The 43044-nt window shown below is 68.2% G+C and carries 39 protein-coding genes and 1 pseudogene; 24 read left to right on the top strand and 16 right to left on the bottom strand.

The window, feature by feature from the left end:
* The 6 genes from OS124_RS0113305 to OS124_RS0113280 form a co-directional block, all read right to left on the bottom strand.
* On the bottom strand, positions 1-509 hold a 509-nt coding region (locus tag OS124_RS0113305; RefSeq protein ID WP_010140188.1), incomplete at its 3' end, for an ATP-binding cassette domain-containing protein.
* Between the two features lie 2 nt (positions 510-511).
* Positions 512-1360 carry a sn-glycerol-3-phosphate ABC transporter permease UgpE gene (ugpE, locus tag OS124_RS0113300; protein WP_010140187.1) on the bottom strand — a complete coding sequence of 283 codons (849 nt, stop codon included), beginning with the start codon at positions 1358-1360 and terminating at the stop codon, positions 512-514.
* A 16-nt stretch (positions 1361-1376) separates the two neighbouring features.
* On the bottom strand, positions 1377-2261 hold the full coding sequence (ugpA, locus tag OS124_RS0113295) for a sn-glycerol-3-phosphate ABC transporter permease UgpA (protein WP_010140186.1): 885 nt from the start codon (positions 2259-2261) through the stop codon (positions 1377-1379).
* Between the two features lie 69 nt (positions 2262-2330).
* Entirely contained in the window at positions 2331-3653 is a 1323-nt protein-coding gene (gene ugpB, locus OS124_RS0113290) for a sn-glycerol-3-phosphate ABC transporter substrate-binding protein UgpB (RefSeq protein ID WP_010140185.1), read from the bottom strand.
* Positions 3654-3840: 187 nt separating this feature from the next.
* Positions 3841-4428 (bottom strand): cupin domain-containing protein, encoded by a 588-nt coding sequence (locus tag OS124_RS0113285; RefSeq protein WP_010140184.1) that lies wholly within the window; start codon positions 4426-4428, stop codon positions 3841-3843.
* A gap of 71 nt (positions 4429-4499) precedes the next feature.
* A complete protein-coding gene (locus OS124_RS0113280) occupies positions 4500-6038 on the bottom strand; it encodes an acetolactate synthase large subunit (protein WP_010140182.1) in 1539 nt (512 codons plus the stop codon).
* A 427-nt stretch (positions 6039-6465) separates the two neighbouring features.
* Here OS124_RS0113280 and OS124_RS0113275 point away from each other — a divergent pair, with 427 nt between their 5' ends.
* The 10 genes from OS124_RS0113275 (at position 6466) to OS124_RS0113230 (ending at position 16318) form a co-directional block, all read left to right on the top strand.
* Positions 6466-7236, top strand: coding sequence for an IclR family transcriptional regulator (locus OS124_RS0113275; protein WP_010140181.1), 771 nt, complete (start codon positions 6466-6468; stop codon positions 7234-7236).
* Entirely contained in the window at positions 7233-8957 is a 1725-nt protein-coding gene (locus OS124_RS0113270) for a hypothetical protein (RefSeq protein ID WP_010140180.1), read from the top strand. Before OS124_RS0113275 ends, OS124_RS0113270 begins: the two co-directional genes overlap by 4 nt.
* Entirely contained in the window at positions 8954-9643 is a 690-nt protein-coding gene (locus OS124_RS0113265; protein ID WP_010140179.1) for a hypothetical protein, read from the top strand. Before OS124_RS0113270 ends, OS124_RS0113265 begins: the two co-directional genes overlap by 4 nt.
* A complete protein-coding gene (locus OS124_RS0113260) occupies positions 9640-10629 on the top strand; it encodes a membrane dipeptidase (protein ID WP_010140178.1) in 990 nt (329 codons plus the stop codon). Before OS124_RS0113265 ends, OS124_RS0113260 begins: the two co-directional genes overlap by 4 nt.
* A gap of 8 nt (positions 10630-10637) precedes the next feature.
* A complete protein-coding gene (locus tag OS124_RS24635; RefSeq protein ID WP_010140177.1) occupies positions 10638-11693 on the top strand; it encodes an ABC transporter substrate-binding protein in 1056 nt (351 codons plus the stop codon).
* Between the two features lie 122 nt (positions 11694-11815).
* The gene (locus OS124_RS0113250) at positions 11816-12664 is read left to right on the top strand and encodes an ABC transporter permease (protein ID WP_010140176.1); all 849 of its coding nucleotides are present in this window, start codon (positions 11816-11818) and stop codon (positions 12662-12664) included.
* 11 nt (positions 12665-12675) lie between these two features.
* Entirely contained in the window at positions 12676-13467 is a 792-nt protein-coding gene (locus OS124_RS0113245; RefSeq protein WP_010140175.1) for an ABC transporter permease, read from the top strand.
* Between the two features lie 23 nt (positions 13468-13490).
* On the top strand, positions 13491-14561 hold the full coding sequence (locus OS124_RS0113240; protein ID WP_010140174.1) for an ABC transporter ATP-binding protein: 1071 nt from the start codon (positions 13491-13493) through the stop codon (positions 14559-14561).
* A 7-nt stretch (positions 14562-14568) separates the two neighbouring features.
* Positions 14569-14958 (top strand): Rid family hydrolase, encoded by a 390-nt coding sequence (locus OS124_RS0113235; protein ID WP_010140173.1) that lies wholly within the window; start codon positions 14569-14571, stop codon positions 14956-14958.
* Positions 14951-16318: an FAD-binding oxidoreductase gene (locus OS124_RS0113230; RefSeq protein ID WP_010140172.1), complete on the top strand. Its 1368-nt coding sequence runs from the start codon at positions 14951-14953 to the stop codon at positions 16316-16318. The genes OS124_RS0113235 and OS124_RS0113230 overlap by 8 nt, the downstream gene beginning before the upstream one ends.
* Here OS124_RS0113230 and OS124_RS0113225 read toward each other — a convergent pair.
* The 3 genes from OS124_RS0113225 to OS124_RS0113215 all read right to left on the bottom strand — a co-directional run bounded on the left by OS124_RS0113225 (position 16260) and on the right by OS124_RS0113215 (position 19907).
* A complete protein-coding gene (locus OS124_RS0113225; protein WP_010140171.1) occupies positions 16260-17606 on the bottom strand; it encodes a membrane protein in 1347 nt (448 codons plus the stop codon). The genes OS124_RS0113230 and OS124_RS0113225 overlap by 59 nt on opposite strands.
* On the bottom strand, positions 17603-19132 hold the full coding sequence (locus OS124_RS26805) for a GumC family protein (RefSeq protein WP_010140170.1): 1530 nt from the start codon (positions 19130-19132) through the stop codon (positions 17603-17605). Before OS124_RS26805 ends, OS124_RS0113225 begins: the two co-directional genes overlap by 4 nt.
* A 160-nt stretch (positions 19133-19292) precedes the next feature.
* Positions 19293-19907, bottom strand: a complete 615-nt coding sequence (locus OS124_RS0113215; RefSeq protein WP_029375416.1) for a response regulator transcription factor — start codon at positions 19905-19907, stop codon at positions 19293-19295.
* 337 nt (positions 19908-20244) lie between these two features.
* Here OS124_RS0113215 and OS124_RS0113210 point away from each other — a divergent pair, with 337 nt between their 5' ends.
* From OS124_RS0113210 to OS124_RS24630, 3 genes are all read left to right on the top strand, one after another.
* The gene (locus OS124_RS0113210) at positions 20245-21636 is read left to right on the top strand and encodes a WecB/TagA/CpsF family glycosyltransferase (RefSeq protein WP_010140168.1); all 1392 of its coding nucleotides are present in this window, start codon (positions 20245-20247) and stop codon (positions 21634-21636) included.
* A 160-nt stretch (positions 21637-21796) separates the two neighbouring features.
* Entirely contained in the window at positions 21797-22306 is a 510-nt protein-coding gene (locus OS124_RS0113205; RefSeq protein ID WP_010140166.1) for a hypothetical protein, read from the top strand.
* A 29-nt stretch (positions 22307-22335) separates the two neighbouring features.
* Positions 22336-24927 (top strand): hybrid sensor histidine kinase/response regulator, encoded by a 2592-nt coding sequence (locus tag OS124_RS24630; RefSeq protein ID WP_083834632.1) that lies wholly within the window; start codon positions 22336-22338, stop codon positions 24925-24927.
* 119 nt (positions 24928-25046) lie between these two features.
* On the opposite strand, the gene OS124_RS0113195 is transcribed toward OS124_RS24630, so the two are convergent.
* Positions 25047-26279 carry a polysaccharide biosynthesis/export family protein gene (locus tag OS124_RS0113195; RefSeq protein WP_010140164.1) on the bottom strand — a complete coding sequence of 411 codons (1233 nt, stop codon included), beginning with the start codon at positions 26277-26279 and terminating at the stop codon, positions 25047-25049.
* A gap of 208 nt (positions 26280-26487) precedes the next feature.
* On the opposite strand from OS124_RS0113195, the gene OS124_RS0113185 reads away from it, so the two are divergent.
* The 6 genes and pseudogenes from OS124_RS0113185 to OS124_RS24625 all read left to right on the top strand — a co-directional run bounded on the left by OS124_RS0113185 (position 26488) and on the right by OS124_RS24625 (position 32229).
* Positions 26488-27729 carry an oligosaccharide flippase family protein gene (locus OS124_RS0113185; RefSeq protein ID WP_010140163.1) on the top strand — a complete coding sequence of 414 codons (1242 nt, stop codon included), beginning with the start codon at positions 26488-26490 and terminating at the stop codon, positions 27727-27729.
* Positions 27729-28643 carry a glycosyltransferase family 2 protein gene (locus OS124_RS0113180; protein WP_010140162.1) on the top strand — a complete coding sequence of 305 codons (915 nt, stop codon included), beginning with the start codon at positions 27729-27731 and terminating at the stop codon, positions 28641-28643. Before OS124_RS0113185 ends, OS124_RS0113180 begins: the two co-directional genes overlap by 1 nt.
* Positions 28644-28686: 43 nt before the next feature.
* Positions 28687-29691: a glycosyltransferase family 2 protein gene (locus OS124_RS0113175; protein ID WP_010140161.1), complete on the top strand. Its 1005-nt coding sequence runs from the start codon at positions 28687-28689 to the stop codon at positions 29689-29691.
* Between the two features lie 11 nt (positions 29692-29702).
* A complete protein-coding gene (locus tag OS124_RS0113170; RefSeq protein ID WP_010140160.1) occupies positions 29703-30710 on the top strand; it encodes a glycosyltransferase in 1008 nt (335 codons plus the stop codon).
* Positions 30711-30791: 81 nt separating this feature from the next.
* Positions 30792-31034 (top strand): annotated as a pseudogene (locus tag OS124_RS28355) (hypothetical protein); the annotation flags it as partial.
* A 52-nt stretch (positions 31035-31086) separates the two neighbouring features.
* Positions 31087-32229: an amidase gene (locus tag OS124_RS24625; RefSeq protein WP_010140159.1), complete on the top strand. Its 1143-nt coding sequence runs from the start codon at positions 31087-31089 to the stop codon at positions 32227-32229.
* A gap of 84 nt (positions 32230-32313) precedes the next feature.
* Here the strand turns inward: OS124_RS24625 and OS124_RS0113160 are convergent, their stop codons facing one another.
* Positions 32314-32847: a MarR family winged helix-turn-helix transcriptional regulator gene (locus OS124_RS0113160; protein WP_010140158.1), complete on the bottom strand. Its 534-nt coding sequence runs from the start codon at positions 32845-32847 to the stop codon at positions 32314-32316.
* A gap of 373 nt (positions 32848-33220) precedes the next feature.
* Between OS124_RS0113160 and dctP the strand changes: the two genes are divergently transcribed.
* The 5 genes from dctP to OS124_RS0113135 all read left to right on the top strand — a co-directional run bounded on the left by dctP (position 33221) and on the right by OS124_RS0113135 (position 38510).
* Positions 33221-34255 (top strand): TRAP transporter substrate-binding protein DctP, encoded by a 1035-nt coding sequence (dctP, locus tag OS124_RS0113155; RefSeq protein WP_010140157.1) that lies wholly within the window; start codon positions 33221-33223, stop codon positions 34253-34255.
* Positions 34256-34356: 101 nt separating this feature from the next.
* Positions 34357-34872: a TRAP transporter small permease gene (locus tag OS124_RS0113150; protein WP_040607126.1), complete on the top strand. Its 516-nt coding sequence runs from the start codon at positions 34357-34359 to the stop codon at positions 34870-34872.
* A 1-nt stretch (position 34873) separates the two neighbouring features.
* Positions 34874-36148, top strand: coding sequence for a TRAP transporter large permease (locus OS124_RS0113145; RefSeq protein ID WP_010140154.1), 1275 nt, complete (start codon positions 34874-34876; stop codon positions 36146-36148).
* The gene (locus tag OS124_RS0113140; RefSeq protein WP_010140153.1) at positions 36124-37329 is read left to right on the top strand and encodes a cytochrome P450; all 1206 of its coding nucleotides are present in this window, start codon (positions 36124-36126) and stop codon (positions 37327-37329) included. Before OS124_RS0113145 ends, OS124_RS0113140 begins: the two co-directional genes overlap by 25 nt.
* On the top strand, positions 37326-38510 hold the full coding sequence (locus OS124_RS0113135) for a cytochrome P450 (protein WP_010140152.1): 1185 nt from the start codon (positions 37326-37328) through the stop codon (positions 38508-38510). The genes OS124_RS0113140 and OS124_RS0113135 overlap by 4 nt, the downstream gene beginning before the upstream one ends.
* On the opposite strand, the gene OS124_RS0113130 is transcribed toward OS124_RS0113135, so the two are convergent.
* From OS124_RS0113130 to OS124_RS28025, 5 genes are all read right to left on the bottom strand, one after another.
* Positions 38500-39243 (bottom strand): SDR family oxidoreductase, encoded by a 744-nt coding sequence (locus OS124_RS0113130; protein WP_010140151.1) that lies wholly within the window; start codon positions 39241-39243, stop codon positions 38500-38502. The two genes, OS124_RS0113135 and OS124_RS0113130, sit on opposite strands and share 11 nt — an antisense overlap.
* Positions 39240-40748, bottom strand: a complete 1509-nt coding sequence (locus tag OS124_RS0113125) for a M81 family metallopeptidase (RefSeq protein WP_010140150.1) — start codon at positions 40746-40748, stop codon at positions 39240-39242. Before OS124_RS0113125 ends, OS124_RS0113130 begins: the two co-directional genes overlap by 4 nt.
* Before the next feature lie 36 nt (positions 40749-40784).
* A complete protein-coding gene (locus OS124_RS0113120; RefSeq protein ID WP_029375414.1) occupies positions 40785-41705 on the bottom strand; it encodes an ROK family protein in 921 nt (306 codons plus the stop codon).
* Positions 41702-42832 (bottom strand): N-acetylglucosamine-6-phosphate deacetylase, encoded by a 1131-nt coding sequence (nagA, locus tag OS124_RS0113115; protein WP_010140148.1) that lies wholly within the window; start codon positions 42830-42832, stop codon positions 41702-41704. The genes OS124_RS0113120 and nagA overlap by 4 nt, the downstream gene beginning before the upstream one ends.
* Positions 42829-43044, bottom strand: a 216-nt coding sequence (locus OS124_RS28025; RefSeq protein WP_237708115.1) for a hypothetical protein, incomplete at its 5' end; no start/stop codon positions are given. The genes nagA and OS124_RS28025, both read right to left, overlap by 4 nt.

Raw genomic sequence — 43044 nt, 5'->3', positions numbered from 1 at the left:
AGCTTGGCGTCGAGGTTCGACAGCGGCTCGTCGAACAGGAAGGCGGCGGGGTCGCGCACGATGGCACGGCCCATGGCGACCCGCTGACGCTGTCCGCCCGAAAGCGCGCGCGGCTTGCGGTCGAGATAGTCCGAGATCTCGAGCACAGCGGCGGCCTCGTCGATGCGGCGGGCGATCTCGTCCTTCGGCATGCGGCGGTTCTTCAGCCCGTAGGCCATGTTCTGGCGCACCGACATATGCGGATAGAGGGCGTAGTTCTGGAACACCATGGCGATGTCGCGCTCGGCGGGTTCCATGTTGTTGACCACCTTGTCGCCGATGGCGATCTCGCCGTCCGAGACGGTTTCGAGCCCCGCGATCATCCGCAGCAGGGTGGATTTGCCGCAGCCCGAGGGGCCGACGAGGACGACGAATTCGCCGTCCCTGATGTCGAGGTCGACGCCCTTCACGGCAGGCTCTGCACTGCCCGGGTAGACCTTTTTCACGGCGGAAAGCTTGATACCGGCCATGATTACTTCTCCTGTTCCACGAGGCCTTTGACGAAAAGCCTCTGCATGAAGACGACGACGAGCACGGGCGGCAGCATGGCCAGCATGGCCGAGCCCATGACGAAGTTCCATTGGGGGTCGCTGTCGGCCACGTCGGACATCCGCTTGATGCCCATGACGACGGTGTAGAACTTCTCGTCCGTGGTGATCAGCATCGGCCAGAGGTACTGGTTCCAGCCGTAGATGAAGAGGATGACGAAGAGCGCCGCGATATTGGTCTGGCTGAGCGGCAGCACCATGTCGCGGAAGAACTTCATCGGCCCGGCGCCGTCGATCCGGGCGGCCTCGACCAGCTCTTCGGGTATGGTCAGGAAGAACTGACGGAAGAGGAAGGTGGCCGTGGCCGAGGCGATCAGCGGGATCGAGAGGCCCGCGTAGCTGTTCAGCAGGCCGAGGTCCGCGACCACCTTGAAGGTGGGCATGATCCGCACTTCCACCGGCAGCATCAGGGTCACGAATATGATCCAGAAGGCCAGCACCCGGAAGGGGAAGCGGAAGTAGACGATCGCGAAGGCCGACAGGATCGAGATGGCGATCTTGCCGAAGGTGATGATCAGCGCCATCAGCAGCGAGTTCTTCATCATCATCGTCAGCGGCGGTGCGCCGGAGCTTTGCACCCCATCCACCAGGATGGTGCGGTAGGTCTCCCACATGTTGGAGCCGGGCCAGAGCGGCATGGTGCCGCCGAGGAAGGTGGCCTGGTCATGGGTTGAGGCGACGAAGGCGATCCAGACCGGCAGGGCCACGAAGGCCACGCCGAGGATCAGCACCAGATGCGCCAGGAAGGTCAGGAACGGACGGTTTTCGACCATGGGTGCGCCTCCTCTCTCAGTACTGCACGCGCCGCTCGATGAAGCGGAACTGGATGAAGGTCAGGACCATGACGATCCCCATCAGGATCACCGATTGCGCCGCCGAGGAGCCGAGGTTGAGGCCCTTGTAGCCGTCCTCGTAGACCTTGTAGACGAGGATGGTCGTGGCCTGTCCGGGGCCGCCCGCGGTCGAGGCGTCGATGGTCGAGAAGGTGTCGAACATCGTGTAGTTGATGTTGACGACCAGCAGGAAGAACGTCGTGGGCGAGAGCAGCGGGAAGACCACGGTGAAGAAGCGCTTCACCGGCCCCGCGCCGTCGATGGCGGCGGCTTCGCGCAAGCTCTGCGGGATTGACTGCAGCCCGGCGACGAAAAACAGGAAGTTGTAGCTGATCTGCTTCCAGCTGCTGGCCAGTACCACCAGGATCATCGCGTCGGTGCCTGACAGGCGGTGGTTCCAGTCGTAGCCCATGACATCCAGCGCATAGGTCAGCACGCCGACCGAGGGGTTGAACATGAACCACCAGAGCACACCGGCGATGGCGGGGGCGACGGCATAGGGCCAGACCATGAAGGTCGTATAGGCCGAAGAGGTGCGGATCATCCTGTCCACCGCCACGGCGAACAGCAGCGCCAGCCCCATCGACAGGGTGGCCGTGCAGAGGGTGAAGATCACCGTGGTCTCGAACGAGGCCAGATACTCGGCGCTGTGGAACAGCTTCACGTAGTTCTTGAGGCCGACGAACTTGGTGGAGAGGCCGAAGGGATCTTCCTGCAGGAAGCTCTGACGGACGGCCTGGCCCGCGGGCCAGATGAAGAAGATCAGCGTGATCGCAAGTTGCGGCGCGATCAGCAGGTAGGGCAGCCAGTAGCTGCGGAAGGTTGTGCGCTTGGTCTGCATGGGGATCCCGGCGGCCGGAAAGGGAACAGGCCCGCGCCGTGGCACGGGCCTGTCTTTGGGTCAGATCGTTCAGCCGTTGGCTTCGACGAACTCTTCGATCAGGCTGTTGCCGCGCTCGACCAGGTCATCGAGGGCGTCCTGGGCGGTCTTGGAGCCGGACAGCAGGGCCTCGAATTCTTCGTCGATCACGCCACGGATCTGCACGTAGTTGCCGAAGCGCAGGCCCTTGGAGTTGGCGGTCGGCTCGTTCAGGTTGACCTGCTTGATCGCGATGTCGGCGCCGGGGTTCTCGTCGTAGTAACCCTGCTCCTTCGACAGCTCGTAGGCGGCAGTGGTGATCGGCAGGTAGCCGGTGAACTGGTGCCAGTCGGCCTGGACCTCGGCAGAGGACAGGTAGGTCAGGAAGTCGGCGACGCCTTCGTATTCGGCATCACTCGCTCCGGTCAGGGTCCACAGGGTGGCGCCGCCGATGATCGAGTTCTGCGGTGCGCCTTCGACGTCGGCGTAGTAGGGCAGCATGCCCAGGCCCAGATCGAAGTCGGTATTGGCCAGAACGCCGGCGCGCGAGGCGGAGGAGTTCATGTAGATGGCGCATTCACCCGAGTAGAAGGCCGGGGCCGCGTCTGCACCGCCGCCGGGGCCGCCGTACTTGAACAGGCCGGCTTCCTGCCACTTGGCCAGGTTCTCCCAGTGACGGACCTGTACGGGGCCGTTCACGGTCAGCTTGCTGTCGATCGAGCCGAAGCCGTTCTCGTTGGTGCCGATCGGCTGGTTGTGCCAGGCCGAGAGGTTTTCCAGCTGCGCCCAGGAGATCCAGCCGGTGGTGAAGCCGCAGGTGGCGGCGCCGCTGTCGACGATCTGCTGGGTGAAGGCTTCCATGTCGGCCCAGGTCTCGGGCGCCACTTCCGGGTCGAGCCCGGCAGCTTCGAAGATGTCCTTGTTGTAGTACAGGATCGGGGTCGAGCTGTTGAAGGGCATCGACAGCATCTTGCCGTCGGTGTTGGTGTAGTAGCCGGCCACGGCGGGCAGGTAGACCGAGGGGTCGAAGTTCTGACCGTGATCTTCCATCAGCTTGTAGACCGGGTAGACGGCGCCTTCGGCGGCCATCATGGTGCCGGTGCCGACTTCGAAGACCTGCACCAGGTCGGGCTGCTCACCGGCGCGGAAGGCGGCGATGGCGGCGGTCATGGTCTCGGTATAGCTGCCCTTGTAGACGGCCGTCAGGTGATACTGGTCCTGGCTGGCATTGTAGCCGGCGACGATCTCGTCGACCTTTTCGCCCAGGGCACCGCCCATGGCGTGCCACCAGGTGACTTCAGTCTGTGCGGATGCTGCCAGGGGGGCCACCAGGGCGCTGGTCAGAGCGAGGCCTGCGATCAGGGAACGCTGCATTGGAAACTCCATCGGAAGAGGAAGGAAATGCCGACGTGCTAGGCCCCGTTCGTGACAGTTTTGCTTCACCTCGATGAAGTTCCGGTAATCTCGCCCTTCCATTCCGTAAGGGCACCGGAGCGCGCGCAGACCCGCAGGGCGGCCCCGCCGGGGGCGGGCCGGCTGTCAGCCTGCGCATTGGAAGGGATCAGAGATAGGGTGGGGTACAGGCCGAGATCACGACCGTGCGCGCCGCGCTGGTATTGCGGAAGCGATGCGGGATGCGGCTGTCAAAGAGATAGCTGTCGCCGGGCAGCAGGGTCCGCACCTCCTGCCCCACGGTCAGCTCCAGCTCTCCCTCGATGACATAGCCGCCCTCGTTCGAGAAATGCTCCAGCATGGTCTCGCCGGTGTCGGCGCCGGGTTCGTAAACCTCGTGCAGGATCTGCAGGTTGTGCCGACGGGCGTCGCCGATCTGGCGGAAGGCCACATGCCCCACCACCCCCGCCGCGCCGGTCACCGGCAGCTTCGAGGTCAGGTCCAGCAGGTCGTCAGGCCCGAAGAAGGGCCCCTCGGGCGCAGTGCGCTCGCTGTCGAAGAAGTCGGCCATGGTCATGCCGAGCCCCGAGAGGATCTTGCGCAGCGTGGCGATCGAGGGCGAGGACTTGTTCTTTTCGATGATCGAGATCTGGGCATGGGGCACGCCGGCGCGCTCGGCCAGCTGCCGCTGCGACAGCTGCGCCGCCTTGCGCATGGCCAGCAGCCGCGCCCCGATATCGAATGCCGCGTCGGTCATGACGCCTCTCCTCACCTGCAAGTGTCGAAAACTAGCCTGCTTTTGCAGCCTTTGCCAGCCTCGCCGCCGGGTTACATCGCGACCTCGATCAGGCGCGGGCCGGGGGTGGACATGGCCTGCTCCAACGCCGCCTGCAGGGCGCCGGCCGTGGCGACCCGCTCGGCGGCGACGCCCTGTCCCTCGGCCAGCTTCACCCAGTCGGGCGCGGGATCCTCCAACGACATCAGCGGCTGGGTCTCGTCAATGGGCGCGCCGGCGCCGATCTTCGAGGTCTCGTTGGCCAGGATCCGGTAGGACCGGTTGGCCAGCACGAGCACCGTCACGTCGCGCCTGTCGCGCGCCATGCTCCACAGCGCCTGCAACGTGTAGAAGGCCGAACCGTCGCCGGTGACGCAGAGCACCTTGCGCTCCGGGCAGGCGGTCGAGGCGCCAAGCGCCACGGGCATCGAGTACCCGATCGAGCCGCCCCGGTTGTTGATCCAGTCATGCGAGGGCGCCTCGGCGCACATCGGGAACATATGGCCGCCGTTGGTGATCGACTCGTCGACCACGATGGCGCCTGTCGGCAGGGCTCTGGCGACACAGCGGCCCAGCACCTCGGCGTCGATCGCCGCCCCGGGGTCCGCTGCCACGACCTCGGACTGAATGTAAGGAGTGACCTCCGCCCCGAGCGCCGCCGCCAGTGCCTCCAGCGTCGCCTCGACCTCGCCACCCGGCGCGCAGAGCGGCAGGACCGCCGCGCCCTCGGGCAGCAGCTTCGAGGGGCGACCCGGATAGGCAAAGAAGGCGACGGGCTCCCGCGCGCCGCAGAGGACAGCGGCGCGGACCTCCTTCAGCGCCTCGGTGGCGGGATCGACATGGAAGGGAATGCGGGCCAGCGGCGGCGTGCCCCCGCCCCGCTGCATCCGCGCCACCGCAGCCTCGGCCAGCACCTTCGCGCCGGTCTTGCGGGCGATGGCATCGGCCAGTTCGGCCATGCCCCGCGTGATGCAGGGTGCGCCGATCACCAGCGCGGCCCCGGGGGCGCTCAGTGCCTCGAGGGCATCGGCCAGCTTCGCTTCGTCATGAGACGGACGCGCCTTCGGCAGCGCCGCAACGGGGGCACCCTCGGCCGGCAGCCATGCGACATCATTGGGCACGATCAGCGTCGCAACCCCACCGGTCGAGACCTCCGACAGCAGATGCGCGGTGGCTCCGGCCACCTCGCCCGGGCTCTGCGGCGTGGCAACTGCGGCGCTGACCGTCGCCGCCATGCCTTCGATATCAGCACTGAGCGGGGCTTCATAGGCAAGGTGATAGGTGGCGTGCTCGCCCACGATGTTGAACAGCGGCGTCTCGGCCTTGCGGGCATTGTGCAGGTTGGCCATGCCGTTGGCGAAGCCCGGCCCGAGGTGCAGCAGCACCGCCGCCGGGGTGCCGGTCATCCGCGCATAGCCATCCGCCGCGCCGGTCGCCACCCCCTCGAACAGGCAGAGCGACAGCGCCATCCCCTCGGTCCGCCCGAGCGCCGCCAGCATGTGCATCTCGGTCGTGCCGGGGTTGGCGAAGCACATGCGCACCCCGTTTTCCACCAGGGTACGGACCACGAGGTCGGCGCCGTTCTGTTCCATGGGTTTCATTCCTCTGCTGGCCTCTGCTGGGGCATGACGTTCCGTGACTCCTCCCCGAGCCCCGCCAAAGTGTCAATAATAATGAGCAAGCCTGTGCCAAGGATTTTCGACAGAGCCCGAGGATGCGCAGGCCAAGAGCACCTGGAACCCATGTAGAAAAGCGCGGAAACCCGGGTATTTCATGGGAATACGCGCTCAAAATCCATGACAGGGGCGCGAATGCGATTCGTGATCCCGATCAGCCCTTACATCTCGGCGCGTGATGAGGGCAAAGCGGCCAGCCCCGAGCGCTCAAAAAATCACACGCCGAAAATGATGAATTTCTCTTACAGAATTCAAGGGCTTGGGGCGTGCACGGCGAAATCCGGCCCGGAACGGGGTCGAATTTCCTTTGACAGGCGCTGGCTCTGCCCGCAGCATATTCAATATGGATCGCACATATTCAAATAGAATACAAGACGAAAGCGGCAAGGACGGCGGTGTCCGGCCCCTCTCGACGGCGCTGAAGGTGCTTGAGGTGCTCGCTTTCTTTTCCGACAAGCGGCGCCCGCTGCGGCTGTCGGATGTCGCCACGGGGCTGGGCCTGTCGCGGGCCACGGCCTACCAGCGGCTGCTGACCCTGGTCGCGGCGGGCTGGCTGGAACAGGACGAGGGCGGCGCCTACCGGCTGTCGATGCTGGCCACCCGCATGGCGGTGGCGGCGCTCGACCAGGCCGACCTCGGCACCCGCGCCGACCCGGTGCTGCACCGGCTGGCCGAGGCCACGGGCGAGACCGCCTCGCTGTCGATCATCGACCGGGGCCAGCCCTGCATCGTCGCCCGCGTCGAGACCGACACGCTGCTGCGCGCCGAACAGAAGATGGGCACCATGATGTCGCTGGAAGGCTCGGCCTCGGGGCGGATCCTGGTGGCCTATGCCGATGCCGCGCAGCTTGAACGCCTGCGTCGTGGCCCGCATCCCCTGCCCGCCGAAGACATGCTGCCCGCGATCCGCGAGAAGGGCTACGCCCTGTCCAGCGGGTACACCCAGACCGGCGTGATCGCCATTGCGGCGCCGGTCTTCGACCAGCCGGGCCGCTGCAGCGCGACCCTGTCGCTGGTGGTGCCCCAGATCCGCTTCGACGAGGCCCGCTTCGCCGGCCCGCTGGTCGAAGCCGCAGCCGAGCTTTCCCGACATCTGCAAGGAGACGCATCGTGACCGCGTCGTCACTTCACACCACGGCCCCCGACGGGCGCCCCGGCCTGCGCAACTGGCGCGAGCTGATGAAACCGCAGCGCCTTGCCGCGATGCAGCCCAGCCGGCTATCCGGCACCCGTGCCATGATGAACCGCATGATCCGCGAAAAGTGGGACATCCAGCTTCAGCGCTTCGACGTCGATGCAGAGGCGCGCGGCACCATCGTCTATTCGATCCGCACCCCCCGGCAGGAGTTCAGCTTCATCGCCTTCTCGCTGACCCCGAAGCGCGAGGGGCGCACGGGGCGCATCATCGGCCGCGCCTGGGACATGATGGGCACCCTCAACGAGGGCCCGGCAACCGAGGCGGACATCGAGCGCGCCCGCGAGGACCTGCCCAAGCTCTACCGTGGCCGGGCCAGCGAGAACGCCCTTGTCTGGTGCCGCTCCAACCGCTCGATGCGGGTCTTCGAGACGGTGCTGGACGCGCTCTCCGACGGTCGCCAGCCCTCGGTCGAGGACCTGAACACCGTCTGCTACCTCATGCGCAACACCGGGCTGGACGGCAACGGCACCTTCGGCACCCGCTCTTTCCCGTCGATCAACACCGGCGCGCATGACCTTGGCGGCATGCTGGAGGCGCAGCTGCTGCTGGCCTACCTGATGCGCGAGCTGTCCTGCGACCTGGTCGAGCACCTGGCCCGGCAGCGCTCGGACAAGGCGGTGGCGCTGGATCCGGCGCTGCGCAGCTATCTCGGTGTCGGCAACGGCTCTGCCCTCGGGCTGATCTTCTTCGTGCAGAAGCACCCCCGGCTGCTGAACAGCTGGCTGAGCGCGCGCGAAACCGCCCTGGCCGCCGCCCTCGGGCTTGAACTGGGCAAGGGCGATGCGCGGATCGACACCCTGATCAGCCTGATCCGGCGCGCCATCCGGTTCCGCAGCGAAGACACGATGATGTACGAGACCTTCACCGCCTCGTCGCAGGTGGCGCAGGACCTGGCCTCGCTGCTGCCCGCACTGGAAGAGCTGCGCGACGCCGGCACCATTGAGGGGCAGAGCCTTCGCTTCCCGCTGGACATGCTGGCCCGCCGTGCCGAGGCCGCCCTGGCCCCCGAGAGCTACGAAAGCTTCCTGTCGCTCTGCATGGAGCTGGTCCCGGACGAGGCCGACGCCCTCGCCGCGCAGGTTTCGGGCGCCGACGAGATGGCGGTCAAACCCGGCATGACCGCCGGGGCGATGATCGACCTGCTGGAAGATGAATACGCCTGGGCGCTGCAGATGGACATGAGTGCCGCCAATGCCCAGGACTACGTCTGGTACAAGTCCGAGACCGCCGAAGAGCCCCGACGCGGCCTGCGCGCCGAGGTGCCCGAGGCGCGTGACCTTGGGCTGGACATCCCCGGACAGGTGCAGCTGCTGCACCAGGATCTGTCCGGCATGGCCGGTGACATGCCGATGGCGCATTTCCTGCTGTCCCATCCCCATCACCGCCTGATCGTGGCCCGCGCGCAAAGCCTGGAGGGCCTGCCCTTCCACACCCCGCACGCCAATATCAACGCCGGTGACTTCGTGCCCATCGACCTGGTGCGGCTGATGAATGTCGCCCTGCACGGCATCGACAAGACCCGCGACTACCTGCAACGCAACCTGCGCGGCGTTCTCTACCACGGCGCCCCGACCCGCGAGGCGATCCGCGCGGGCGAAGGCGCCGGCTGGTTCTACCCCGAGGAGCCCCGCGCATGAGCGATCCGCACATCCTGAGAGTCATGCCGCGCGAGATGCGCATGATGAGCGAACGCATCTTCTCTCTCACTGCGCTGCCCAAGGGCTTCGCGCTGATGCTGACCGATACGGTGATGTACTCGCAGGCCATGGGGCTGGGCGGCTTCGCCCATCTCGAAACCGGGATCGAGGCACTGAAGGCCGCGGATCCGCAGCGGCTGAAGCTGATCGAGGATCGCGACGGCACGCTGCACATGGACTGCGGCGGGCAACATGCCTGGATCGTGCTGCCTTCGGTGCTGGACCTGCTGGGGCTTGAGGCGGCGCGCCGCGACGGCGCCCGCATCCTGCTGGAGAACCTCACCCACCCCGAAGAGCTGGCGCTGGCCGAGGGCTTCGGCCTGCGGCTCGGCCTGGCGGTCAAGGTCAGCGGAGAGGTCGTCTCGGCCCGCGCCTGCCCGCCCGAAGACCCGGTGCTGGAGCGCGCCCTGCAGGACGGCTGCCGTATCCCGGCAGAGCTGTGGTGGCGCATCTGGGCTCTGGCCCAGACCGCGCTGACCCCGGACTCGGTGGTGTCGCGCCGCCATGCGGGGGTGAACATCGTGACCGAGGACGGCCAGATCATCGGCCGCACCGACAATGACGACGATACCGATCCGAATTTCATCAATTCGGTCGGCCTGAAGACCAAGGAAGCCACACAATGACACCCGACCAGATCATCGACGGGCTGCAATGCGGCCACTTCGACCGCGACAGCTTCGTCAACCTGAAGGCCGCCGGCGTGCATGGCGTCGTGGTGACCTGCGGCTTCTGGGAAGGCACGCTGGAAAGCCTCGACAGCCTTGGCCGCTGGCGTGACCTTATCCGCGAAAACAGTGATGTCGCCGCCTTCGGCTACACGCCCGAGGACATCGAGACCGCCGCCGCCGAGGGCAAGGTCGCCGCGATCCTCGGCTACCAGAACTCGAACCTCTTCGAGGGCCGCATCCGGCTGGTCGAGATGTGGGCCGAGCTGGGCGTGCGGGTGGTGCAGCTGACCTACAACAACCAGAACGAGCTGGCCGGCAGCTGCTACGAGGCCGAGGACTCGGGCCTTGCGCGCTATGGCAAGGAGGTCATCCGCGAGATGAACCGCGCCGGCATCCTCGTCGATTGTTCCCATGTCGGGAACCTCTCGACCCTGCAGGCCATCGCGGCCAGCGAAAAGCCGATCGCCGTGACCCATGCCAATGCCGACAGCCTTTTCGCGCACAAGCGCAACAAGACCGATGACGTGCTGCATGCGCTGCGCGATACCGGCGGCGTGATCGGCGTCGCGGCCTATCGCAACATCACCGGCGACTACTTCTCGGGGCCCATCGAGACCTGGTGCGAGATGGTCGCCAAGACCGTCGATATCGCCGGGATCGACAGCGTCGCCATCGGCACCGACCGCAGCCACAACTTCACCGCGCCCGACTACGCCTGGATGCGCATGGGGCGCTGGACCCGTGGCGTCGACTACGGCGCGGCCTCGGCGGCCCGTCCCGGCAAGGCCCCGCCGCCGGACTGGTTCCAGTCGCTGACGGACATGCAGATCATCCCTAACGGCCTCCGCTCCGTGGGCTTTTCAGAAGAAGAGGTCGCCAAGATTACCCACGGCAACTGGTTGCGCCTCTACGGCGAGACCTTCCGCAAATCCAACAGTTGAGAGATCCCATGACGATCAAGAAGACGCACAACGCGCTGATCCGCCCCAACCGCCGCCTGTTCCTGCAGGGCACGGCAGCGCTTGCCGGCGCCTCGGCCCTCGCCGCCCCCTCCATCGGCCGCGCCCAGTCCAAGGAGCTGTACATCAACTCCTGGGGTGGTCCCTGGCTGGAAGCCGCGACCGAGAACCTGTTCACCCCCTTCACCGAGGCCACCGGCATCAAGGTCAACACGGTCAGCCCCGTGTCCTTCGCCAAGCTGGCCGCACAGGTGCGCACCGGGGTCTATGAGTTCGACGTCACCACCCTGGGCGGCGGCGACATCGTGGCCGCCAACAACGCCGGCCTGCTGGAACCGCTGGAAGAACCCTACCCCGGCGGGCTGTTCCAGAACGGCGTCGGCAGCCATGCCTTCGCCACCATGATGGCCTGGCGCACCGACAAGGGCTGGGACGAGACCCCGCAAAGCTGGGCCGACTTCTGGGATGTCGAACGCTTCCCCGGCGGCCGCTCGCTGCAGCGCTACCCGGCCCGCGTCCTGCCGCTGGCCCTGCTGGCCGATGGCGTTGCGCCCGAGGATCTCTACCCGCTGGACATCGACCGCGCCTTCGCCAAGCTGGACGAGATCAAGGAGCATGTCCGCGTCTGGTGGACCGGCGGAGCGCAGTCGACGCAGATCCTGCGCGACGGCGAGGTCGATATGATCGGCATCTGGCACGGCCGCTACTTCGAGGCCGAGGACGCCGGTGCCCCGGTCGCCTTCACCTGGAACCAGGCCGAGCTGGACAGCGCCTACTGGGTCGTCGCCAAGGAGACCCCCAACATGGAAGCCGCGAAGATGTTCGTCGACTTCGCCACCTCGGCCGAGCCGCTTGCCGGTTTCGTCGCCCAGGCCAACTACGGCGCGATGAACCCCGCCGCGGACGCGTTCATCCCCGACAGCGCCAAGCCGCGGATGCCCACGGCGCCGGGCAACGTCGAGATGACCTTCGAGCAGGACATGCTGAACTTCGGCGCCGACCCGCAGGAAGTGGCGATGCGCTTCGACGAGTGGCTGGCCTCGTAAGCCCGCCCCCCGGGGCCCTCCCCAGGCCCTGAAACTGCCGGGGCGGCGCGCATCCCTTGCCGCCCCGGTCCTTGCCCGGCGCCCGCGCGCCGCCCGTTCCCGTTTCCCGGAGGAGGTCTCCCATGGGCCTGTCCCTCTCAGCCCTCGCAGAGCGCAAGACGCTCTGGCCCTGGCTTTTGCTGGCGCCGCTGACCATCTATCTCGCGCTGTTCTTCCTCGTCCCGCTGGTCGAGGTCGCGCTCATGTCGGTGACCGAACCGCGCCCCGGCCTTGCCAACTACGAAAAGGTGCTGACCGGCAGCCTGTATCGCAAGGTCTTCCTCAACACCTTCGGCACCGCGCTGCTGGTGACGCTCTGCTGCCTGCTGGTCGGCTACCCGCTGGCCTACCTGATGTCGACGGTCAGCAAGCGCGCCGCCATGGGCATCCTGCTGCTGATCACCATGAGCTTCTGGACCTCGTTCCTGGTGCGCACCTACGCCTGGATGGTCCTTCTGGGCAACAACGGCCCCGTGGTCTGGCTGATGCAGACCCTCGGCATCGCCGAGCCGCCGCCGCTGCTGTTCACCCGCTTCAGCTCGACTCTGGCGATGGTGCATATCCTGGCGCCCTACATGATCATGAACATCTACACGGTGATGCAGAAGATCGACCCCTCGCTGATCCGCTCGGCGGAAAGCATGGGGGCCTATGGCAAGTCGCTGTTCCGCCATATCTACCTGCCGCTGACGGCGCCGGGCATCGCCAATGGTTCTGTCCTGGTCTTCGTGATCTGCCTCGGCTTCTACGTCACGCCCGTCCTGCTGGGATCCCCGCGCGAACAGATGGCCGCCGGCCTGATCGGCAACCAGATCGAGCAGTTCCTGGCCTTCGGTCTGGGCAGCGCGATGTCCATCGTCCTGCTGGTGGTGACGCTGGTGATCCTCGGGATCTACCACCGCCGCTTCGGCCTCGACAAACTTTACGGATAGGAGCGCAGATCATGAATACGCTGATGCGCTGGATCGGGATCGCGGTGGTGATCTTCATCGCCGCCCCGCTGGTGATCGTGGTCCCGATGTCCTTCTCGACCGCCGCCTCGCTGCAGTTCCCGCCGCCGGGCTATTCCTGGGGCTATTACCAGCAGTTCTTCTCGGATCCCTCCTGGCTGCGGCCTGCCTGGAACTCGATCTACATCGCCACGATGAACACCCTGCTGACCATGGCGCTGGTGGTGCCTGCCACCTTCGCCCTGGTGCGCCACAAGTTCTGGGGCAAGAGCTTTGCCAACCTGATGATGATGATGCCCATGGCGGTGCCCCATATCGTCATGGCAGTCGGCTACTACTCCTACTTCGGAGAGCTGAAGCTGGTGCACTCGAAGCTGGGCGTGATCCTGGCCCATACCTGCCTGTCGGTGCCGATCACCTTCCTTGTCCTCTCGGCCAACCTGAAGGGCTTCGACCTGACGCTGGAGCGTGCGGCCCGCTCGCTTGGCGCCACGCCGGGGCAGGTCTTCCGCCACATCACCCTGCCGATCCTCAAGCCTGGCCTCGCCATCTCGGCGCTCTTCGCCTTCATCCAGTCCTTTGACGAAACCGTGGTGGCGATCTTCATCTCGGGTCGCGACGCCGAGACCCTGCCCCGCAAGATGTTCGACTCGATCCGCGAAGAGGCCGATCCGGTGATCGCCGTGATTTCGACCCTGCTCTTTGCCGTGGTCTTCGCCGGGCTGATCGCCCCCTCGCTGATCAAGGGCCTGCGCCGCATGGCCAAAGGCACCCCATCCAAATGACCCAGACCCCCACAGGAGCCGACATGAGCGCCTATCTTCGCCTCGCCGGCGTCAACAAGACCTTCGGCAGTTTCACCGCCCTCGGCCATATAGACCTTGAGGTCGAGAAGGGCGAATTCGTCACCTTCCTCGGGCCGTCGGGCTCGGGCAAGACCACCACACTGATGGTGATCGCCGGCTTCGAGCAGGCCACCAAGGGCGAGATCACCGTGGCAGACCAGTCGCTTGCCCATCTCGCGCCGCAGGAACGCAACATCGGCATCGTGTTCCAGAACTACGCCCTGTTCCCGCACAAGACCGCAGCGGAAAACGTCTACTTCCCCCTGCAGATGCGCAAGGTGGGCAAGAAGGAAGGCATGAGGAAGGCCGAGGAAATGCTGGAGCTGGTCGGCCTGGCCGGTTTCGCCCACCGCCTGCCGAAAGAGCTGTCGGGCGGCCAGCAACAGCGTGTGGCCCTGGCCCGCGCGCTGGTCTTCGAACCTGACCTGCTGCTGCTGGACGAGCCTCTCGGCGCGCTGGACAAGAACCTGCGCGAGCAGATGCAGATCGAGATCAAGCGCATCCAGAAGCGCCTTGGCGTGACCACGATCTTCGTCACCCATGACCAGACCGAGGCGATGTCGATGTCCGACCGCATCGTCGTCTTCTCGAACGGCGCGATCGAACAGGCCGCCGCCCCGCTGGATATCTACCACCGCCCCGCCACCCGCTTCGTTGCCGACTTCATCGGCGAGAGCAACCTGCTGGAGGCCACCATCACCGATGCCGCAAGTGGCAAGGCGCAAAGCCCGGTGCTGGGCGAGGTAACCTGCGGTGCCGAGGGCCTGCCGCCGCTGACGGATGGCCAGGCGGTGACGCTTCTCATCCGGCCCGAACACCTCAAGCTCTCGCGAGAGCCGAAGGAGGGCCGCCAGAACGCGCAGATGGTGATCGAGACCATCGTCAACTATGGCGACAACGCCGTCGTGATCGGCCATGCGGGCGATCAGCAGATCCGTGTCAGGGTGCCGGGGGCGGATGTCGTCATTCTGAAGGAAGGTGACAGCTGTCACTTCAGCTGGACCGCCGACGCGGTCTTCGTCCTGGACAAGTGAGGCCCCCATGCTGGACCAGATGATCACCCGTTTCGGCACCTCTGCGCGTGCCTCCATCGCCACTGTCGCCAATGGCACCGGCTATTTCGCCGTCACGCCAGAGGCGCCCTATGACGCCAGCCTGTCGATGCCCGAACAGGCCCGCCAGCTCTTTGCCAAGGCCGAGGCGCGGCTGGCCGAGATCGGCTCGTCCAAGGGGCAGCTGCTGTTCTGCGCCATCATCCTGAAGGACGTCAGCGAGGTTGCCGCCTTCAACGCCGTCTGGGACGAATGGGTGGCCGATGTGGCGCCCCCCGCCCGCGCCTGCTTCGAGGCGAACATGGCCAACCCGGCCCTCAAGGTCGAACTGATCATGATCTGCACCGTCCCTGACAGCGCACCCGCGGCGGATGTCTGACGACCCGCTGCTGGTCGCCCTCGCGGGGCATGACCTTGCCCCGCTGAGCGATCCTGACGCCTGCGCGCGCTTTGCCACCGATGCCACCCGGCGGGTGGAAAGCGTGCCGACGCTGGTGCTGCGCCCGGCGGGTACGGCGGGGGTCTCGGCGGTGCTCGCCGCCTGCCACGCGGCGGGGCGGCCCGTCGTCGTGCAGGGCGGGCTGACCGGCCTGTCGGGCGGGGCCCGCGTGCGCCCGGGCGAGGTCGTGCTGTCGCTGGAGCGGATGCGGAGCCTCGGCCCGGTCGATCCGCTCTCCGCGCAGATCGAGGTCGAGGCCGGGGCAACGCTGCAAGCAGTGCAGTCCGCCGCCGCCGCGCATGATCTCGTCTTCGGCGTCGATCTTGGCGCGCGCGGAACCGCCACCATCGGCGGCATGGTGGCGACCAATGCCGGCGGCATCCGGGTGTTGCGATACGGCATGATGCGCGCGCAGGTCGCGGGCCTCGAGGTGGTGCTGGCCGATGGCTCGGTCATCAGGGCGATGCGCGGGCTGGACAAGGACAACGCCGGTCCCGCGCTGCATCAGCTCTTCATCGGCTCGGAAGGCACCTATGGCGTGATCACCCGCGCCCTGCTGCGGCTGCACCCCGCTCCGACGCTGCAAGCCAATGCGCTGATCGCCGTCGACGATGTCCCCCAGGCGCAGGCGCTGCTGCGCCACCTGCAGGCACGGCTCGGCGGGCTGCTCTCGGCCTACGAGGGGATCTGGCCCGAGGTCTACGAAGGCGCCACGGCGCGCCTTGGCACCATGCCCCTGCCCTGTGGCGCCGGGCTTTACGTTCTGGCCGAGATCCAGGGAATGCAGCAGATCCTGCGCGAAGAGGCCTTCGAGGCCGCCCTGATCGAGGCCTACGAGGCCGGGCTGTGCCGCGATATCGTGGTCGCCCAGTCGGGGCGCGAGCATGACCAGCTCTGGGCGCTGCGCGAAGCCTGCGTGGAGTATACCTTCGGGCTGGGCGAGCTGGTACCGCATGACCTGTCCCTGCCCGCCCATGCCCTGCCCGCCTTCCTCGACAAGGCCCGCGCCCTGCTGGCCCGCATCGACCCGGAGGCCCGGCCCTACATCTACGGCCACCTCGGCGACGGCAACCTGCACTACATCGTGCAGACCGTGCGGCGCTCGGAGGTCAGTACGGCGCTGAACGCGCTGGCGGCGGGCATGGGCGGCTCGGTCACCGCCGAGCACGGGCTGGGGCAGGACAAGGCGCCCTATCTGGCGATGGTCCGCAGCGGCGCCGAGATCGACCTGATGGGCACCCTCAAGCGGGCACTGGACCCGCAGGGGCTGCTTGGCCGGGGCCGGGTGCTGCCCGGCTGACACGGCGTCGCGCATCCTGCGCCACGTCCTGCGCATGGGCGCCGAGGATCAGCAGACCCGGCCAGAGCATGTAGGCCTCGATTTCCAGGTTCTCGCCAAAGGACAGCAGCACGATGGTCATGATCACCGAGAGCGGCAGCCGCCCGCGCGGGTGGCGTGCCGCATCGACCAGCACGATCAGCGTGTGCCAGACCAGCGGCACCAGCAGCGCCAGCATCCCGACGAGGCCCTTGACGAAGAGCAGCCCCCACCAGGTGTGATGCGAGCCGATCGGCATGTACTCCACCAGGTGCGGCCCCGGCGCGACGGTGCCATGGCCGAACCAGTAGGCCTCGTTCTGCCAGCGTTCCCCGGCGATCCGCTGCAGGGTCTCGCGCACCCGCGTGCTGTCGGCGCGGGCGCCCTTGAAGGCGGCCACGCCATCCTTCAGGCCCTGCAGCAGCCAGCTGCCCAGCACCGCCAGCGAGCCGGTCAGCGCGGCCAGCATCATCCAGGCCCAGCCCCGCAGCACCAGCGGCAGCAGGCGCGGCCCGAGGGTGCAGGCCACCAGCCCGACGATCCCCATGCGCGACTTCGACAGCAGGATCATCGCCACGCCCGCCGCGATGCCGATGGACTTCCAGCGGCGGTCCTTTTCCTCCAGCGCGAAGCAGACCTGAAGCACCCCGAGCAGCGCCGCGAAAGGCGACCAGGGGGCATAGAACTGCCAGCGCGGCGTCCAGCTGGCCGGATCCCAGGTGAAGAAGAAGACGCTGAAGTACTCGGGCCCCGGCCCGCCGATGGCCTTCAGCGGAGAGGTGAAGATGCGTTCCGGCAGACCCGCGTAGGGCGCGGCGATCAGGATCGGCAGCAGCGCCAGCGTCCAGAGGCCAACGACGCATTGCGCGCGGATCAGGATCTCGCGCCGGATCGGCAGCACGGCACCGGCCAGCGGGAAGAGCGCCAGCAGCGCCCAGCCCTTGGCCCAGCCGATCGAGCTCTTGATGGTCTTGCCGGTGCCGAGGCCCCAGTTCAGATGACCGACCCAGAGGGCGACCAGCATGACGCACATGCCCAGCATCCAGGCCCAGACGACGGGCGGGATGGCGCCGCGCGGGCGCATCTCGGGGCGCATCACCGGGCCGAAGTAGAGGCAGAAGGCCGCCAGCCCCGCCAGCAGCCAGGCCAGCACCGGCCCGACCACGTAGAGCGCCCCGAGGAAGTAGAACGGCCATGTCCAGCGCAGGGCGACCCAGACCATCCGCTCGGCCGGGTTCACCGGGGACAGGCGCGGCGCGGGCGCGCTCATTCCGCCGCCACGGTCAGGCCGGGTTCGCCATAGCGGTTCTTGCCGCTGTCGATCAGCCGGTCGATCAGCGGACGGCGCAGCCAGCCCAGCGAAAGGCCCATGAGGAACATGAAGGTCGCCGCGATCCCGGCCGCCAGCGCCAGCTTGCGGCGCGGCGAAGAGGGTTCCATCGGGTAGGAGGGATCTTCCAGCACCTGCACCAGCGGATAGGAGGCATAGAGGTCAGCCTTGCTGGTCTGGGTCCGCGCCATGGCCGAGGCAAAGACCGCCTCGGCGACCGAGAAGTCGCGTTGCAGGTCCTCCAGCCGCGCCGCCGGTTCGATCAGCGCCAGGCGACGTGCCTCGGCCTCGGCGAGGCGCTGCGCCAGGGCGGCGTGCTCGGCCTCCAGCCCGGCGCGGGCGCTGTCCAGCGTGACCAGCTCGCTCAGCAGCCCGGTGCGGGCGCCGGTGTGGGACATGTCCAGCGCCTCGATCTCCGGCACGGTCAGGCCGGTCAGGCGGATGGCGCGGTTCAGTGCCTCGCTGCGGGCGCTGTCATGACCGGCCATGGCGCCCGACAGGGTCGGATGGGCGGCGCCGTAGCGGGCCCGCGCCTGCGCCAGATCGGCGGCGCGCAGGGACATCTCTTCGTTGAGGACGGCGAATTCCGTGTCCGCGTGCAGGCGCAGCGCGGCAGCGGCGAGACGCGGCGTGGTGCCCAGCGACTGGGCCAGGGCCTGCACCGCCCGGCGGCTCTCGTCCAGCTTGGCGGCAAGGTCACGCACGTTGCGCGCCAGCTCGTCGGTCTCCGAGACCAGCGCCCGGTACTGGTCGGGCGAGAGCAGGCCGGTTTCGGTCTGCAGGCGGGTGATCTCGTCCCGGGTGGCCATGACCGAGGCGCGGTATTCCGCGATGGCCGATCCGGCGCCCAACTCGCGGGTGGCGATCTCGTCCGAGCGCAGCTTGTCGATCTCTGCGAAAAAGGCAGCCAGCAGCGCCTGGCCCCGGGCACGGGCATCCTCAGGCGAATTGCCGGTCAGCGAGATATGGATGAGTCCGGTCTGGTCGACCAGCTCGACCCGGGGCTGACCGAAGGCGCGCAGTTCCATCTCCATGCTGCGGGCGGCGCCGTCGACGATGCGCTCGGCGGCCAGCAGGCGCTTGTAGGTCTCGGTCGGGCTGACGGACCCGCCGCTGAAGGGCGAACTGGCAAACGAGGACGCCTGGCCGATCTGGGCCAGGTTGACCGAGGCCGAAGCGCCCGAGCCGGGCAGGATCAGCGACATCGACGAGGTGTAGCGCAGCGGCGCGGTGTCAAGATAGGTCAGGATCGGCGCCCAGATCGCCCCGGCGCCCAGCAGGAACAGGCCGAGGTAACGCGGCAGGCGTCCCGCATCCGCCACCCGCCCGCCGCGCAGGATGCGCATCGCGGTCAGCGCGCCAAGCGGCTTGCGCATCAGGCGGGGCAACAGGCGGCGGCGGCCCCTCGGGGCTTCGCGCAGGCCGTCGTTCGGCACGTTCGGGGTGTCGTCGCTGGCATGGGGCATGGTGGATCTCCTTGCCCCCCGTCTAGCGCAGCGCGCCCCCTGCCGGGGCCGCGCCCAAGGTTACCCTGAACGCGCAAAGGCCCATACCGCCTATACGGCGGGATAGGCGGGCCTGAAACACGTCATGCCTTAGAAGGGAAAGCAGACGCCGGAGCTCCTGTCAGAAGAGGCCGGCTTCCTTGGCGATCATCGCCGCCTGGGTGCGGTTCGAGGCGTTGATCTTGCGATACAGCGTCTTGACGTGCAGCTTCACCGTCGGCTCGCGGATATCCAGATCGCGGGCGATTTCCTTGTTGGACTTGCCCTGGGTCAGCCCCTCCAGCACCTGCAACTCGCGGTGCGAGAGCTTGTCGGCCAGCGGGTTCGACGTCTCGTCGGCGGTGGCGCGCATGAATTCCAGCGGGGCGTACTGCTCTCCCATGGCCATGAAGCGCACGGCGTTGATCAGCGACTTGGCCGACAGGGTCTTGGGCAGGAAACCGGCGGCGCCCATGGCCAGCGCCTCTTCCGCGATCTCGCGGCTGGCGGTACCCGAGATGATGGCGACACGCTTGTGGCCGGTCTGCTCCATCATGCGTTGCAGGCCCTCGATGCCGGACATGCCGGGCATGGAGTAGTCGAGCAGCACAAGATCATAGTCGTCGTCCCGTTCGACCCGTTCCACGGCCTCGTCATAAGAGGCGACGGTCACGGTTTCGAAGCCGCCCTCGGCATTCAGGAATGCCTGAAGGGTATCCCGGAGAAGATCATGATCATCCGCGATCAGCACCCGCATGCCACCAGAAGCCATATTACGCACAGAAGTCTCCTGCAGGGGGCTAGCCGTAATCACTGTTCAATTCCCGTCATTTCGAATCAAGACGTCGGTCACTGGTTAACAACACACCAAGAATGTGACCAAATCGGGGAACCCGAAAGGAGAATGCTGAATATTCTTAGGGATAATGCCCCCCTCCTTCGGGATCAAGGCCCATACCGGCGGATCGACGCCACCTCTTCCTCGAGGGAGCGGGCTCTGCGAAAGTCCCGCCGTCCTCGCCCCCCGCGCGATTGAGCGCGGAAGGCCCCCTCGGTCATCTGAATGTAACGAAACGCACATTCGGAGGACCCAGATGAATTTCCCGACCCAGCTTGCCCATCTGCAAGATGCCCGCCCGGTCAAGGGTAGCCCGGTGCTGCCCCGGATCCGCCTGTTCGGCCTCGGCATCGTGGATGCCGGGACCGAGGCCGTCATTGCACGCCTGATGCTGCCGGGACGGCGCGCCCGCGTTGCCTTCCTGAATGCCCATTGCGGCAATGTCGCCGCGAAGGACGCCGGTTATCGCGACGCGCTGGTGACGGCCGACATGATCCTGCCCGACGGGATCGGCGTCGAACTGGCCGCCCGGATGCAAGAGAAGCGTTTCACCGAGAACCTCAACGGCACCGATTTCTGCCCCCGGCTGCTGGCGGCGGCCGCCCGCCGCGGCCTTTCGGTCTTCCTGCTGGGCGGGCAGCCCGGCGTGGCCGAGGGCGCGGCCCTGCGGATGCAACGCGACATCCCGGGGCTGAAGATCGCCGGCACCCGTGACGGCTATGACGGCATGAAGGACGAGGCTGCGGCCATCGCCCAGATCAATGCCTCGCGCGCCGACATCCTGCTGGTCGCCCTCGGCGTTCCCTTCCAGGACACCTGGCTGGCCCGCAACGCGGCCCGGCTGTCGCCCCGTCTGTCGATGGGCGTCGGCGCGCTGTTCGACTTTCTTGCCGGTCGGGTCCAGCGGGCCCCCGCCCTGGTCCGCAAGGCGAAGGCCGAATGGGTCTGGCGCCTGGCGATGGAGCCGCGCCGCATGGCCCGCCGCTACCTGATCGGCAATGTCGAGTTCCTGATCCGCGCCCGTCGCGACGCCCGCACACAGCGCCCCGCCGGAGAGGCCGCCCGCCGTGCCTTCGACCTGCTGATCGCCTCGGTGGCGCTGGTGCTCCTCTCTCCGCTGCTGCTGGTGACCGCCCTGGCGATCCGCCTCGAAAGCGGCGGGCCGGTGCTGTTCCGCCAGACCCGCATCGGGCGCGACGGCAAGCCTTTCACCATGCTAAAGTTCCGCTCGATGTATCGCGACGCCGAGGCACGGCGGGCCGCGCTGCTGCAAAGCTCGGACCGCGAGGGCATCTGCTTCAAGGCGCGCAACGATCCCCGGATCACCCGCGTCGGTCGGATCCTGCGCCGCCTTTCGATCGACGAACTGGCCCAGATCCTCAACGTGCTGAAGGGCGACATGTCCATCGTCGGCCCCCGTCCGGCCCTGCCCGAAGAGGTCGCGGCCTATCCGGCCAGGGCCCTTGGGCGGCTTGCCGTCCGCCCCGGGCTGACCGGTCTGTGGCAGGTCTCGGGCCGGGCAGAGATCGGCTTCGACAAGATGGTCGACCTTGATCTGGCCTATGTCCGCTCGCGCTCTATCTTCCTTGACATGATGCTGCTCGCGCTGACCGCGCGGGCGGTCGTCGGCGGCCGTGGCGCCTACTGAGCGCCCGACCCCACGGCCCCGGCGGTTTCCCGGGCAGGCCGAATGGTACGCGTTGAGAAAATAGCAGATCCTACCCTTTCGGATAGGTTAAGTCTTCGGATGCCCCGAAGGAGACTCTAGAGTTTTATGCGACACTCACCGGTAAAAAAGGATTCGCATCATGTTCGCACTGCCACGCCTCGCCAAGCGACTCTCGGCTCTTGCCGTGATCGCCGCAAGCTTCGCCGCCCCTGCTCTGCCGGCCCTTGCACAGGATGCGGAACCGATCCTGCTCACCGTGCTTGACGAGGAAGGGACGGTTCTGGCCGAGTTCACCCTCGCCGATCTGGAGGCGTTTCCGGTTGCCGAGATCGACACCACCACCAACTGGACCGACGGCATGCAGGAATTCACCGGTGTGCCGCTTCAGATCCTGGTCGATGCCGTCGCCCCCGACGCCAAGGCGCTGGATCTGACAGCCATCAACGATTACGCGGTCACCATTCCGCGTGACGGCTGGGATCAGGATTATCCGATCCTGGCCTATCGCAACCACGGCCAGACGATGTCAGTGCGTGAGAAGGGTCCGCTCTGGATCGTTTATCCTTATGACGTGTCCTCGGCCTATCGCACGGACGTGATTCATTTTAGAAGTGTCTGGCAACTGGACCGCCTGCGCGTCATCGACTGATCGCCGGGCCTCTGCACGAGGGACACCGCATGAGCCCGAGCCTGAAGACTTCCGGGGCCGCACTGTGGCAGCGACCAATGGCGGCAATCGTCACCTTGGCACTCTGCGTGGCGCTGGTGGCAGGGACGGCTTGGACGGTGCTCTTCGAGATCGAGCGTCTTACCTCATCCAAGGCGGACGGGCTTCAATGGAGCCTGTCCCAGGCCGATGTCGAATTCCTCAACTTCCGCCTGCAACTCCAGGCAGCGCAGGAAGCGGTCGAGGACGGCAGTGCGCCCGATGTCGTGCAGCGGGCCCTGCGCGACACCCGCCTGCGCTTCGACGTGTTCTACAGCCGGATGAACACCGTCGACTTCTCCGAACCCTTCGACAGCATCGAACGCGAACAGGCCCTGACGATCCCCCGCGGGGAGGTCGTCGCCTTCCTCGACCGGACGATCCCGCTGATCGACGGCGATGACGCCAAGCTCGCCGCCGCCCTGCCCGCCATCGCCGAGGATGCGGCCGCGACCGGAGTTGCCGTGCGGGCCTTCTCGCTGGCCGCTCTGGATGCCTTCGTGCGCGTTGCCGACGCCAACGAGGCCAGCCTGATCCGCAAGCTCAGCCTGATCGCGGCGGTGCTCTTCGCCTTCATCGCCGGCCTGTCGCTGATCGCCCTGGTGCTGATGCGGCTGACCCGCGAAGCCCGCGAGCACGCCGAGCTGGCCGAGGGCCGCGCCAACCGCATGCACACCATCGTCGAGACCTCGCTGGACGCCATCGTGGTGACCGACGACCTGGGCGTCATCCGGGATTACAACTCTGCCGCAGAGCGTATCTTCGGCTATCGCCGCGACGAGGCCATCGGCCGCCGGGTCCGCGACATCCTGATGACCAATGACCAGGCGGACGAATTGCAGAACGTGGTGCGCAACGTGATGAAGGCGCGCGAACGCGGCGACCACATCCTGCACCCGCACGAAGTCATCGCGGTCGACCGCTTTGGACGCCGCTTCCCGGCCGAGGTCTCCTTCGATCGGGCTGCCGACGACGAACATCTCTACGTCTCCTTCGTCCGCGACATCTCGCTGCGGAAGGCCCAGGAAGAAATGATCACCCAGGCCCGCGACCGCGCCCTGGCCGGAGAGCGTTCTAAGTCCGAATTCCTCGCGGTGATGAGCCACGAGATGCGCACCCCGCTGAACGGCCTGCTCGGCTCGATGCAGCTGTTGCGCGACCACGAGCTGAACGAGACCCAGAGCGAGTTGCTGGACCTGATGCAGGGCTCGGGCGAGCACCTGCTGGGTCTGGTCAACGACGTGCTCGACCTGGCCAAGTTCGAGGCCGGCAAGATGAAGGCCGAGTCGCGGCCCTTCTCGGTCTCGCGTCTGATGGACGGGGTGGTCGAGAGCACCGCGACCCTGGCCAGCAGCAACGGCAATGACCTCAGCTGGTCCTGGGTCGGCCCTGCCAGCGACCGGCTGACCGGCGACTCACGCAAGATCCGCCAGATCCTGCTGAACCTGGTCAGCAACGCCGCCAAGTTCACCCGCGGCGGCGGCATCGACATCGAGGTCGAGATGCTGGGCGCCGAACGCAACCAGATCGAGTTCCGCGTCATCGACAGCGGCATTGGCATCGCCGAGGGCGATATCGAACGGATCTTCAACGATTTCGAGACCCTCGACAGCTCTTACGCGCGCCAGGCCGGGGGCACCGGGCTGGGGCTGGGTATCGTGCGGCGTCTCGCCAAGGTGATGGATGCCGAACTGGGCGCGGAAAGCGAGCCGGGCGACGGCAGCCTGTTCTGGATCCGCATCCCTGTCTCCGAAGCCGCCGCCCAGGACGAGGCCGTCGGCTCCGAAAGCCAGGCCCCCGCCGCCGTGCCGATGGAAGTGCTGCTGGTCGAGGACAACGAGATCAACCGCTTCATCGCCCGCGAGATGCTGGAAAGCGATGGCCACACGGTGACCGAGGCCGTCGACGGCCAGGCCGGCGTGGAGTGGGCCAATGCGCAGCGCTTCGATGTCATCCTGATGGATATCTCCATGCCGGTCATGGACGGCGCCGAAGCCGCCTGCCGCATCCGCGCCGGCAATGGCGCCTCAGCCGATGTGCCCATCGTCGCCCTGACCGCCCATGCGCTGCCGGAAGAGATCGAGCGGTTCCGCGCCGTCGGCATTTCGCAGACCCTGCCCAAGCCGATCGACCGCAAGGTGCTTGCCCGCTGCCTGAACGATATCGTGGGCGGGCGGCTGTCCGGGCCCGGTGCCGAGCCGCAGGAGGCCGATGTCGCAGCGCCCCTGATCGACCGCGACCAGATCGAGACCCTTCTGGCCGGCACCGGCGTCGAAACCGGCCGCAAGTTGCTGGAACGCTTCACCGCCGAGACCGATGGCTGCATCGCCGCCCTGGTTTCCGGCCCCGGCGACCGCAGCGAGATCGCCCGCCTGGCCCACGCCTGCGCCGGCACCTGCGGTACCTTCGGATTGACTGCCCTGCGCCGCGCTCTTGCCGACATCGAGACCAAGACCAAGCGCAACCAGGATGTGGCTCAAGATGAACTCGCGGCGCTGGAACCGCTCTGGCGTGACAGCCTCGACCAGCTCCGCGCGATCGACAAGCGCCTGGCGGTGGCCTGACCCCTGCCGACGCGGGGCGCTCCTTTGACACATGTCTCTGGCCCAGCATCAGGGCCTTTCCCAGGCCATGCTGAAAAGGCCCGTCCTGCAAGCCGGTGCCTGTTGCCGGACGGCGCGCCTCAGTCCCGTCCCAGCACCGCGACCGCGCCGAGCACGCCCAGCACCCGACCGACTTCGGTCAGGTTGGTGACGCCGCTGTCGTAACAGGCAATGGCATCGCCGGGCAGCAGGTAGGGATCGTAGTCGTCCCGGTCGGCCCGCTGGCGCATCTCTTCCACCGGCCGTTCGATCACCGCCGACACATCGGTCATCGGATTGCGGGTGAACAGCGCCGCCGATCGCGCGGCACTGGAGGCCCGGGCCCCACCGACGCAGTTTGCATCCACCACGGCCTGCATGTAGCGCGCGCCATAGGGCAGCTCGCGCACGGTCTGTCCGATGGCCGAGGGCGCATTGCCGGACGCCGGCTGGGTCAGGTTCGACAGGTAGAGCGATATCCCCGGCGGCGAGATCGGGCTGGGCGTCATCAGCGCATCCTGGAAGCACTGGCGCGAGGGCACGAAGATCTCGTCTCCGGTCACCAGCACCACGTCGGGCGCGTCCCGGCCCTCGACGATGCCGCGCAGGTCCAGCGTGTAGCTGACCCCGGCCCGGGTCAGGCGCACCGCCGAAAGATCGGCATCCGGGCGCACGCCACCGGCACTGCGCAGCGCGACAGACAGGTTGCGAGCCTCGGTCGAAGCGCCAAGCGCGGCCTGTCGGCGGCTGTCGACCGTGTCACCGGACACGCCGCCGATATCCAGCGCATGGGGCTCGAAGACGGCTCCGCGCACCGCCACGCGGACCGGCGCGAGGTCCATCAGCAGCAGGGAAAGCTGCGGCTCGGCGCCGTAGAAGTCGCCGGCCACCAGGGCCGAGCGGATCTCGCGGGCGACCTGATCGGTGCTGCGGCCCTGGGCCTCGACCGGCGCCAGATAGGGCAGCTTCAGGGTGCCATCGCGCGAAATGACATATTCGCCGCTGAAGGTTTCATCCTCGGGCAGGCGCAGCTGCACCAGGTCCCCCCGGCTGAGCAATTCGCCCTCAAGCGCCACAGGGGTCGCCGGCCCGACCTTCGAGCCCGCCTCGCCCAGGTCCCCGGCCGCCGGCAGGCAGCTCGCGGCATTCATCGCCGGCGCGCGCAGCAGGGCGGTCTCGGCACGGCTCACCTCGAAGGCGCGGTACTGGGCCTGGTAGGCCGTGCCCTCGGCCACCGGCTCGAGGTTGCCTGCCTCGGGCGGGGCCGAGCAGGCAGCGAGCAGCAGCGCCATCGAGGCGCCACGGGGCAGGAAGGAGCGGCGGATTGAGGTCACTGTCGGGTCCGGATCTGCTCTGGCGGGTCGAGGTCACCCTATACCGGCCGGGATTCAGCCGTCCAGCGCCCTGCCGAGGCGCCGGCCATCCGAAAGGATAGGGGTTTCCGCCTGTTGCGCCCCTGCACTCTCCTTGGGCGCGAAGGACGTGCCGCCCGTGGTCAAGGTAATCTGGGCCCATCCAGACGCCAGCCGAAAGTCAGATCCCATGTTTCGCGCCTTCCGCACCGGCAGCTTCGCTGCGCATCTTCTTGCCTACTGCCTCTCCGAGGCGGCAGCCAAGGGATCGCGCCTGCTGGTCGTCGTCGCTGTGGCGCGCACCATGGATGCCGGCGCCATCGGCCTTGCCGCCGCGGCACTGGCCGCCGCCGACATCGTGAAATCGCTGACCGAGAACGGCGTCGGCCAGCGCATCATCGCCGCGCGCGAGGCCGACCTGGCCGCCACCACCCGCAGCGCGCACCGGATCTTCTGGACCTGGTGCCTCGGCCTGTTCACCCTGCAATGCGCCGCCGGCGCCGTCGTCTGGGCGATGACCGGCGATGCCATGCTCTTTGCCCTGATCGCGGTACTGGCCGGAGAGTACCTCTTCATGCCGGGCGGGCTGGTGCAATGCGCCCTCGCCATGCGCGCCGGCAAGATGAAGCAGACCGCCGCCATCGCCGGCGGGCAGGTGGTGGCGGCCAATGTCGCCTCGGCCGTCCTCGCGCTGGTCTTCCCCGGCCCGATGGCGCTGATCCTGCCGCGCCTGCTCGCCGCGCCGGTCTGGCTGATCGCCATGCGCCGCCTGCACCCCTGGAAGCCCGACCGCAGCGTCGCCCCCGCCCCGCTGCGCCCCTTCCTCACCTATGGCTGGGCCGTTCTGGGCGTCGAGATCGTCAAGGCACTGCGCCTGCAGGCCGACAAGCTGATCATCGGCGCCATGCTGGGCACCGAGGTGCTGGGCCTCTACTTCATGGCCTTCAACGCCGGGCTCGGACTTGCCACCTCGTTCAGCCAGGCCTTCGCCACCGTGCTCTTCCCGCATCTGGTCACCGCCCCCGACCGGGCTGCCGCGCTGCGCCGCTCGCTGATCCTGTCGGTGGCGATCATTGCCCCGGTGGTCGTCCTGCAGGCCCTGGCCGCGCCGCTCTACGTGCCGCTGCTCTTCGGCGCAGGCTGGGGGGACATCGACCTCGTCGTCTCGATCCTCTGCCTGGCAGCCATTCCCGGTGTCGTCTGGTCCGCCGCCGCCCAGTGGCTGCGCGCCCACGACAAGCCCCAGACCGAGTTCCTCGCCACCGCGATGATGACCTTCGCCCTGATGGCCAACACAGCCTTGCTGGCACCCTACGGGCTGACCGCAATCGCCACCGGCTACCTCGTGGTCGCCGTCCTCACCCAGATCGGCGCGGCCCTGCCGACCGTCGCCCCCGCCTTCACCACCCTGCGCCGGATGGAGCTTGCCTGATGCCCCTCTTCTCGATTGTCATCCCCTGCTACAACGCCGCTGCCACCCTGGCTGCCACCCTCGACAGCCTGCTGGCCCAGACATTCACCGACTGGGAAGCGCTGATCATCGACGACGGTTCGCAGGATGACAGCCTGCGGGTGGCCGCCATCTACGGCGCCCGCGACCGCCGCTTCCGGCTGATGCGCAACACAGGCAAGGGCCCCTCCGAGGCGCGCAACATGGCCATCAGCGAGGCGGGCGGAGAGATCCTGGCCTTCTGCGATGCCGATGACCTCTGGCTGCCGCACAAGCTGCAATCTCTGGCCGTGGCCTTCCGCGATCCGACCCTGGCCGCCTGCTATGGCCGCGTCGCCTTCTTCGACCGCAACGGCGCGCGCAGCGTCAGCACCGTCCTGCCCCGGGATGTCACGGTCGCCGACCTGCTGGGCGAGAACCCGGTCTGCACCATGTCAAACCTTGCGGTGCGGTCCGATGCCTTCGTGCTGACCGGAGGGCTGGATCCCCGCATCGTGCACAACGAGGATCTCGAGTTCCTGATCCGCCTCGTCGGCGAGGGCCATCGCCTTGCCGGGCTGGACGATGTCCAGGTCTGGTATCGCACCTCGGTCACCGGCCTTTCGGCGGACCTGCCCGCCATGGCCGCCGGACGCCTTGCCGCGCTGGTCACCGCCGCGCGCTACAACCGGCGCCCCTCGCGCCGGGACGAGGCGATCCACCTGCGCTACCTGACCCGCCGCGCCCTGCGCACCGGCGCCCCGGTCCGCCAGGCCCTGGGGCTGGCGCTGCGGGGCCTCGCCTCAAGCCCCTTCGGCTGGTTCTCGGATCGCCGCCGTGGCGCGCTGACCCTTGGGGGCGCGCTGATGTCGCCCCTGCTGCCCGCGCAGCTGCGCAAATCGCTCTTTGCAAACTGATCCCGCCCCGACTTTGCAAACCACTCGACCGGAGACCTGCCACATGCCGCATATCATCGCCTCCACCGCCCCGCGCGTGTCGATCGTGGTGCCCAGCTACAATGTCGAAGCCACCCTGGAAGAAACCCTGACCGCCCTGCTGGCGCAGACCTTCCAGGATCTCGAAGTGCTGGTGATCGACGACGGTTCGTCGGACCGCACCGCCGAGATCGCGCGCAGCGTCCCGGACCGGCGCCTGCGGCTGATCCGCCAGAAGAACCGCGGCCTGGCCGGGGCGCGCAACACCGGCATCTTCCACGCCCGCGGCACCTTCATCGGCTTCTGCGATGCCGATGACCTCTGGCGCCCGGAAAAGCTGGCCGCCCATGTCCACCACCTGGACAGCGCGCCGGCGGTCGGCATCTCCTTCTCGGGATCCGAGCTGATCGACACCGACAGCGAGCCGACCGGACTGAGCCAGCAACCGCGCCTCACCGGGATCACCGCCGCCCATGTCTTCAAGCGCAACCCGATCGGCAACGGCTCGTCTCCGGTGATCCGCCGCGCCGCGCTGGATGCCATCGCCTTCCGCCCCGAGGGCGAGACGGCGCGCGACTGGTGGTTCGACGAAAGCTTCCGCCAGTCCGAGGACATCGAATGCTGGCTGCGCCTCGCCCTGACCACCGACTGGGAGATCGAGGGCGTGCCCGGCCTGCTGACCCGCTACCGCGTCGCCCCCGGCGGTCTGTCGGCCGGGATCGACCTGCAGTTCGCCTTCTGGGAACGCATGGTCGAGAAGCTGACCCCGATTGCGCCCGAGTTCTTCGCCCGCGAGGCCCCGGCCGCTCGCGCCTACCAGCTGCGCTACCTCGCCCGCCGCGCGATCAGCGCCGGCAATGCGCCCGAGGCCGTGGCCCGCGCCCGCGCCAGCCTTGCCGCCTCGTTGCGCCCGCTGGTCGAGGAACCCGCCAAGACCGTCACCACCCTGACCGCCACCGCGGTTCTGGCCACCGCCGGAGCCGGAATGATCCAACGCGCCATGGCCCTCGTCGGCCGCCGCGCAGGCTGAGGAGACCCGCCATGCTTCGCATTGCTCATCTTGTCGACGACCAGTCCGCCGGCGGCGTGACCCGCTACCTGTCCTTCATCTCGGGCACCCCGGGCATGGCGGCGCTGGCCCGCCACCAGATCGTGCCCGTGTCGCGGACCCGCCCGGCCTCGGTCCATGTGAAGGCCGACCTGATCGTCTCGCATCTGGCGATCACCTGGCGCGGCCTGCCCGGGCTGATCGCGCTGCGCGCCCGCCACGCCGGCACGCCCTTGGTCCATGTCGAGCACAGCTACTCCGAAGGCTTCACCGCGGCCAATGTCCCGGCGCGGGCGCGGTTCTTCACCCTGCTGCGCTGCTCCTATGCGCTGTTCGACCGCATCGTCGCGGTCAGCGAGGGCCAGGGCGACTGGCTGACCCGCCGCGGCCTGGTGCAGCCTGACGCGCTGACGGTGATCCGCCCCACGGTGGACCTGTCCGGCTTCCGCGCCCTGCCCGCCCCGGAAGGCCGCCTGCGCCACTTCGGCGCCATCGGCCGCTTCGATCGTCAGAAGGGGTTCGACCTCCTGATCCAGGCCTTCCGCGATGTTCCCGGCGATGACCTGCGCCTGACCCTTTACGGCGATGGTCCCGAGCGCACCCGGCTGGAAGCCCTTGCCGCGGGCGACGTCCGGATCCAGTTCGCCGGCTTCGCCCCCGACCCGGTCCGCGCCATGCGGCAATGCGACGTGATCGCCATGCCCTCCCGCTGGGAACCCTTCGGCATCGCCGCTTCGGAGGCCCGCGCCGCCCGCCGTCCGCTGCTGGTCTCGGGCGTCGACGGGCTGGCCGACCACGTCCGCCTCGGGGCGATCCGGGTCAACGACCCTTCGGTCGAGGGCTGGACCGCCGCGCTGCAACGCCTGGCCGGCGCCCAGATGCCGACCTCGCTGCCGCCGCGCCGGATCGAGGAACAGGCGACCATCGCCGGCTGGCGCAACCTGCTGGGCGATCTTCTGGCCGGGGGCGATCCCATCGCCTTGCAGCAGGAGCGCGCCTAGCCCCCTGGCAAGCCCCTTTGACACCGCGCGACTTCCCCGCTTCTATGCGGGGAAGTTTCCGCTTTTGTTCAAAGGTTTGCCATGAGCGCTCCGCAAAACCCCGGCTTCACCGGCCCCGATCTCTGCCGCCTTCAGGCCCATGAGGTGCTGGCCCTGCTGCGGCGTCGAGAGGTCTCTCCGGCCGAGCTGATCGCCGCGGCATTCACCCGGATCGAACAGGCAGAGCCTGCGATCAACGCCATGCCCACGCTCTGCCGGGCCCGCGCCGAAGCGGCCGCGGTGGCCCTGGCGGGCGAGACGGCGCACCCCGGCTGGCTGGCCGGGCTGCCGGTGGCGATCAAGGATCTCAGCGAGGTCGCGGGGGTGCGGACCACCGATGGGCACCCGGGGGATGACGGCCCATGTGCCCGAGACCTCCTCGCCCATCGTGCGGCGGATCGAGGCGCGCGGCGGGGTGGTCATCGGCAAGACCAACACGCCAGAATTCGGCGCCGGGGCCAATACCTTCAACGATGTCTTCGGCTATACCCGCAACCCCTGGAACACCGCGCTGAATGCCGGGGGATCCTCGGGCGGGGCGGCGGCGGCGCTGGCGGCGGGCGAGGTCTGGCTGGCCCATGGCTCGGACCTGGCGGGCTCGCTGCGCACCCCGGCGGCCTTCTGCGGCGTGGTCGGGCTGCGCCCCTCGCCCGGGCTGGTGCCCGGCGCCCCGGCCCACATGCGCTTTCACCGCGAGGCGGTGCAGGGCCCGATGGCGCGCTCGGTGATGGACGCCGCGCTGTTCCTTGACGCCATGGCCGGCAGCGACCCGGCCGAGCCGCTGTCCTACCCGGCGCCCGCCAGCCCCTTTCAGCAGGCCGTCGCCGAGGCCGGAGACAGCCCCCGCATCGCCTTTTCGGTCGACCTCGGCGGCTTCGCCCCCGTCGCGCGCGAGGTCGAGAACCATCTGCGCATGGCCCTCGGCAAGGTCGAGGCCGCCGGCGCCGTGGTAGAAGAGACCTGCCCGCCCCTGCCCGATCTGGACGGTACCTACCGCGTGCTGCGCGCCATGCTCTGGGCTGCCGGTCCCGGGCGCGCCGATCCAAGGGTGCAGCGGCATTTCAAGCAGACCCTGCGCGAGAACATCGAATACGGGCGGATGCTGACCATCACCGATGTCTACGATGCCCAGCAGGCGCAGTCGCGGCTCTATGACATCCTCGCCGGGTTCATGCGCGGCTTCGACGTGCTGGCCTGCCCGGTGGTCGGCCTGATGCCCGGCCCGGTCGAGCAGGAGTACCCCGCCGAGATCGACGGCCGCCCGGTGGAGGATTACATCTCGTGGCTACGCTTTTCCTATCTCTCGCCGGTCACCGGGCTGCCCTCGATCTCGGTCCCGGTCGGGCTGGGGCCGCGCGGACTGCCCGTCGGGCTGCAACTGATCGGCAGGCCCCGCGGAGAGGCCGGGCTGCTGGCCGCCGCCCGCGCCGTCGAGCGCGCCACGGGCGGGCCGCTCGGGCCGATTGATCCGGTGCCGTGAGGGGGATGCCAGCAGGTCGGGGTGCATGATGGCAAGCCGTGCAGGCTTCGCACCTGTCTGCGTCCGGGTGCCGCTTGGTGGTCGTCAGTCCTGGGCGCCGCGGGATAGCCGCTCGACCAGTCCTGCCAGCACCCGCAAGAAGGTCTCGCGGTCTTCTCCCGGCACGCCGTCGAACAGCCGCTCGTGCAGCGCCGCCGAGAGCGGACGGAAGATTGCCATCTTCTCGTGACCGGCCTCGGTCAGGGTCAGCGCATTTGCGCGGCGGTCGGCGCTGGCCCGGCGGCGCGCCACCAGCCCCTCGGCCTCGAGCGCCTTCACGGTCCGCGCCACGGCGGATTTCTTCAACGCAAGGCTGGCGGCAAGGTCGTTCTGCGAAACGCCGGGGTTTATCCAGATCAGGGCCAGCACCCCGATGGAGCCGCTTTCCACCGCCATGGCCTCGCGCATCTTCTGGCCCTCGGGGCGCAGCAGCGCATGCAGGTTGCGGACCAGAAAGACCACCTCGCGCGACAATGGCCCCAGTTCGACAACGGCTGCCTGGGGGCCGGCCGCGGTCGAAGCGGCCACGGCATGAGGCCCCTCGCAATCACCGGTCTTGTTGTCTTCGGTCCTGTCCACGGTGCATCCCCCTTCCCCCCTGCATAGCCGATCCCGCGCCCTCGGGCCAAGCACGAATGGCCTGCCAGTTAATTTTATGAACCATTGACCGCGGGGGCACGTCGCGCCTCGGACGCCCTCTGTTAGCAGTTGCAGCATCCGCCACCGTCAACAGAGCCGTTGACAGAATCGCAATCAGTTCACAAACTGAACTATATGGAGGAGGCACGCCCCGGCGGCGCAGCTGGCCAGGCACCCGGGGAGGGGTCGCCGGCCCCGCCGGACACTGCCAGCACAACCGCCGCGCCTGTCGCGGCCTTGCCCGCGCCGGGACAGGTCGGGCCAGAAGCGCAGTCCAGCGGGCTGCGTGAAACCGGTTCTCAGGGAGGAGACCATGAAGACACTGATCAAGACGGCCGGCAGCTGCATCGCGCTGATCGGCCTTGGACTTGGCACGGCCACGCTGGCCGCGACCGCCGCCGGGGCCGCCGAGCTGCGGCTCTCGGTCGAGACCCCGCCGGGTCACCTGCGCAACCGCGCCGCCGAGCACTGGGCCGAGCTGATCGCCGAGAAGACCGAAGGCTCGGTCACCGTGGCGATCTTCCCCGCTGCCCAGCTCTACAAGTCCGCCGATGCGGTGCGGGCGCTGGCCTCGGGCGCGCTGGACATGTCGATCCAGGCCAATCCGACGCTCAGCCAGTTCGAGCCCAACCTCTCGGTCCTCTCGCTGCCCGCGTTCTACGGCGCCAGTGGTGACGAGGTGCTGGAGCTGCTCTCGGGCCCCGTCGGGGATGAACTCTGGGGCATGGTCGGCCGCCTGAACATCCACATCCCCGAGGCCGGGCCCTTTCTCTATGCGCCCAACAACACCTCTTACACGGCGGGCAAGCTGGTCGCCTCCTACGACGACCTCGCCGGGGTGAAGCTGGCGACGCCCCCCAGCCCCATCGTGGTGAACCTGCTGAAAGAGCTTGGCGCCGCACCGCAGGCCACGCCGCGATCCGAGATCGTGTTGCAGCTGAGCCAGGGCCAGATCGACGGGCTGGGTGCCGTCACCGACCTGACCATCATGGGTGGCAAGCTTTGGGAAGCCGGGATCGAGAACGTCTTCGTCGATAACGCCGGCTGGGGGATCTATATCCCGCTGATCAGCCAGCGCAGCCTCGAGAAGCTTTCGGACGCCGAGCAGGCCGCCATCGAAGAGGCCTGGGCCGAGACCGTCGGCTGGGCGAACGAGCAATCGGCGATGGAACGGGCCGAGGCGCGCTCGGTCAATGAAAGCCACGGGCTGGTCTATACCGAGGCGAGCGCGGAGCAGATCGAGGCGATGAAGGCCAAGCTGCTGGCCGCGCAGGCGGATATCGTCAAGGCGGGCGGCATGGATGCCGGTTTCATCGAACGCGCCGCTGCCGCGCTGAACGGCATGTAGGCCGGGACCTGCCCGACCGGGCGGAGGGCCCCTGCCCTCCGCCGCATTTCCGCCCTGCCTGCGCCCGGCCCTTCCGGCCCCTCATGACACCCGGACCCGACATGATCACCAGAATTCTAAAGCTCTGGACCAGGATCGAGATGATCCTGATCGGATGCCTCATCTTCGCGGCCCTCGGCTGCTTCCTCGGAGGGGCCGTCGTCCGTGCCCTCGCCCCCCTGCACGCCGTGGACTGGGCCGAAGAGATCGCCATCTACTGCATCATCTGGGCCAGCGTCCTTTCGGGCAGCGTGCTGGTGGCCGAGCGCCGCCATATCGCGACCGAGGTCGTCATCGCCGCCCTCGGGCCGCGCCTGCAACGGGTTTTGGGCTGGGTGGTGACCGTGCTGACCATCGCCTTCTGCGCCGCCATGGCGGTCTATGGCTGGCAGGCGGTGGATTTCGCCCTGCTGCTGGACGAACGCTCGGCCTCGACCCTGCGCATGCCGCAGGCCTGGGCGGTCTTCCTTGCCCTGCCGGTCGGCATGGTGCTGATCCTCGGCCGCATCGGGCTGATCCTGCTGCAAGGCCAGCGCCCCTTCGGCGCCGACCTTGCCCCCGAAGCCGGAGGACACTGACATGGAAGCCCTGATCGGACTTGGCGCCATGCTGGCGCTGATGGCCCTTGGCGCGCCCATCTTCGTGGCGCTCGGTACCGTGGCGCTGGTGATGCTGGGCCTCGAGGGCAAGCCCCTGATGGATGCTGCCGCGCATTCGGTCTCGGGGATCAACTCGACCACCTTCCTGGCCGTGCCCTTCTTCGTCATGGCCGCGACCTTCATGCAGAAGGGCGGCATCGCGCGGATCATCATCGAGGCGGCGGAAACCTGGGTCGGTCATATCCGCGGCGGCCTGGGGCTGGTCTGCGTCATCGCCACGACGCTCTTTGCGGCGATCTCGGGCAGCTCCGTCGTCACCGCCATGGCCATGGGCACCGTGCTGATCCCGGCGATGATGGCACGCGGCTACGACCGGCCCTTCGCGCTTGGCCTTGTCGGCGCCTCGGGCACCCTTGGCATCCTGATCCCGCCCTCGCTGTCGATGATCCTCTACGGGCTGATCGCCGAGGTCTCGGTGCCGCAGCTCTTCCTGGCAGGCGTCATCCCCGGGCTGATCCAGGCCGCGATCCTGGCCGCCTGGGTGATCTTCTACTCGCGCCGCAAGGGCTATGCCTCGGGCCTCCGCGCAAGCCGGTCCGACTTCATTGCCAAGAACCTGCGCGCCCTGCCGGCCGTGGCCATCCCGCTGTCGGTCTTCGCGGGCATCTATTCCGGCTACACCACCGTCACCGAAAGCGCGGGCGTGGCCGCCGTCGCCTCGGTCCTGGTGGCGCTGCTGGTCTACCGCGAGGTCAAGCCGCGCGAAATCTTCGGCATGGCGACCGAGGCGATGAAATCGGCCTCTGCCGTCACCTTCATCGTCATGTTCGCCATGCTGTTCGCCCATTGGATCACCGGCTCGGGCGTGCCGACGGCGCTGGTCAACCTTGCCATCGACTGGGACCTGAAGCCCTGGCAGTTCCTGCTGGCCCTGAACGTCATCATGATCGTGCTGGGCATGTTCCTGGACGCCGTGGCGGTGATGCTGATCGTCACCCCCATCGTCCTGCCCCTGCTGGCCCAGCTGGGCATCAACCCGATGCACTTCGGCATCGTGCTGATCGTCAACATGGAGATCGCCTTCCTGACCCCGCCGATCGGGCTGAACATCTTCGTGCTCAGCTCCATCGCCCGCGCCCCGATGTCCGAGGCGATCCGCGGCATGCTGCCCTTCGTGGCGCTGATGGCGCTCTTCCTGATCCTTGTCACCTACATCCCGGAGATCTCGCTATGGCTTCCCAGGACAATGATGTGAAACGCCGCGCGGACTGGAGCCCGGTATCCCCCGAGACCCTGTCGGACCCGGCCGAAGTCCACGAGCGTCTGCGCGCCGAGGCCCCCGTGGCCTGGTCCGAGGAGTGGGGCGGTTTCGTCACCCTGATGCGGCATGCGGATGTCTGCGCCGCCTCGCGCGATCCGGAAACCTTCACGGCAACGAAGATGACCGTCATCCCCTCGTCCCCTCGCAAGGGCCTGCCGCGCCTGCCGTTGCAGAAGGACCCGCCGGACTCGGATCGCTACCGCAAGGGGCTGAACCTGTTCTTCAAGGAAAACCGCATGAAGCGGATGGAGCCCGAGCTGGACGCGCTGGCCACAAGCCTCTTCGACCGCCTGCTCGAAACGCCCGCGGATGCCGATTTCGGCGATGGTTTCGCCGGGCCCTTCACCCAGGGCGCGCTCTGCATCCTGGTCGGCATGGACCTGGCCGAGGCGGACGAGATCGGCCACCTCAGCCACGACTACGTCGCCGCCGTGCAGGCCGAGAACCTGAGCGAGGCCGGGCGGCTGTCGCGCCTCGTCGACCAGTTCGCCATCGACCTCGTGGCTGACCGCATCGCCGCGCCGCGCGACCCCGAGGTCGACATGGTGTCGGGCCTGATGGCGCATGAGCCCGAGGGCGGCGCCTTCACGCCTGAAGAACTGGCCGGCATGGTCCGCCTCAACCTGATCGGCGGCCATGTCGTGCCGCGCAATTTTCTCTGTTCGCTGGCCTGGCACATGGCGAGCCATCCGCAACATGTGCAGATGCTGCGCCACGACCCTTCCGGCGAACGCGCGCTGATCGAAGAGCTGCTGCGCTTCTATTCGCCCAACCAGGCGCTTGTGCGGGTCGCGACGAAGGACACCAGGCTTTCGGGCACCGAGATCCCGCAGGGTTGCCCCGTCGCGCTCAACTTCCTCTCGGCCAACCGCGATGAAGAGGTCTTTGACGCGCCGATGGAGTTCCGCCCCGACCGCGCCCCCAATCGTCACATCGCCTTCGGCATCGGCCCGCATATGTGCATCGGCCAAAGCCTCGCCCGCCGTCAGGCCCGGCTGACCCTGGCCCAGCTTCTGCGCGCCCCGGGCCTTGACCTCGCGGCCGAGCCCACATGGGCACGCTGGACGGAATACGGCGTGACTTCCATGCGTCTCGATCTGCGAGGTGTGGCATGACCCACAAGCCCGATTTCACCCTGCCCGAAGTCGAGGATTTCGACAGCCCGCATGCGCTTTTCGCCGAGCTGCGCAGCCATTGCCCCGTCGCCTGGACCGAGGACCTGGGCGGCTTCTGGGCCGTCACTCGCCACGCCGATGCCTGCGAGGTGCTGGAGGACTGGCGGCGCTTCACCACCCGGGTGCAGAACGTCGTGCCCCCCGTCGCCACCACGCAGCGCCGCCCGCCGCTGCACCTGGATCCGCCGGACAACATCCCCTACCGCAGCGCCCTGCTGCGCTTCCTGACCCCGGCGCGACTGGCCACATGGAACGCGCGGGTGCGCGACATGGTCGATGCCCAGCTGACGCCGCTGCTGGAGAAGGGCGAGGGTGACATCTGCGCCGACTTCTCCTTCACCCTGCCGATCACCCTGCTGGCCGAGTTTTTCAACCTCTCGCCCGAGGCCGCCGAAGAAATCCGCACCGTGGGCGCCGAGTTCAACATGGCCCTGCAACGGCAGGACTTCGAGACCCTGCGCGAGCGCAGCGATGCGCTTTACGCCCTCGCCGCCGCGCTGATTGCCGACCGTCACGCCCACCCCCGCGCGCCCGAGGATGATCCTGTCGCCTGCCTGCTGGCCGTGCGGGTACAGGGCGAACCGCTGGCCGATGACCTGATCCTCGGCGCCCTCAGGCAGTTCCTGCTGGTCGGGATCATCGCGCCGACGACCTTCATCGGCTCGATGGCCGTCCACCTGGCCCGCCACCCCGATCACCACGCCGAGCTGCGCGAAGATCCCGCGCTGGTGCCCGTGGCCCTGGAAGAGCTGCTGCGTCTCTATACGCCCTATCGCGGCTTCGCCCGCACCGCGACACAGGACACCACCATCGGCGGCTGTCCGGTTCACGCGGGCGATCCGGTGGCCGTGGTCTTCACCGCCGCCAACCGCGACCCTGAGGTCTTCCCCGATCCCGCCGACTACCGGCTCGACCGCACGGCCCGCGACCTGCTGACCTTCGGACGTGGCGCCCACATGTGCCCCGGCGCACCACTGGCCCGGCTGCTGCTGCGCGAGGTGCTGGCCCAGCTGACCGCGCGCACATGGCGGCTCGAGATGCTCGGCACGCCCGAGATGACCCGCTGGCCCGAATACGGCCCGCTAAGCGTGCCGCTGCGGCTGCACGGCCTCACTGGCTGATGATGTCGATGAACGGCAGGTTGCCCGCCGTCAGCCCTGCATCCACCGGCAGCACCGTGCCGGTGACGCCGCTGGCCAGCGGCGAGGCAAGGAACAGTGCCGCGCTGGCAACCTCTTCGGGCCGCACCAGCCGCCCCAGCGGATAAAGCGCCGTCACCTTGTCGAAGATGTCGGGCTGGCGCGCCTTGCGCTCGTCCCAGGCGGGGGTGTGGACCGAGCCCGGCGCGACCACATTGGCGCGGATGCCATGGCGGCCCTCTTCGGTGGCAATGGCCCTGGCCCAGGCGATCAGCCCGGCCTTGGCCGCCGAATAGGCCGGGTTGCCGAAATGCGCCAGCCCATTGACCGAGGCCACGAAGACCATCGCGCCGCCGGCATCCCGCATCGCAGGCAGCAGGGCGCGGCTGAACTGCGCCGCCCCGGTGAAATTCAGCGACAGGTCGAAGTCGATGGCGGCGCGGTCCGTGGCTTCCATGGTCTCGACCCGGGTGCCCCCGGCGTTCGAGATCAGCACGTCGACGGGCCGGGCCAAGATGCGCGCGGCGGCGGCGGCGATCTCATCGGCGTCGGTGATGTCGAACAGCTCGACCTCGGCGGCGCCGGTGATCCCGGTGCCCGAGCGATCACAGGCGACCACATGCGCCCCGGCCTCGTTCAGCGCCCGCAGCATGGCCGAGCCGATGCCACCGCCCGCGCCGGTCAGCACGACGCGCTTGCCTGCCAGGTTGATCATCGGGCTTCCTCTTCTGCCGTGTCGCGCGCATCCAGCCCCAGCGGGTCCTCGACCTTGGGCCAGAAATCGCGGCCCGCCTTCTGGTAGAGCGTCGCCGCCGGGTTGGTCGGATAGCTGGACGGGCTGTCGACATGGATGATCCGCGACGAGACCGGATCGAAGCCCGCGTGAAAATGGTTGGTGGATTTCACCAGCAGGATCTCCTTGCCGGCGAAATCGACCCCGTGGTTGGAGAACAGCGAGGGCTCGTAGGTCTGCGAGCGGGACGAGATCAGCACCACGTCGATCTCGGTTCCGGCAATGCGCACCACCGCCGTGCGCCCCAGGGTGACCCGGCTGGCGCGGAAGCTCTGCCAGCCCTCGGCGGCCACATGGCGCACGATGACCTCGGCGTCGATGGGCGGGCCGGCCTCGGCGCCAGCCTTGCCGCCGAAGCGCAGGCGCAGCGTCGCGCCCTCGCCCGCCGCATGGCAGAAGCTGACCGCGATCGGATCCCAGATGGCACCGCAAGCCACGCGGTCCACGCCGCGCTTCATCAGCGACAGCAGCACATGGGTGCCGTCACCCGCGCAGCCGCCGCCCGGATTGTCCCAGGTATCGGCGATGGTGACGGGCTTCGAGGTATCCTTGGCGCGGGTTTCCAGCGCCGCGTCGATCCCGGCCTCGAAATCGAGGATCGGCATCGCGGTCTGCCCGCGCAGGCGGTACAGCTCTTCCCCCAGCCGCCGGGCCAGCGCCGCGCCCTCCTCCGGGGCCGCATCGGTGACGACGAGGATCTTCGTCCCCATCTCGGGCACATCGCCTGCCATGAAGCCATGCACGACAGAGGCCGAGAGCACCCGGCCCTGCCCCTCCAGCGCCTTCATCCGGTCGACGAAACCGCGCATCGGCTGCTGGCTGGTCGGGTAGATGCCGATCATCCTGCAGTCGAAGGTCGATATGACGGGCCGGATCTCTCCGCGCAGGGCACGCAGGGCCAGGTCGACCACATGCTCGCCGCGCTCCTGGAAATCGGTGTGCGGGAATTCGAGGAACATGGCCGCGATGTCCAGCTGCGCCACGCGGCGGCGGGTCAGATGGCTGTGCGGGTCGAACTCGGCCGCGACCAGCACCTCGGCGCCGACGATCTGGCGGACACGCTCCAGCAGGTCGCCTTCGCAATCGTCATAGCCCTGGGCAACCATGGCGCCATGCAGGCCCAGCACCACGCCATCGACAGGCAGCGCGGCGCGCAATTGGTCCAGGATCTCGTCGCGCAGCTCTTCGTAGGTCTCGCGCTTGATCAGCCCGGCGGGCTCGGCCCAGGAGGCACTGCCCTCGATCACCGTGAACCCCTCGGCCCGCCCGCGCCGCCGCAGGATCGGCACCGGAGAGGAACAGAGCGTCGGCGTCTCCGGGTGCTGCCCCGGACCAGCGTAGAAGGCGGCCTCGAAGGCGGCACGGTCGGTGGGCAGAGGCGAGAAGGTATTGGTCTCGGTCGCCAGCGAAGCGGTGAAGATCCTCACGCGGTGTCCTTCCTTGCGAATGCGCGGGCGGCAGGTTCAGGCAGCACTGCGCTGGCCCTCCTGCAGAGCGAGAATGGCGGCGCCGATCAGCCCCGGTTCGGTCTGGCACTGGGCGCGGACGACCAGCGGGTCGTCCTGTTTCGCCAGCGTCAGGGGCCGGGTCGCCGCATCCAGCGCCTGCATCAGGGCCACGTCGTTGGACAGCCCGCCGCCGACCGGCACCACGGTGGCCCCGGTCATGTTGATCACCATGGCCAACGGCCCCGAGAGCACCTCGAGCCAGGCTTCCACGGTCTTGCCCGCCAGCGCCTCGCCCGCGTGCCAGCGCGCAAGCACCTCGGTCGAGGGCAGCTCGGCCCCGGCGATATGGCGATAGAGCCGCTCGATCCCGCGCGCCGAGCAGGTGGCGTCGAGGCAGCCCTTCAACCCGCAGCCGCACTGGAAGGCCGGCAGCGGCTCGGGCAGGCAGTCGAGCAGGCGGCGCGCGACGGGGCCGTGGCCCCATTCGCCCGCATAGCCGCCGCCCGAGGCGACCAGCCGACCGTCCGCGACCAGCCCGCCACCGATGCCGGTGCCGATGATGGCGCCGAAGACGACAGCGTGCCCGCGTCCCGCGCCCACCACGGCCTCGGCCAGGGCGAAGCAGTCGGCGTCATTGGCGATGCGCACCGGCAGGCCAAGCGCGGCTTCCAGGTCGGCGGCCATGGGGCGACCGTCGAGGCAGGGAATATTGGCGACGATGGCCCGCCCGCCGCGCGGCTCGATCACCCCGGCGATCGAGATCGCCACCGCCTCGGGCCGCGCGCCCGCTTCGGCGATGCCCTCCCTGAGGGCGGCCACGAAGGCGTCGAAGTCATCGACCGGGGTCGGGCGCCGCGACAGGGCACGCACGTTGCTGGCCGTGCTGGCCACCGCCCCCTTTATGGCCGAGCCGCCGATATCGAAACAGACGATCATGCCGCCCACCTTTCCTTGCCTGCCACCCAGAGGGAGGTCAGGCGCAAATCCTTGTCCATCAGCAGAAAGTCCGCATCCGCACCGCGCCCCAGATGACCCTTGCCCGCCAGCCCCGCCGCCTCGGCCGGGTAGAGCGCCGCCATCCGCAGCGCCTCGTCCAGCGCCAGCCCGAGCTGGTAATGGCAGTAGCGCACCGCGTCGAGCAGGGTGATATCCGCCCCCGCCAGCGTGCCGTCGGCCAGCGTCAGCCGCCCGCCCGCGCGGTGGATGGTGCGCCCGTTCAGCGTGATCTGCGTCAGCTCCGAGCCGGTCGCGGCCATGGCATCCGAAACGAGGAACACCCGCCCCGGTCCCGCCTTGCCGCGCAGGGCGACCTGCATGGCGATATCGGCGACATGGAAGCCGTCGGCGATCAGCCCGACATGGACCGAGGGCGCCGCCAGCGCCGCCCCGACAAGGCCGGGGGCGCGGTGGCCAAGCTGGCTCATGGCGTTGAAGAGGTGGGTGACCATCGAAGCACCTGCCGCGAAGGCAAGCGAGGCCTCTTCGGCGGTGCAATCGCTGTGGCCGAGGCTGACCTGAACGCCGCCCGCGACCAGCGCCGCGATCTGCTGCGCCGTCGCGGCCTCGGGCGCCAGGGTCACCAGCAGGTGCCCGCAGTCGGGCGCCGCGGCCAGGATGGCGTCGAGATCGCCCTGCTCCATCGGGCGGATCAGCCCGGGCGCATGGGTGCCCTTGCGGCGCGGGTCGAGATGTGGGCCTTCGAGGTGCAGCCCTGCCAGCCCCTCCTGCCCGGCGGCGCGTGCGGCGCGGGTGGCGGCGATGGCCGCTGCGGTTATCCCGGGGGTGTCGGTGATCAGCGTCGCCAGCAGCGCGGTTGTGCCCCCGGCACGATGCGCCTCGACGATCTGCGCCAGCGCCTCGGGCGTGGGCGCCTCGTTGAACTGTACCCCGCCGCCGCCGTTGACCTGCAGATCGACGAATCCGGGCACCAGCATATCGACCTGCGGATCGGCGGCGGGACATACCTCGACGACCCGCCCCGCCTCGATCCGCAGCGCCGCATTCTCATGCCAGTGCTGCCCGTCGAACAGCCGCGCTGCGCCAGGAGAAACAACGTCATTCATGACCGCATACCCGCCCACGACAGGCACGCGCCTGCCACCTGTCGGATTTCATGCCTCTTGCCCGGGCAGTTGTTGAAAAGGAATTTCATCGTCGCTGCTGTGTTTCTCATTTTTGTATTGACTGCCATGAATCTCCGCCGCAGTCTACGAAAATAAATTTCGTAATTCGGGGCAGAGTCGGCAGGACCGGCGCTGCGAAAACCCGAGAAAAC

Source organism: Oceanicola sp. S124 (assembly GCF_000220565.1).
Taxonomy (GTDB): domain Bacteria; phylum Pseudomonadota; class Alphaproteobacteria; order Rhodobacterales; family Rhodobacteraceae; genus Pseudooceanicola.
This window is presented reverse-complemented; position numbering and strand designations above follow the sequence as displayed.

What these genes read in the sequence shown, in the direction of transcription:
- OS124_RS24625 (WP_010140159.1), top strand. Translation starts at nt 31,087, where the DNA reads ATGGGCACCCGGGGGATGACGGCCCATGTGCCCGAGACCTCCTCGCCC.
- OS124_RS0113150 (WP_040607126.1), top strand. Translation starts at nt 34,357, where the DNA reads ATGATCACCAGAATTCTAAAGCTCTGGACCAGGATCGAGATGATCCTG.
- dctP (WP_010140157.1), top strand. Translation starts at nt 33,221, where the DNA reads ATGAAGACACTGATCAAGACGGCCGGCAGCTGCATCGCGCTGATCGGC.
- OS124_RS0113185 (WP_010140163.1), top strand. Translation starts at nt 26,488, where the DNA reads ATGTTTCGCGCCTTCCGCACCGGCAGCTTCGCTGCGCATCTTCTTGCC.
- ugpE (WP_010140187.1), bottom strand. Translation starts at nt 1,360, where the DNA reads ATGGTCGAAAACCGTCCGTTCCTGACCTTCCTGGCGCATCTGGTGCTG.
- OS124_RS0113245 (WP_010140175.1), top strand. Translation starts at nt 12,676, where the DNA reads ATGAATACGCTGATGCGCTGGATCGGGATCGCGGTGGTGATCTTCATC.
- OS124_RS24630 (WP_083834632.1), top strand. Translation starts at nt 22,336, where the DNA reads ATGAGCCCGAGCCTGAAGACTTCCGGGGCCGCACTGTGGCAGCGACCA.
- OS124_RS0113230 (WP_010140172.1), top strand. Translation starts at nt 14,951, where the DNA reads ATGTCTGACGACCCGCTGCTGGTCGCCCTCGCGGGGCATGACCTTGCC.
- OS124_RS0113135 (WP_010140152.1), top strand. Translation starts at nt 37,326, where the DNA reads ATGACCCACAAGCCCGATTTCACCCTGCCCGAAGTCGAGGATTTCGAC.
- OS124_RS0113250 (WP_010140176.1), top strand. Translation starts at nt 11,816, where the DNA reads ATGGGCCTGTCCCTCTCAGCCCTCGCAGAGCGCAAGACGCTCTGGCCC.
- OS124_RS0113120 (WP_029375414.1), bottom strand. Translation starts at nt 41,705, where the DNA reads ATGATCGTCTGTTTCGATATCGGCGGCTCGGCCATAAAGGGGGCGGTG.
- OS124_RS0113175 (WP_010140161.1), top strand. Translation starts at nt 28,687, where the DNA reads ATGCCGCATATCATCGCCTCCACCGCCCCGCGCGTGTCGATCGTGGTG.
- OS124_RS0113260 (WP_010140178.1), top strand. Translation starts at nt 9,640, where the DNA reads ATGACACCCGACCAGATCATCGACGGGCTGCAATGCGGCCACTTCGAC.
- OS124_RS0113170 (WP_010140160.1), top strand. Translation starts at nt 29,703, where the DNA reads ATGCTTCGCATTGCTCATCTTGTCGACGACCAGTCCGCCGGCGGCGTG.
- OS124_RS0113225 (WP_010140171.1), bottom strand. Translation starts at nt 17,606, where the DNA reads ATGAGCGCGCCCGCGCCGCGCCTGTCCCCGGTGAACCCGGCCGAGCGG.
- OS124_RS0113205 (WP_010140166.1), top strand. Translation starts at nt 21,797, where the DNA reads ATGTTCGCACTGCCACGCCTCGCCAAGCGACTCTCGGCTCTTGCCGTG.
- OS124_RS24635 (WP_010140177.1), top strand. Translation starts at nt 10,638, where the DNA reads ATGACGATCAAGAAGACGCACAACGCGCTGATCCGCCCCAACCGCCGC.
- OS124_RS0113215 (WP_029375416.1), bottom strand. Translation starts at nt 19,907, where the DNA reads ATGCGGGTGCTGATCGCGGATGATCATGATCTTCTCCGGGATACCCTT.
- OS124_RS0113210 (WP_010140168.1), top strand. Translation starts at nt 20,245, where the DNA reads ATGAATTTCCCGACCCAGCTTGCCCATCTGCAAGATGCCCGCCCGGTC.
- OS124_RS0113265 (WP_010140179.1), top strand. Translation starts at nt 8,954, where the DNA reads ATGAGCGATCCGCACATCCTGAGAGTCATGCCGCGCGAGATGCGCATG.
- nagA (WP_010140148.1), bottom strand. Translation starts at nt 42,832, where the DNA reads ATGAATGACGTTGTTTCTCCTGGCGCAGCGCGGCTGTTCGACGGGCAG.
- OS124_RS0113275 (WP_010140181.1), top strand. Translation starts at nt 6,466, where the DNA reads ATGGATCGCACATATTCAAATAGAATACAAGACGAAAGCGGCAAGGAC.
- OS124_RS0113285 (WP_010140184.1), bottom strand. Translation starts at nt 4,428, where the DNA reads ATGACCGACGCGGCATTCGATATCGGGGCGCGGCTGCTGGCCATGCGC.
- ugpA (WP_010140186.1), bottom strand. Translation starts at nt 2,261, where the DNA reads ATGCAGACCAAGCGCACAACCTTCCGCAGCTACTGGCTGCCCTACCTG.
- OS124_RS26805 (WP_010140170.1), bottom strand. Translation starts at nt 19,132, where the DNA reads ATGCCCCATGCCAGCGACGACACCCCGAACGTGCCGAACGACGGCCTG.
- OS124_RS0113235 (WP_010140173.1), top strand. Translation starts at nt 14,569, where the DNA reads ATGCTGGACCAGATGATCACCCGTTTCGGCACCTCTGCGCGTGCCTCC.
- OS124_RS0113280 (WP_010140182.1), bottom strand. Translation starts at nt 6,038, where the DNA reads ATGGAACAGAACGGCGCCGACCTCGTGGTCCGTACCCTGGTGGAAAAC.
- OS124_RS0113240 (WP_010140174.1), top strand. Translation starts at nt 13,491, where the DNA reads ATGAGCGCCTATCTTCGCCTCGCCGGCGTCAACAAGACCTTCGGCAGT.
- OS124_RS0113180 (WP_010140162.1), top strand. Translation starts at nt 27,729, where the DNA reads ATGCCCCTCTTCTCGATTGTCATCCCCTGCTACAACGCCGCTGCCACC.
- OS124_RS0113140 (WP_010140153.1), top strand. Translation starts at nt 36,124, where the DNA reads ATGGCTTCCCAGGACAATGATGTGAAACGCCGCGCGGACTGGAGCCCG.
- OS124_RS0113130 (WP_010140151.1), bottom strand. Translation starts at nt 39,243, where the DNA reads ATGATCAACCTGGCAGGCAAGCGCGTCGTGCTGACCGGCGCGGGCGGT.
- OS124_RS0113145 (WP_010140154.1), top strand. Translation starts at nt 34,874, where the DNA reads ATGGAAGCCCTGATCGGACTTGGCGCCATGCTGGCGCTGATGGCCCTT.
- ugpB (WP_010140185.1), bottom strand. Translation starts at nt 3,653, where the DNA reads ATGCAGCGTTCCCTGATCGCAGGCCTCGCTCTGACCAGCGCCCTGGTG.